Origin of the sequence: Paenibacillus sp. GCM10027626, assembly GCF_042676285.1 — a bacterium.
GTDB lineage: Bacteria > Bacillota > Bacilli > Paenibacillales > Paenibacillaceae > Paenibacillus_Z.
On the sequence record NZ_JBHTHC010000008.1, the window covers coordinates 1 to 57,671 of the forward strand.

The 57,671-nt window shown below is 50.7% G+C and carries 45 protein-coding genes and 3 pseudogenes (1 of these 48 running past the window's edge); 3 read left to right on the forward strand and 45 right to left on the reverse strand.

Annotation, left to right across the window (positions count from 1 at the left end; genetic code table 11):
- Nucleotides 1-171, forward strand: a pseudogene (locus tag ACFQ0N_RS16445) (IS630 family transposase); the annotation flags it as partial.
- A gap of 9 nt (nt 172-180) precedes the next feature.
- Here ACFQ0N_RS16445 and ACFQ0N_RS16450 read toward each other — a convergent pair.
- Nucleotides 181-849 (reverse strand): ankyrin repeat domain-containing protein, encoded by a 669-nt coding sequence (locus tag ACFQ0N_RS16450; protein WP_379328613.1) that lies wholly within the window; start codon nt 847-849, stop codon nt 181-183.
- Nucleotides 850-1,070: 221 nt separating this feature from the next.
- Between ACFQ0N_RS16450 and ACFQ0N_RS16455 the strand changes: the two genes are divergently transcribed.
- On the forward strand, nt 1,071-1,265 hold the full coding sequence (locus tag ACFQ0N_RS16455) for a YgaP family membrane protein (protein WP_379328010.1): 195 nt from the start codon (nt 1,071-1,073) through the stop codon (nt 1,263-1,265).
- Between the two features lie 101 nt (nt 1,266-1,366).
- Here ACFQ0N_RS16455 and ACFQ0N_RS16460 read toward each other — a convergent pair.
- From ACFQ0N_RS16460 to ACFQ0N_RS16540, 17 genes and pseudogenes are all read right to left on the reverse strand, one after another.
- Nucleotides 1,367-1,550: pseudogene (locus ACFQ0N_RS16460) on the reverse strand (Y-family DNA polymerase); the annotation flags it as partial.
- A 26-nt stretch (nt 1,551-1,576) separates the two neighbouring features.
- Entirely contained in the window at nt 1,577-1,954 is a 378-nt protein-coding gene (locus ACFQ0N_RS16465) for a YhjD family protein (RefSeq protein WP_379328012.1), read from the reverse strand.
- 399 nt (nt 1,955-2,353) lie between these two features.
- Nucleotides 2,354-4,027 carry a ribonuclease J gene (locus ACFQ0N_RS16470; RefSeq protein WP_379328014.1) on the reverse strand — a complete coding sequence of 558 codons (1,674 nt, stop codon included), beginning with the start codon at nt 4,025-4,027 and terminating at the stop codon, nt 2,354-2,356.
- Nucleotides 4,028-4,169: 142 nt separating this feature from the next.
- On the reverse strand, nt 4,170-5,426 hold the full coding sequence (locus ACFQ0N_RS16475) for an ABC transporter substrate-binding protein (RefSeq protein WP_379328017.1): 1,257 nt from the start codon (nt 5,424-5,426) through the stop codon (nt 4,170-4,172).
- A 14-nt stretch (nt 5,427-5,440) separates the two neighbouring features.
- Nucleotides 5,441-6,157: a response regulator transcription factor gene (locus ACFQ0N_RS16480; RefSeq protein ID WP_379328019.1), complete on the reverse strand. Its 717-nt coding sequence runs from the start codon at nt 6,155-6,157 to the stop codon at nt 5,441-5,443.
- Nucleotides 6,154-7,944, reverse strand: coding sequence for a sensor histidine kinase (locus ACFQ0N_RS16485; RefSeq protein ID WP_379328021.1), 1,791 nt, complete (start codon nt 7,942-7,944; stop codon nt 6,154-6,156). The genes ACFQ0N_RS16480 and ACFQ0N_RS16485 overlap by 4 nt, the downstream gene beginning before the upstream one ends.
- 118 nt (nt 7,945-8,062) lie before the next feature.
- Nucleotides 8,063-10,207, reverse strand: coding sequence for an ADP-ribosylglycohydrolase family protein (locus ACFQ0N_RS16490; protein WP_379328023.1), 2,145 nt, complete (start codon nt 10,205-10,207; stop codon nt 8,063-8,065).
- Between the two features lie 17 nt (nt 10,208-10,224).
- A complete protein-coding gene (locus tag ACFQ0N_RS16495) occupies nt 10,225-11,058 on the reverse strand; it encodes a carbohydrate ABC transporter permease (RefSeq protein WP_379328025.1) in 834 nt (277 codons plus the stop codon).
- Entirely contained in the window at nt 11,058-11,927 is an 870-nt protein-coding gene (locus ACFQ0N_RS16500; protein WP_379328027.1) for a carbohydrate ABC transporter permease, read from the reverse strand. The genes ACFQ0N_RS16495 and ACFQ0N_RS16500 overlap by 1 nt, the downstream gene beginning before the upstream one ends.
- 96 nt (nt 11,928-12,023) lie before the next feature.
- On the reverse strand, nt 12,024-13,283 hold the full coding sequence (locus tag ACFQ0N_RS16505; protein WP_379328029.1) for an ABC transporter substrate-binding protein: 1,260 nt from the start codon (nt 13,281-13,283) through the stop codon (nt 12,024-12,026).
- A 40-nt stretch (nt 13,284-13,323) separates the two neighbouring features.
- Complete coding sequence (locus tag ACFQ0N_RS16510) at nt 13,324-14,202, reverse strand: nucleoside hydrolase (protein WP_379328031.1); 879 nt, start codon at nt 14,200-14,202, stop codon at nt 13,324-13,326.
- A 249-nt stretch (nt 14,203-14,451) separates the two neighbouring features.
- Nucleotides 14,452-15,534 (reverse strand): serine hydrolase domain-containing protein, encoded by a 1,083-nt coding sequence (locus ACFQ0N_RS16515; protein ID WP_379328033.1) that lies wholly within the window; start codon nt 15,532-15,534, stop codon nt 14,452-14,454.
- A gap of 4 nt (nt 15,535-15,538) precedes the next feature.
- Nucleotides 15,539-16,147 carry a TetR/AcrR family transcriptional regulator gene (locus tag ACFQ0N_RS16520; protein ID WP_379328035.1) on the reverse strand — a complete coding sequence of 203 codons (609 nt, stop codon included), beginning with the start codon at nt 16,145-16,147 and terminating at the stop codon, nt 15,539-15,541.
- Nucleotides 16,148-16,287: 140 nt separating this feature from the next.
- The gene (gene helD, locus ACFQ0N_RS16525; RefSeq protein ID WP_379328037.1) at nt 16,288-18,648 is read right to left on the reverse strand and encodes an RNA polymerase recycling motor HelD; all 2,361 of its coding nucleotides are present in this window, start codon (nt 18,646-18,648) and stop codon (nt 16,288-16,290) included.
- Nucleotides 18,649-19,314: 666 nt separating this feature from the next.
- The gene (locus ACFQ0N_RS16530; RefSeq protein WP_379328039.1) at nt 19,315-20,211 is read right to left on the reverse strand and encodes a phytanoyl-CoA dioxygenase family protein; all 897 of its coding nucleotides are present in this window, start codon (nt 20,209-20,211) and stop codon (nt 19,315-19,317) included.
- Between the two features lie 107 nt (nt 20,212-20,318).
- Nucleotides 20,319-21,113: a helix-turn-helix domain-containing protein gene (locus ACFQ0N_RS16535; protein WP_379328041.1), complete on the reverse strand. Its 795-nt coding sequence runs from the start codon at nt 21,111-21,113 to the stop codon at nt 20,319-20,321.
- A 62-nt stretch (nt 21,114-21,175) separates the two neighbouring features.
- The gene (locus ACFQ0N_RS16540; RefSeq protein WP_379328615.1) at nt 21,176-21,733 is read right to left on the reverse strand and encodes an MBL fold metallo-hydrolase; all 558 of its coding nucleotides are present in this window, start codon (nt 21,731-21,733) and stop codon (nt 21,176-21,178) included.
- 95 nt (nt 21,734-21,828) lie between these two features.
- Here ACFQ0N_RS16540 and ACFQ0N_RS16545 point away from each other — a divergent pair, with 95 nt between their 5' ends.
- The gene (locus ACFQ0N_RS16545; protein WP_379328043.1) at nt 21,829-22,815 is read left to right on the forward strand and encodes a phage baseplate protein; all 987 of its coding nucleotides are present in this window, start codon (nt 21,829-21,831) and stop codon (nt 22,813-22,815) included.
- Between the two features lie 52 nt (nt 22,816-22,867).
- Here the strand turns inward: ACFQ0N_RS16545 and ACFQ0N_RS16550 are convergent.
- The 27 genes and pseudogenes from ACFQ0N_RS16550 to ACFQ0N_RS16680 all read right to left on the reverse strand — a co-directional run.
- Nucleotides 22,868-23,167: pseudogene (locus ACFQ0N_RS16550) on the reverse strand (ATP-binding cassette domain-containing protein); the annotation flags it as partial.
- A 103-nt stretch (nt 23,168-23,270) separates the two neighbouring features.
- A complete protein-coding gene (rhuM, locus tag ACFQ0N_RS16555; protein WP_379328045.1) occupies nt 23,271-23,537 on the reverse strand; it encodes a RhuM family protein in 267 nt (88 codons plus the stop codon).
- A 591-nt stretch (nt 23,538-24,128) separates the two neighbouring features.
- Nucleotides 24,129-25,040: a Gfo/Idh/MocA family protein gene (locus ACFQ0N_RS16560; RefSeq protein WP_379328047.1), complete on the reverse strand. Its 912-nt coding sequence runs from the start codon at nt 25,038-25,040 to the stop codon at nt 24,129-24,131.
- A 419-nt stretch (nt 25,041-25,459) separates the two neighbouring features.
- Nucleotides 25,460-27,157 carry a polysaccharide deacetylase family protein gene (locus ACFQ0N_RS16565; protein WP_379328049.1) on the reverse strand — a complete coding sequence of 566 codons (1,698 nt, stop codon included), beginning with the start codon at nt 27,155-27,157 and terminating at the stop codon, nt 25,460-25,462.
- Nucleotides 27,158-27,337: 180 nt separating this feature from the next.
- Entirely contained in the window at nt 27,338-27,658 is a 321-nt protein-coding gene (locus tag ACFQ0N_RS16570; protein ID WP_379328051.1) for a DOMON domain-containing protein, read from the reverse strand.
- On the reverse strand, nt 27,655-28,908 hold the full coding sequence (locus ACFQ0N_RS16575) for a DegT/DnrJ/EryC1/StrS family aminotransferase (RefSeq protein ID WP_379328053.1): 1,254 nt from the start codon (nt 28,906-28,908) through the stop codon (nt 27,655-27,657). Before ACFQ0N_RS16575 ends, ACFQ0N_RS16570 begins: the two co-directional genes overlap by 4 nt.
- A gap of 93 nt (nt 28,909-29,001) precedes the next feature.
- Nucleotides 29,002-30,360 carry a hypothetical protein gene (locus ACFQ0N_RS16580; protein WP_379328055.1) on the reverse strand — a complete coding sequence of 453 codons (1,359 nt, stop codon included), beginning with the start codon at nt 30,358-30,360 and terminating at the stop codon, nt 29,002-29,004.
- Nucleotides 30,361-30,371: 11 nt separating this feature from the next.
- Complete coding sequence (locus ACFQ0N_RS16585) at nt 30,372-31,658, reverse strand: enolase C-terminal domain-like protein (RefSeq protein ID WP_379328057.1); 1,287 nt, start codon at nt 31,656-31,658, stop codon at nt 30,372-30,374.
- Nucleotides 31,659-31,764: 106 nt separating this feature from the next.
- Nucleotides 31,765-34,548, reverse strand: a complete 2,784-nt coding sequence (locus tag ACFQ0N_RS16590; protein ID WP_379328059.1) for a family 10 glycosylhydrolase — start codon at nt 34,546-34,548, stop codon at nt 31,765-31,767.
- A gap of 82 nt (nt 34,549-34,630) precedes the next feature.
- Nucleotides 34,631-35,710, reverse strand: coding sequence for a Gfo/Idh/MocA family protein (locus ACFQ0N_RS16595; protein ID WP_379328061.1), 1,080 nt, complete (start codon nt 35,708-35,710; stop codon nt 34,631-34,633).
- Complete coding sequence (locus ACFQ0N_RS16600; RefSeq protein WP_379328063.1) at nt 35,703-36,773, reverse strand: hypothetical protein; 1,071 nt, start codon at nt 36,771-36,773, stop codon at nt 35,703-35,705. Before ACFQ0N_RS16600 ends, ACFQ0N_RS16595 begins: the two co-directional genes overlap by 8 nt.
- Before the next feature lie 42 nt (nt 36,774-36,815).
- On the reverse strand, nt 36,816-37,691 hold the full coding sequence (locus ACFQ0N_RS16605) for a carbohydrate ABC transporter permease (RefSeq protein WP_379328617.1): 876 nt from the start codon (nt 37,689-37,691) through the stop codon (nt 36,816-36,818).
- 21 nt (nt 37,692-37,712) lie between these two features.
- Nucleotides 37,713-38,672, reverse strand: coding sequence for an ABC transporter permease (locus ACFQ0N_RS16610; RefSeq protein WP_379328064.1), 960 nt, complete (start codon nt 38,670-38,672; stop codon nt 37,713-37,715).
- A gap of 74 nt (nt 38,673-38,746) precedes the next feature.
- Entirely contained in the window at nt 38,747-40,408 is a 1,662-nt protein-coding gene (locus ACFQ0N_RS16615) for a type 2 periplasmic-binding domain-containing protein (RefSeq protein ID WP_379328066.1), read from the reverse strand.
- Between the two features lie 169 nt (nt 40,409-40,577).
- Nucleotides 40,578-42,794 carry a helix-turn-helix domain-containing protein gene (locus ACFQ0N_RS16620; RefSeq protein ID WP_379328068.1) on the reverse strand — a complete coding sequence of 739 codons (2,217 nt, stop codon included), beginning with the start codon at nt 42,792-42,794 and terminating at the stop codon, nt 40,578-40,580.
- Nucleotides 42,795-43,082: 288 nt separating this feature from the next.
- Nucleotides 43,083-44,816 (reverse strand): hypothetical protein, encoded by a 1,734-nt coding sequence (locus tag ACFQ0N_RS16625; protein WP_379328070.1) that lies wholly within the window; start codon nt 44,814-44,816, stop codon nt 43,083-43,085.
- Between the two features lie 21 nt (nt 44,817-44,837).
- Complete coding sequence (locus ACFQ0N_RS16630) at nt 44,838-46,166, reverse strand: DegT/DnrJ/EryC1/StrS family aminotransferase (protein ID WP_379328072.1); 1,329 nt, start codon at nt 46,164-46,166, stop codon at nt 44,838-44,840.
- A gap of 22 nt (nt 46,167-46,188) precedes the next feature.
- Nucleotides 46,189-47,487 (reverse strand): neutral/alkaline non-lysosomal ceramidase N-terminal domain-containing protein, encoded by a 1,299-nt coding sequence (locus tag ACFQ0N_RS16635; protein WP_379328619.1) that lies wholly within the window; start codon nt 47,485-47,487, stop codon nt 46,189-46,191.
- Between the two features lie 276 nt (nt 47,488-47,763).
- Entirely contained in the window at nt 47,764-48,498 is a 735-nt protein-coding gene (locus ACFQ0N_RS16640) for an MBL fold metallo-hydrolase (RefSeq protein WP_379328074.1), read from the reverse strand.
- 156 nt (nt 48,499-48,654) lie between these two features.
- On the reverse strand, nt 48,655-49,473 hold the full coding sequence (locus ACFQ0N_RS16645) for a carbohydrate ABC transporter permease (RefSeq protein WP_379328076.1): 819 nt from the start codon (nt 49,471-49,473) through the stop codon (nt 48,655-48,657).
- A 14-nt stretch (nt 49,474-49,487) separates the two neighbouring features.
- A complete protein-coding gene (locus tag ACFQ0N_RS16650; RefSeq protein WP_379328078.1) occupies nt 49,488-50,402 on the reverse strand; it encodes a carbohydrate ABC transporter permease in 915 nt (304 codons plus the stop codon).
- 48 nt (nt 50,403-50,450) lie between these two features.
- Entirely contained in the window at nt 50,451-51,824 is a 1,374-nt protein-coding gene (locus ACFQ0N_RS16655; RefSeq protein WP_379328080.1) for an ABC transporter substrate-binding protein, read from the reverse strand.
- A 69-nt stretch (nt 51,825-51,893) separates the two neighbouring features.
- Nucleotides 51,894-53,489, reverse strand: a complete 1,596-nt coding sequence (locus ACFQ0N_RS16660) for a response regulator (protein ID WP_379328082.1) — start codon at nt 53,487-53,489, stop codon at nt 51,894-51,896.
- Entirely contained in the window at nt 53,489-55,279 is a 1,791-nt protein-coding gene (locus ACFQ0N_RS16665) for a cache domain-containing sensor histidine kinase (protein ID WP_379328084.1), read from the reverse strand. Before ACFQ0N_RS16665 ends, ACFQ0N_RS16660 begins: the two co-directional genes overlap by 1 nt.
- Nucleotides 55,280-55,399: 120 nt before the next feature.
- Nucleotides 55,400-56,029, reverse strand: a complete 630-nt coding sequence (locus ACFQ0N_RS16670) for an SGNH/GDSL hydrolase family protein (protein ID WP_379328086.1) — start codon at nt 56,027-56,029, stop codon at nt 55,400-55,402.
- A gap of 26 nt (nt 56,030-56,055) precedes the next feature.
- The gene (locus ACFQ0N_RS16675; protein WP_379328087.1) at nt 56,056-57,096 is read right to left on the reverse strand and encodes a succinylglutamate desuccinylase/aspartoacylase family protein; all 1,041 of its coding nucleotides are present in this window, start codon (nt 57,094-57,096) and stop codon (nt 56,056-56,058) included.
- Nucleotides 57,097-57,118: 22 nt separating this feature from the next.
- Nucleotides 57,119-57,671 carry the 3' portion of a dihydrodipicolinate synthase family protein gene (locus ACFQ0N_RS16680; protein ID WP_379328089.1) on the reverse strand. Its footprint extends 326 nt past the window's final position, so the window shows 553 of its 879 coding nt (coding positions 327-879); its start codon lies off the right edge, out of view; it ends in the stop codon at nt 57,119-57,121.

The window sequence follows — 57,671 nt, forward strand, 5'->3', positions numbered from 1 at the left end:
AGCCCGAAACTCAATATTGTCGAAGGGTTATGGAAATGGCTCAAATCGGATGTCATTAACAACGTTTTTTACCACACAGTCGCAGAGATTCGCACCAACGTGCAACAATTCATGGATGAGATAATGAAAACCCCTTTGACCATCATCGACCGTCTTTGTGTTAGGTTTTAATCAGGACATTCAATAGTTCAACTTATATAGTGTATGAACCATCTCTTCATAACCTAAACGCCGCGCGTGCTGCAAAGGCGTTACACCTTGCGAATCGGCAAGATTCACGTCTGCACCATATTCGACTAGAAGCTTAACGATTTCCTGATGCCTTGCCTCGCCGTCACCCAGCAGAATCGCTTCCAGCAGCGCAGTCCAGCCGAGATTGTTCACATGATCGATGTTTACGTCCGAGGTGGCCAGCAGTTCTTTCACGATATCGACATGACCGCGATCGGCAGCCGGAATCAAGGCGGTGCCGCCGAAACGATTCGTGAGTGTCGTGTCGGCGCCGGCAGCTACCGAAGCCCGAACAAAATCAAACAAGCCCTCTGCGCCGGCATAAAGAAGCGGATTGTCTGAGCGATGATCGCGAATATTAATATCCGCCCCCTTATCTATCAGAAGCTTGAAAATATCAAACTGATTGGTGTGTGTTGCAATCATAACCGAGGTTCTTCCGCGATTATCGACAGCATTAATGTCAGCCCCTGCCTCAAGCAGCTTCGTAATTTCAGCTGAATTGCCCTGTTCCACCACATGCAATAAATTCGCGTTCTTCATGTCCCTATTATCCTCCTTAGATTGACAGCCAGCGAGAAATAGTATGCATAGCATAATGATAGTGGCACGCTGCAAAGCTTCACCATCCCCTCTTTTATATGTTAGCATGCGGCAGGCCGCATGAAAAATATGAATAACAGAAACATTAAGTCCCGCAGGACCATCCTGTATGGCGGCTTTCTAATTTTTTTGAATTTCGTTTCCTAAAGAAGGACAAAATAAGCAATACAAGTAACAGACAAAAATAAAATGACATGATGGGGATTAACTCCATCAGTTCCAGGGAGGATTTTAAAATGAAATGTAACGTTGGAAAAACCGAGCGAGTGATACGAATATCTATTGGCGCTATTATTGTTCTCGTGGGCCTGTATTACAGAAGTTGGTGGGGACTTGTTGGATTGGCGCCAATAATAACAGGCGCGACACGTTATTGTCCCCTTAATACTCTTTTAGGAATCAACAATTGCAAAGTTAGTACCAAGCAATAAATACTCCTTCTATCACTGATTTCATTCAAAAAGAATCCGAATATGCCGCGGCACAAAAATAAGCCCCCATCATTACTGTGCGTAACATGGGGGCTTATGGGAGCGTATCGAGATCCAAGCCGTTCTGCAGTAGTGATATCATGCTGCTTAGCAAGGTGACACGCAAGCCAGGATGATTCCGGATCGACGGGCCAGGTCTTCTGCAACATTGACAGGTTGGTCTGCATATTCGGGGTGGGCAGCTTTTTCAACGCTTGCGTATAAGGACTGACGATCAGCTATCATCACGATTCGACGTTTGTTATCGTTTATCAAAGGATGCTCCTAAAATCGATATTCAGATATTTACTTAAGTACTTGTAAAGCTCCGCTTTCACCACCCCCCAAAGCATAGAGAACTTATGTTGATATCCCCTGCATAAATAACGGGCCTCAATGCACAACTCGGTTCGCTGCTGTTCATACACTTTTATTCCTCTGTAACGCATGTTTTGGCGAATCAGCATAACGTCTGCAGTGATTAGATCTTGTGCGGATCTTAACACTTTGATATATACAACATTCATCTTTAACTTCACTGTCCCTAATGCTTTAATATCTCTTTCCAAAACATCAAGAAGAATGGGGAGTAAAATGTATTCTTTGACCAGATGGAGGTCGCCTTCAGTCTCTAGGGGGGCTTGTGTCATATAATCAGCCCCCGATGAGACGCCTTCCCTACGGACGCGTAAAATGACTGACAATCGACAAGCATAATAACATGGTTAGCCGACATGATGATGCGCCTCTCTAAATACGAATATATGTTCTTATTATATATCAAGAGCAGGCTGTTTATGCAACGGAAAAAACTGACATGTACAAAGTAAAGACATGTCAGCTGCCAGCAGAAGCATAAAACTGAAAAACGGACTCAGCCGTCAGGGGCCGAGTCCGCCCAAAAATGTATCTTCGCCTACTTGTTTCCGCCGCCTTTTTTGCCTTTCTTGTCCGACGTTCGCGTTGTAGTATTTTGGGCGCCATGCCCTTGCTGTTTCGACAATCCTGTCCCCTCCTTTGCATGCGATTGACCAATAGTATCCCACAAATTACACCTCAATAATGATCGGCAAAATCATCGGCCTTCTTTTCGTCTGCGCAAATATGAAGCGCCCCAGCGCCTCTCGCAGCGTCTGCTTCATGGCGCTCCATTGGCTCACATTTTCCTCCTGCAGCTTCTCAATGGTGGATATGACGAGCTGGCTAATGTCATTCATCAGCTCCTCCGAGTCGCGCACATATACAAAACCGCGGGAGATGATGTCCGGGCTGGACAAAATACAGCCTTCCGTCTTGCTAAGCGTGACGACGGCAACCAACATACCGTCTGCCGATAGCTGCTTGCGGTCGCGCAGCACAACATTGCCGATATCGCCGATTCCCAAACCATCGACCAGCGTATTGCCTGACGGTATTTTCCCGTTTTTGCGGGCGATCTGGTTTTGGATTTCCACGACTTCACCGTTGTTGACGATAAAAATATTTTCCATTTCAACGCCGACCGATTGCGCCAGCAGCCGGTGCTGATACAGCATTCTGAACTCGCCGTGAACCGGAATAAAGTAACGGGGCTTCATCAGCGTCAGCATAAGCTTCAGCTCTTCCTGGCTGCCGTGGCCGGAGACATGCATTCCCGTCGCGCTTCCCGATCCGTATATCACCCGCGCTCCCAGCAAATAAAGATTGTCAATAACACGGGCGAGATTGCGCTCATTTCCCGGAATCGCCGTCGCCGCTATAATGACTGTATCTCCGGGCATGACATCGATTTGCCGGTGATTTGAACTGGCCAGGCGGGACAGAGCGGCCATCGGCTCCCCTTGACTGCCCGTACAAAGAACAGCAATTTTTTCCGGCGTAAAACGGTCGGTATCACCAGCTTCAATGAGCATCCCGTCCGGTATGTTCAAATAACCCAGCTCCTGAGCGACGGCTGTTACATTTACCATGCTGCGGCCGAGCAGCACGAGCTTGCGCCCGGACTGAACCGCAGCGTCAACAATTTGCTGCAGGCGGTGAACGTTAGAGGCAAAGGTGGAAATAAACACTTTTTGCTCCGCCTTCATAAACGCCTCTGCAATATTTTCGCCTACTAACCGCTCCGATGGCGTAAAGCCGGGCCGTTCTGCATTCGTACTTTCGGACATCAGCAGCAGTACGCCGTTCTTTCCGATCTCGGCCATGCGGTGGAGGTCGGGGTATTGCCGGTTTACTGGCGACATATCAAATTTAAAATCGCCGGTATGCACGACTATCCCCTCAGGAGTGTGGAAGGCGACGCCCAAACAATCCGGAATGCTATGATTGGTGCTGAAAAAAGTGATCTTCACCGTCCCCAGCTCCAGGCGGGTGTCCGCATCAATAACATGCAGCTTTGTTTCACTCAGGAGCCTGTGCTCGCGCAGCTTCACCTCAATCAGACCAACCGTTAATTGCGAGGCGTAGATCGGGATATTCAATTGCTTCAGCAAATACGGAATGCCGCCGATGTGATCCTCGTGGCCATGCGTAACGATCAGCGCCCGCACTTTGTCCGCATTGTCCAGCAAATAAGTAACGTCCGGCACAATTAAATCGATGCCCAAAAAACTTTCGTCAGGAAACTTCGACCCGCAGTCGATCACAATAATGTCATCTTCATACTGCAGCAGGTACATATTTTTCCCGATCTCATTGACTCCGCCTAGTGCAGCGACCAATAGCTTTCCTGACTGTATGGCCATAAAGATCTCCGACTCCCTCTACCTGAGCATAAAAATAAAAGTTTGTCTACTTCGACTCTGCTTGATGTACATTTTGCCGCATAATGGCTGCTGTCATTCAAGTCATTTTTCGCCAAAAGAAAGAACCATCCACGCTCGCTTGTCAGCCCTCTATCTTTGCCAGCAGCTGCCTTTGCGCTTCCTCCGGCGTAATGTCACCAAGCAGCAGCTTGTCCATCACTTCAGCGATGATATCATTAATTTCGGAAAAGCGCTCATTTTTATATTCGGTCATACGAATATCGGGAGCACTGTCAACAAAAGCCTGAATATGCTGCGGAAATTTCGCTTCGAGAATGATGCTGTTCACTTCCTTGTTGGAAACGGCGGGCAGTGCCATACTATGTTTGGCTACAATCCGCATGCCTTCGATACCGGTAAAATAGTTGAGCACCTCCCATGCTTCGCGCGGATGCTTCGAATCTTTGGATATCGACCAGCTCAGCGCCGCTACCTTCGTCTGCTGATTGCGCTTGCGGGGCATCTTCACAACGTCCCAATTGAAGGGCAGCGGATGATTCCCGAACGATGGCAAATGCCACATGCCAGCCGAAAACATAGCAATATGCTGATTGCGGAATAACGACTCGCTCCCTTGGCCCATAGCCCGGATATCAGCCGGATCGGGAGAGCTTTTGTCGTCGACGGCCATCCGCTTGATCGTCGTCAACGTTTCCAGCGCATCGGCAGAATCAAGGCGGCTTTGGGCAGGATCAGCTGCATAAATTTCCACATTGTTGCGGGAAAGCATCCCGTCAAGCGGAGCTCCGTAATTATCGTATAAAAAGCCATACTGCTGCTTATCAGGGTCAGTCAGCCGGGCCGCGGCTTCCATAAATTGCGCTTCGCTCCACTGATCTGTCGGGTAAGGCACTCCGGCCTGATCGAACAGGTCTTTATTATAATAGGTCACATAAGGCGAAATCTCCTGCGGAATGCCATACTGCTTGCCATCGAACTGATAAGCCTCCATAACCGCCGGGTAAAAATCCTGCTTTCTAAACGACGCGTCTCCGGCAATAAAATCATCCAGCGGCAGCAGTACGCCGCGTTCAGCAAGCGACAGCGTCCATTCATTAATGTAGAGGATATCCGGGGCATTGCCGCCAGAAATCAGCGTCAATGTCTTCTCGTACCGGTTGGGGCCCAAATCGATCCATTCAATCGAAATTTCCGGATGCGCCTGCATAAAGCGTTCAGCCGTTTCATAGCGCACCCGCTTCTCCAGCTCTGTGCCGCTGAAGGAGATGCGAATGACCGTCTTATTCGCATCCGGCCTGCTCTCCGGCATTTGGGACGCATTGCCGCCGCAGCCTGCCAGCGTCAAGGAGAAGCAGATCATTATCGTGAGTATTATCATGCTGGGTCGTTTTCTCATGGTTGGCGCTTGCCGGCTGCCTCCTCCCGAAACTGCAATGGTGTGACATTGTAATGCTTTTTGAACAGATTGTAAAAGTAATGCTGGTCATTGTAGCCGACAGCCTGTCCGATTTCATAGACCTTCAGCTGGCTGTTTTCCAGCAGGAAGGCCGCTTGCTGCAGGCGCAGCCTGGTCAAATACTGAATAAACGACTCCCTCTTCTCCTGCTTGAACAAACGGCTGAAGTGAGGCGCGCTCAGCTCAACATAGTCCGCCACGCCTGTCAGCGATAATGTACTATCGGAATAGTGCTCGTCTATATAAAGCAGCGCCTTGTCGATCGTCCCCAACCACTGCTCGGGAGTGATCGTTTTTTCCAATTGATCAAGCAGCTCGATGACAGCCTGATACTCTACCGGTTTCAGCAAATAGCGCACCACGCCGAATTTAATCGCCGATTGCGCATATTCAAATTCCGCATATCCGGTCAAAATAACCGCTTTCAGCTGCGGATGCAGGGCTGAGGCTTGACGTACCAGCTCCAGCCCGTCCATTTCCGGCATGCGAATATCGGTTAGCATGACATCAGCGGTCTGATGGGCCAAAAACTCCAGCGCCTGATGCCCGGTAGTAAAAGTACCGGCAATTTCCCAATGGCCGCGATACTTTTGCAGCTGTCTGGAGAGCCCCTGCGTCACTCTTTCTTCGTCATCTACCAGTAAAATTTTCATTGCGTCCCTTCTCCCTGCTGCTTCTGCGGATACGGCAGCCTGATCGTCACGTTAGTCCCCCGGCCTGGTTCGCTCTCAATCTGCATCGTCCCTGCTTCGCCGTAATAGAGCTTGATACGCTTATAAATGTTTTCCAGCGCCATACTTTTATTCAGACCGCCGGAGTCGGCCGATTGCTTGCCTAGGGAAGCGCGAAGCAGCGCCAGCCGCTCTTCGGACATCCCGGCCCCGTCGTCCGCAACGCGCAAGACGACACCATAGTCTGCCCCGCCGCTGACTGCGCTGACTGTAACCGAACCTCCGTCGCTTCTGCTTTCCAGCCCATGATAGATCGCATTTTCTACTAATGGCTGGATCGTCAATTTCAAGAGCGGAAAATGGGCGGCTTCCGGTGCGGTCCAGCAGGACATCTTAATTTTGGTGAAACGCTGCTGCTGTACATACATATAGTTTTTAATATGCTCAAACTCCTCACTCACCGTTACCGTCTCGCGCTTGCTGCTAATTGTATAGCGAAACAGCTTGGAGAGGGAGATAATGATTTTGGCCGCCTCCTCCTCATCCTTGTCAATCAGCATCCAGTAAACGGAGTCCAATGTATTATACAGAAAATGAGGATTGATTTGCGCCTGCAGCTCCCGCAGCTCCGCTTGCTGATGGAGGATCTCCACTTCGTATACCTGATTGATCAACCGGTTAATTTCATTCGACATCCGGTTGAAGGAGTTGCCGAGCTCATTAATTTCTTTAATTCCGGTAGGAGGCAGCACCTGGTTGAGATCGCCCTTTTCCACCCGCTTCATCGCCCGCTGCATCCGTCTGATCGGCAAGGAAATCCGCAGCGAAAGCAGCCATGAGCAGGCAAAAATCGTAATGATCGCCAGCAGTGACGCCCAGATCCAAATTTCCTTCATATAGGACATCTTCTGGTTCAACACCGCGGCAGGAAGAATAACGACCGTATGCCATTTGGAATCATTTACAGCATGCTGTGTGATCAGGTACTCTCCATATTGAGAATCGTCAATGAGATAAGAGCCGGAGGCAATCGACTGTATGCGCTTAAAATAATAATGGACCGCCTCCGGCTTCATCGAGCTTCCGCCTGCTATTAAATTCCCTTTCCCGTCATAAAGCAGCAGCTCCCCTTGCGAATCGCTGTTCATACGGCGGAATTCATTGTAGAGTTCATTAATATTGAGCAGCATCATCACGTAGCCGAGCTTTTTCTCGCCGATAAAATTCGTCATTTGCCGAATTCCATAAATGTAAGGATATTGCCCGATCGTCTCTTTGGAGACGAGCCATTCCATACGCTCGAACGGCACCTTGCGCTCATCTGTCATCGCAAACACAGCGTCTGTTATTTCATAAGGCTGCAGTACGCTATTATTGTAGCCGATGTATCCGAATTGCGGCGAGTAGATTTGAATAGCGGATAAATTCGTACTCGCGCTCGATGCCCCCTTCATAATCGAGGTCAACTGCTGCGCCTGCCGATAGTAGAGGTGCTTCTCCTGTCCGTTGAGGATGCTTTGCAGGCTCCAGTTGCTGATGACATTGCTGGCACTGGCCTCTGCCATTTTCAGATGCTCATCGATTTTCTGGCTGAGCTGTCTCGATGTGCTTTTCATAAAATCAATCGTCGTCTCTTGAAAGGTCGTCTTCGTTCTCTCGAACAAAAACAAGCCGATGCAGCAAAGGATCAGCAAAAACAAGGCAGCGAATTGAACGGTCATTCTGGCCTTGATCGAGTAAGCTTTGTTACGAAATCGAAATCGATACATCCCGGATCCGAGACCTCCTATGTTATGGCTTTACTTTAACACGAACGGAGGAAAAAGATGCATATTCCAAAAGAGAGAAAGCCGGGTCGGCGCTGCTGCTTACCCGGCTTTCTTACTATTATACGACCGGCTTCACCGCAAAGGAAGCATAGGCGGTACGCGAGCCATCGCGATTGCCGAAGCCGATGCAGCCCGTAAGCAGCGGCTCATGCTTGTCTTCATATTCAAACTGCAGTTCCCCGTTTACATGGACAGCAATATGCGCGCCCTTCACCTTGACGCCAATCGTATAGGAGCTGCCCGCTTCCCGCTGCCATGCATAAGGCTCGACGTGCAGCTTCACACAGCTGCCGTCCTTGTTCTTGTACAGGCAAAGCGTATTATCAGGCCCGAGCCCGGCCGCATAGCTGCGCAGAGCACCCTGCACGCGGAACAAAATATGATGCTGTTTCCCTTTCAGCGGCTCAACCTCAGCTGTAAATTGATAATCCGACCAGTAATGCGAGCCGGTGTAGCACTCAGCAGGCTCAAAGCCGTGACCGCCGGCCAATTTGCCGCCTTCCAGCTTCCAGATCCCGCGCAAGTAGGTGAGCTGCGATACCGTCTGATGCAGCGCATTCCATTTTTCCATCTGCTGAGAAGCGAAGGCTATGCGGTAATCTGCAGCGCCATACACTTTCCACTCATCCAAAAACCATTTTAGCGAAAACGATTTTTCACGCAAGCTGGAGTCGCCGGTTACGGCATATTCGATCCCAACCTTGCCCACGACAAAATTTTCAGCATACGGGATTTGGAAATGAAGCCGCTGCCACTCCCCGCTCAAAATCGCAGCCGGACCATACAGCCGGGCCCCGCTCCGCGCCTCCTCGGCATAAAACCGGGCGTTCAGCCCTGTCCCTGCCGACTCGTCCAGCTTGAGATAAGCTTCCATCGTTTGGCCCGGATAGACGGTCGGCGAAATATCCGGATCATAGCGGCTGTCATCAAAATCATGCGGGCCGGCATAAGTGAGAAAGAAAAGATCAAACCCAGTTCCCGTAAATACCGAAGGCGCCGTTAACTGAAGCGAACGTTGTCCGCGGTACGCCTCACGGTCTGTATTTTCCAGCAAGATCCGTTCATTGCCCCGATACTTCCATTCCAACGCATGCGTGGAGCCCGGAAGCTCAAAGTGCAAGTAATGAGCCGCATCATCGTGCACAATCGCTTCCCAGCCCTCGGCCTGCCAGCCATGCAGCTTGGAAGCCAGCTTGACGGTATAAGCGGCAATCGCCGGGATCGTCTGCAAATTAAGGCTGCCGAGCAGCCCAGAGCAGCAGACAAAATCGTTAATCGGCTCCTTCCATTTGTCCTCGATCTGTTCCGGACCGTTAAGCACACCGACGATTGTGCCGACATTGCCGACATTGCAATCGGTGTCCCAGCCGCACATATTGCAAATATTAATCGTACGGCTGAAATCACCCTGTCCATACAACAGAGATAGTACGATGACCGCTGCGTTCGGGATAATATGGCAAACGCCCTCATAATGCTGATAACCGTATTTGTCCTGCACAAAGCGGAAGGCATCGCGCCAATCGTCGGTTTGCCGGGCATTGTAATAGGCCGCCACATCTTGAACCATCTGCCCATAGGTGCTCGCTTGCGGAATGACAGCCAAACCGTCGGCAATGATGTCTTCTACCCGGGTGCGAATAAAGGCCGAGGCAATGCAAGCGGCAATAAACTGGCCGCCGTAGATGCCGTCCCCGTCATGCGTGACGCTGGACATCAGCCCGGCCAGCTCGGCGGCTTTCCCCGGCTGCCCCGGGCAGACAAGCCCCCAGCAATCCGAGAAAATTTGGCCGCCGATTTGCTCGGCAACCGTCTTGCCATTCTGCTCGATTGAACCGGCGAGCGGAGCGGGAACGCCATTTTTCAAATTCATATAAGCCGTATGCTCTGTCGATACCCCGTATCCGCCCCACCAAAAGAAGCCGTGCCCCTCTCCTGCATAATTGAGCAGCGTTTGCGCCATCTGCTCAGCTGTTAAAGCGCCAGGTTCAAAATCATCAAGCGCTCTCATGAAAAACACCGGCCCGTTAATATCGTCATCGGCGGCAAAATGGCTAAAGCGATACGGATAGTCCGTTATTTCCCCGAACGTTTGCGCGATTCGCTCATACGTCCACCCTTCAATATTGGCGCCATGAATGACGCCGATCACTTTGCCCAGCCAGCCCCCATATACTTTCTCCACATACTTTTTCGGAAACATGCGCCTCTCCTCCATGCTCAGCTTTTCACTGCACCGCCAGTCAAGCCGGCAATAATTTGTTTTTGAAAGATCATATATACAATCATTATCGGTATCATGGTCAGCACAAATGACGCAAACGCCAAATTGTAGTCAAACGAATATTGCGATTTAAAATTGTACTGGAACAGCGGCAGCGTCCACATCAGCTCCGATTTGTTCAAAATAAGCAACGGCAGCAGGAAATCATTCCAAATCCAGAACGCATTAATGATAATAATCGTTGCAGTCAGCGGACCGAGCAGCGGGAATATAATCGAACGGTATGTCCGGAATTTGCTGCAGCCATCCACATAAGCCGCCTCTTCGAGCTCCTTCGGGACCGAAGTGCGGATGTAGCCGACGTAGAGGAATACCCCTTGCGTCAGCGCGTAAGTGACGTAGAGCAGTACAAGCCCGGTCTGATTGAGCAGGCTAAGCTGCGTCATCAATTTGGTTACAGGCAGCATGATCACCTGGAACGGCACGATAATGCCCAAAATAAACAAAACGAACAGCGTTTTATAGTACAGCTTGTTCATATTGCGGCTGATCGCATACGCAGTAATCGGTACAATAAGCAAAATCAAAATAACGGAAACCGTTGTAATCCCGATCGAGTTAATAAAAAACTGACCGAAATGATTACTGTTCATAACCTCCTGAAAATTGCCCCAATAGAGCTGTTCAGGAAACGAGAAAAAATTGCGGGAGCTTTCCTTCGTTGTTTTGAAAGCCGTGATCAGCGTCAAATACAGCGGCAGAAAGATAATGAGCAGCCCGAGAGACAGCAGCACATAACTAAGCGCCGAGCGGCCTTTTTCCTGTTCCATTAGGCATTCACCTCATATCTGCTCATCCCGCGAATTTGCACGAACGATACAATGGCAATAATGACGAAGATCACCATCGCCAATGCGCTGGCATAGCTGAACTTAAACTCCTGGAAAGCAAAATTGTATACGAGCAAGCCGACCGTTTCCGTCTTTTTGCCCGGTCCGCCCCCTGTCATCGCTACGATATAATCGAAGGCAGTCAACCCGCTTTTGGCTGTCAAAATAACGACCATATTGAGCACGGGAATGAGAAACGGCACAACGACGGAACGAAAGCGCTGAACGGCAGTGGCACCATCGAGCGAAGCCGCCTCCAGCAAATCTTTGGGCACGCTTTGCAGCGCAGCTAGAAACAGCAGGACCGGAATGGCCAGCCCCTGCCAAAGGCTGACAAACAAAATGCCGTAAAACGCCAGCGTCGGGTCAGACAAAATATTTTTCGATAGCGGTGCATAGCCGATCGCCTTGCCCAGCATCGGAAGCGCATGAGCGAACAGCTGATTCCAAATGAGACCGACCGTAATCATACTGAGCACAGCCGGAAAAAAATACGAAGTACGGTAAAAGGATTGGAATTTGCGCACGCGATTAAGCAGCAACGCAATAATAACGGCAAAAATAACCGTTAATACGACCAGCGCGATGGCATATTTGAACGTAAAGCCCAGACTGCCATGAATGCGGTCATCGGTAATTAAATTTTTGTAATTGCTGAGCCCGATAAAGTTTTTCTCTTTACTGAGGCCGTCCCAGTCAGTAAGGCTGTATAAAAAACCATTAATCATCGGATAAATGAAGAAAATGGCGTACAGTGCTACAGCAGGCAGCGTAAACAGCAGATGTGAGTATCTGTCGATCTTTTTCATCAACGATTCCCCTTTTTTTAACAGACTAGTTGGAGCTGCATAAAGGAGGAACAGGAGAGATGCAATTCCCGCCTGTTCCGCCTGCTGCCTATCCAATTATTTTTCAAATTCCTTGTTGATCGCTTTTTCGAATTCAGGCTTGGCTTTAATAATGAAGTATGCGGAAGCCTGGGCGCCCCAGCTGGCATCTTTGCCCGCAGCCCAGTTGAAGTGCAGCCAAGGATAGTAGCGGCCTTCTTCAGCCAGCAGCTTCGTTACATCTTCCGTCTGCGGCGCATTCGCCTTCACGCCATCGATCGTGGACGGAGATTTTTCATTATCTGCAAGATATTGTGCAGTCGATTTTTCCGTCATATATTTGACAAACTTTTTAGCTTCTTCCGGATGTTCAGTTTTCGCGGAAATCGCCAGCGCGTAGTCGACGCCGCCAAGCACAATGCCTTTGCCGTCTTCATTCGGCACTGGGAACATTTTATACTCGTCCTCCATGCCCGCTTGCTCGATCATCGGCACCGCCCAGATGCCTTGCGGCATCATCAGCGCCTCGCCTTTGGCAAACAGGTTGACAGCATCCGGATAGTCTGCCCCAGCCGCATCAGGCTGGCTGTTGTCGCGGATGAAGTCCATTTGCTGGATCAGCTTTTGGAAGCCAGGGTCGCTCTCCGCTTTCGCTGCGGCATCGGCAAAAAATTTATTCGCCGCTTCAACGCCCGCTCCATTTGCCATCAGTGTTTCGGTCAAATGTCCGGCGGACCATTCCGCTTTAAAGCTGGTAGCAAAAGGAATCAGGCCTTTTTCTTTGATCGCTGCCGCTGTTTTCTCCAGCTCCGCCCACGTAGTAGGAACGGTCAAGCCGAGCTCATTGAATTTGTTCACATTGTAATAAATGCCGTAAGCATTCATCGTCAGCGGGACACTGAAATCTTTGTCTTCGTATTTGATATCCTTCAAGAAGGATGGATTCACATTCGCCAGTACATCCGAACCTGTCAAGTCCATGAAATAGCCGGATTTCGCTTGCGATTGGAAATCAGACTCATTGGGGAAAATCGACATAATATCGGGCACATCATTCGTCGACATCCGTGCATACAACACTTTACGCGAATCCGGAACTTGCACCTGGTTCACGATAATATTCGGATTTTCCTTTTGGAAATCATCGATAATTTTTTTCAAATTGTCTTTAATTTCCGACTTCTGATTAAACAGCTCAATCGTCACTTTTTCGCCCTTATCGCCGGTTGCGCCCGTATTGGTATCTGCACCGTCTTTGCTATCATTTTTACTGCAGGCGGAAGTCAGTACAATCAGTGCTGCGCTGGCAAGCAGCAGCCATTTTTTTGATGATTTCATTGTTTAAATCCCCCAGTTAATGGTTTGTTTTTTATTTCCATTAAAACAAGCGCTGCATGAACAAATCGATAAAGCTTTTACTGTCGACAGCTGTCGCTGCCAGAACGTTATTTTCCTGCGGACGATTAAAAAACACATCCTGCTGCACAACCGTCATGCCGCGTGTAAATTCGCCCTGACACTCGACGGCAATACGCTTTGGCTCCATCTTCAGCAGTTCGGGATGGCTGATGTAAGCAATCGTGAGCGGATCATGAAGAATGGGCAAATGCTTGGACGAATCCATCCACTGTGTCAGCAGACGAGAGAGAAAGCTTACCCGGCTTGAGGCCATCTTTTTGATGTGCGCAACATCCGCTTCTGTCAATCGGCATTGCAGCGTAACGTCCAGGCCAACCATCGTCAAATCCAGTACAGACTCAAAAACGATTCTCGCTGCCTCGGGATCGCATACAACATTCCATTCCGGATAATAGGTGGAATGCATACCTGCCATCATCACAACTTTCACCCGCTTCATCGTCTCCGGCGCCTTGCGCACAGCTGCTGCAATGTTAGTCAGCGGACCGATCGCGACAATCGTCACATCCGGATGCGCCTCTGCCTGCTCCAGCAAAAAGTCGACAGCATGCCGGCTGCAATTGCCTTGTATGTCATGATAGTCATCCAGCCACTGGCATGGTATGTTCTGTACATCCGTCTTAGCGAGCAGCGGCGCCCCAATTCCGGTGGCAACCGGGATGTCCAGCCGTTCAAAGGCCCGCAAAAGCTGCAGCACCAGCTTCGTTCGCAGCTCCGTATTGCGATAGACGGTCGTAATGCCGATCACTTGCAGCTCAGGCGAGTTCAGCGCTAAGGCAATCGCCAGCGCATCATCAATGTCGTCTCCAATATCTGTATCAATAATAATTTTTCGCATAGCATCTCACCTCCCGTATCCTTCGGATGCAAATTCGGAATACGCTTTCTTGAATGCTTTTCGCACTGGCTTCGTGCTTGTATACAATTTTAACAAAGGGATAGTGGGGCTTATAGTACGAAAGAATTATGGTTTTTGTACACTTTTTTGATCTTTCGGCACTTGTGGCCGCAAAAAAACACGCCCGCTCCATGTCAGAGCGGGCGCAGCTAGGCTAGGCGAGGGCTAAGCGGACCTACGATCTGGCTGTCAACTCAGTTTATTGATAATATTAAGCATCAGCCGGATGCCTTTGCGGTTATAGCGAAAATGATTCAACGAGCCAATCAAATAGCTTTCAGTGGCCGGATGGTAGAACAGGAAGGAGCCGGTCGAGCCGGCATTGCCCCACACCTCATATTTGCGCGGCATAAAGAGCGGAACATGCTTGAACTCCATCACTCCATAGCCGTAATCAATGCCAAGAAAAAAACGCTCCTTGTGCTGACGCATCCGGTTCAGTGCAGGCTCGCTAATAAGCCGGTGCTGAACAAGCGCCTGCATAAACAACAGCAAATCAGCGTTCGTGGAAATAATCCCGCCGCCGGCATACATGAAGTGAAGGCTGTCAAAATGGGCAATATTTGTTCGATTTACAAGCAAGTCGGCAACAGGATGCTCCCATAAGACAAGCGGCTCTGCACCGAGCAAGCAGGAATGCTTCATCCCAAGCGGCTCAAATAAATAGCGGCGCAGCACCTCATGCAAAGGCAGCTGTGTCACTCGCTCAATGATAAATCCGAGCAGGTGGTACCCGGTATCGGAGTAATGAAACCGGCGTCCCGGGGGAGACAACGCTTGCAGGTGCTGCTTCGACCACAAAATCGCCTCGCGCGGCGTCCACTTCTTGTGCGGGTCCTGCAGCACAAGCTCGATCATCCGCTTGCCTTGCTTCGGGCGATCCTCAATAAAGCAGTGCAAGCCGGAGGTATGATTCAACAAATGCTTCAATTGAATTTGGGCGGTGTAATCCTGCCCTTTGTATACATGAAGCCGCTCCGTCAGCTCGTCATCCAAATAATTGACGATTCGCTCCTCGTAATTCAGCCGTCCTTCTTCCGCCAGCATCGCCGCCACAACAGCAGTCAGCAGCTTGCTCACACTCGCAACAAAATATGGCTGCCGGGCATCCGCTGTACATTTGGCTAGTCCCGTAAATCCTTCAGCAGCATTCAAATGAAGACCCAATTTGTCAGAATGCACAAGCAGGTAAGCGTTGCAAATACCGCTATCCTGCTGCACTGTATGGCGAAAATATTGCTCGATTGCCGTCTCTGCTGTTCTATGACCCATTCCATTATTCCTCCCGAACGTTGTTGATGCCCGCAGTCTGCTCCTTACGGCGAAGCCGGGCCGCTGCCATGATATCGCTTCCCGTTTGTTCCAGCAATTCAGTCAACTGCTCCTCCCCCATCTGCGGCGGCAGCAGACCGTTCACTTCCATGACAGACAGCCCCAGCTGAAACACTTGCATCTTAAACATAATCGGCAGCAGCTCTTCTGTAGTAAAGCCTTGCAGATCCCGGTTTTCCCGCATCTGAACCAGCATATCGTCTATAGACAGCTGGATCGCCTCCAAATAGCGCCCCTGTCCGCGCAGCATAAGTAATTCATTGAACAGGACCGGATAAGCGCGCGCAAACTGCATACTGGCAATGCCGATATTTAAAAAAGGATCCTCATGCTGCCGCGTAGCCAGCATTTGGTGGGAAACGTCAACAATTTTGCGGACAACTGCCTGCTTCAGCTCATCGGCATCTTTGAAATTGACATAAATCGGGGCGATAGAGCTGCCTATTTTATCGGCAACCTTGCGGATTGTAATTTGCTCCACCCCTTCGGCCTGCGCGATCTCAAAAGCGGCCTCTATAAGCTGCTCCTTGGTAAACTTCCTCTTAGGCGCCATCTGCAGCCTCCTGTTCCATCTATATAGATCATTAGTTACATATCAAGTGATATATATTGATTATAATACAGCTTTTGTCATTGTAAAGGGGCAATCTGGCAAAAAAATATCGGCTGCTGCAGCTGCAACAGCCGATATGTCTATCTCCTTGCCAAAAGCGGACTCCACTCTTCAATAGCATACAAATGCAGCTTATGCATGGCTCTCGTGCAAACGGTATACAATAAACGCCGTTCACTTTCCAAGCCGTAGCTTGCTGCCGAAGCATCGTACACGATGACTGCGTCGAACTCCACCCCTTTGGACAGATAGGACGGAATGACTACAAGTCCCTCCTCAAAGTCAGAGGTTTCCTGTTCAATTAAGCGAATGTGAGACTGTTTCAGCAGATCCCGCAAAGCTTCATGCGCCATCCGGCTTTCAGCCGCAGTCTTGCAAATGACGGCAATCGTACGGTAGCCCTCTGCCTGCAAAGCCGACAATGTACCCGCGATTCGGTCATGCAGCTCCGCCCTGTTGGCCAGCAAGCTGAAGGCAGGAGGCTCGCCGTCGCGGTTGAACGGAATAATTTGCTCGCCTCCAGGAATGAGGCCGCTTGTGAATTCCACAATCGGGCGTGTAGAGCGGTAGCTGCGGCGCAGCAGAATCGTCTCCGTCTCTTCCGCCTCATACAAAGCGGCCAGGGCGGCGAAGCCGCTGCTTTCTTCTGTCGTATGTGCAGTAATCGACTGATTTAAATCCCCTAATGCGGTTACCTTCGCTCGCGGGAATAATCGTTTAATAAAGGCAAATTGGAAAGCCGTGTAGTCCTGCGCCTCGTCCAAAAGAATATGCCGTACAGATGTGTTCGTCTGAAAGCCGCGTATTCGCTCGACCATATACAGAAATGGCGTGGCATCTTCGTAAGCGATCTCCCCTGTCAGCAAGCGATTCAGCGTGTAGCGGCAGATGTCGGCCCACTGTGCTGGCATCCGCTCCTGCTCTGTAGCAATCGCCGCGGCAAATTCCGCAGAATCGAATAACTGGCGGTAAGTTGACTTCATATCGACGAAGCTAAGCCTTTTTATCCGCAGCCGCAGCGGTTTTAAACGCTCCTTGACGACATATTGAGCCAGAATCGCCTTCTCCGCCTCAAAATCATCAAAGGATTGCTCGGAAAACCGCTTTTTGCGCCGCAGCGTTTGGAACGCTTTAAGATACGTTTCTTTATCGAGCAGTTCGATCTCTTCGTCAACCCAAGGTTCATTCAGGGCCGCGCGCTCAAATTCGTTCAACCGCTCCATCATCTGCTCCGCCATAAGCCGCAGACGATTGGCAATAGCTATCGAATGGTCGAGTGAATAAAACAGCGCCTCAATCTCGCCGGCAGTCATAATCGACTGGCCGCGGAACGATAAAGAGCGGAAGCGGAGCCCTTTGCTTTTCATCGCTTCAATGTAGCGTTCCATAAGCTGTACGAAGGGATAGGAAGCTTTATAGCGAATGCCGGCTATTCTCGTTTCATAATCGGGCTCATCCATGGCCGAAAGCGCATATTCCAATTGATCGTAAGGATTTTCCAGGCGAAAGGTTTTTCCTAAGCGAAAGCGCAAATAGTCCTGGAAAGTAGTCTGCTGCATATTCTCCTCGCCCAATTCCGGCAGGACTGTCGATACATAGCTGTTGAACATCGGATTCGGCGAAAATAAGACAATTTGATCGGCGGTCAATGTGCCGCGATACCGGTAAAGCAGGTAAGCTACCCGCTGCAGTGCAGCCGACGTCTTTCCGCTGCCGGCGGCTCCCTGAACGATAAGCAGGCGGCTGCTTTCATTGCGGATAATCAAATTTTGCTCCCGCTGAATAGTCGCAACGATGCTCTTCATTTGTGCATCGGATTGCCGGCCAAGCACCTCCTGCAGCAGCTCGTCGCCAATTGTGACCCCAGTGTCAAACATGCTGACAATTTCGTCACCGCGAATGACAAACTGCCGCTTCAGCTGCAATTCGCCCTCAATGACCCCCATCGGCGTCTCATACTGCGCTGCGCCTGGCGGGTAATCGTAATAGAGGCTGGATACCGGCGCGCGCCAATCATAAATCAAATATTGATCGTCCTCTTCATCCCGCAACGAGGCGATGCCAAGGTAAATCCGCTCCGCAGCCTCATCCGCCTCGCCGCTCATCGCATTCTCCATAAAATCGATCCGCCCAAAATAGGGCGACTGCAGCAGCTTGCGCATCGTCTTTAATTGTTTCGCCGCTTGACGATGCGTATGCTCGCGGTCAAACAGCACCTCCGCCTGCTGACGCATGCTGGCTGCTGTCTCGGCCATTTCCGCGGCGTCTTCAAAATTGACCGTGACATCTTCCCAAAAATTTTTGCGAATTTCGACCATTTCTTCCCGTGCTTCCGAGGTTTGCTCCTCCAGCTTCTCCGTCCGCCGCTCAATCTCTGCGATTACGCGTTCTACCCGGCGCTGCTCTTCCTTCCACTCCGGCTGTTCCGCTATTGACACCATTGACAGTATCCTCCTCTTTGATCGATCACCATGAAGCACGTTGACCCCGCTATTGAAATAAAAGTTGACATCTCCCGAATCAGCATGGTATAATTATATTTGGGTATTAACGCCTGAATTTATTATGGAAATTTCGAGCAATTTATATTGTACCAAACTCATTCATAAACTGCAATCTCATTCTTTTAAATTACAATGAACCGCGACCGTACAACAACGGATGCGGTTCTTTTTTCGCCTCCTATATAGCGGCGTGACCAATCTGTATATATTTTTCCTATATATTGAGAAAACACCTGACGACGTCCTTGGCGCGGAACAAGTTTCTTCCCCTTAAATTTTATTAGCATTCATAGCCGGCAGCGATGGTCAGCGGTTTGAGCCCCGAAGAAGGGGCAAACTGCAAAGCGGGTTCATCTAAAGGAAACCACAGACGTTATTTCACCAATAACCCCTCTTTTTGAAATCTAACGGAAGTAAGCGATCTTAATTAGACGTTTTCTTGCGAAATCGGGCTCATTATCATCAAATAGCGGCGCACAGTTCCGTTACAATTTCAGATCGGTCGAATTTTCGAAAATAGCGGCCGAGACATCCGTTAGATTAGGTCACATATTTAAAAAAGACGGAGCAGCCTCCGTCCTTTCTGCCCCGTCTTTATTCGTGCTACACGCCCCATTCCTTACGTGCGTCAGCTACCGATTTGGCCGGCGTCCTGCCCCAAGCGTAATGCCCTTTCGGCTTTGCGCCCATCCAGCGGTCGTCGACCGGCTCGGAGGCAAGCTGGTATCTGGTGTCCGCGCTAATCCGGTAGCGGTCCGTCTCATTGTTTAGTGATGCATGCATCATATACATTCCAAAAATGAGCGCATCTCCCGCCGCAAATTCAGCAGTCGCCCACTGTCCGCCAAATGAATCGACAATTTCGAGCGGATCTTCTGTGAACCAGCCGGTCGCCACATTGTCGCGGTCTACATCCATTTCGCCATAGGTTTCCCTGATTTTTCCAAAATTCTGCGATCCGAGACATAATGCGAGCGTCCCTAATTTATACGGCGTATCGCCGAAGGGCGTCCACATCGTGTACACATTTTTCGTGCCCCGTCCCATATAGACGACATCATAATGGGCGCCTGTATTGCCGCCGCGCGGAATTGCCCGCGGCCACTTGTAATCATAAGTCAGCACAGGCCCGCCAAGGAGCTCGGAAAAAAAACGCATCGTAGCCTCGCCGCCTACGACTTCCAGAAACGTCGGGAAGTCATCCTGCAGCTCGGCTGCGCTTTTCCCCCACATGGCCGATTTGTTTTCTGCATTAATAAGCCCTTCATCCAGCGGAGCGGTAAGATCAAGCCGTCCCATCACCTGCAGCTTTTGCAAAAATTCCTTGCGAGCCGCCATCACCTTGCCGCGGTCGTGCAATCCCCGAATGAATAAATATCCGTCCTCCACCAGCCGCCGCAGCAGCGCAGCGCCATCCCCAAGCAGCTCATTGGAGCTGCGCAGCTCCGTCAAATATTTGCTGCCCATTGTCAGCCGCTTTTGTCCAATAGTCACTTCCATATGATCAAACCCCTCTCTGACGTCTTGCTTCTACCTTAACGCAGAAAAGGGCTTTCGTCGTTAGTGAAAACCGGGCGGCATTTACGCAAAACCGTACTTTCAACCGATTATTGGTGATACAGCCGCTGCTGCCTGCGCCATTCCGTCGGAGCTACGCCTTCCGCTTCCTTAAACCAGCTCGAGAAGGAATGCAGCTGCGAGAAGCCGATCGCTTCAGCAATGGCCTGCATATCCCGGTCGGAAGCGGCCAGCAGCCACTTAGCCTCAGCCAGGCGGCACATTTTTTGATAATGCTTCGGCGTCATGCCGAAAACTTTGACAAAGCGCTTGCGCAGCCCTTCCTCCGATAATCCCGCCAGCTTGGCCAGCTCCGAAATTTGCAATCCGGTCTGCAGATGCTGCCTGATATAGTCCGCAATATGAGAAACGGACAATGCTTGCCTGCTCGCATGCGAATGCTCATAAATAAAAAGCAGCAGCACCTGCAGCCATGCGTGTCGGCTTGCTTCCGGATCCTTCAATGGCGTCGAAGCCGTGCGCAGCCATTGGCGAAACAGCAGCTCATACTGTTCCTGATCAAGCGGCGACAACGTAATGATGCCAGGCTGCTGCGGCCCGGGAAGCAGCTGGTGGAACCATTGCGCCGCCTGGCCGGAAAGGCCGTCGATGAGCAGCACGCCGAAGCGAATCGGAGCGCATGCATGGAACGAATGGGCAAGGAAAGAAGGGATAAGAACGATTTGTCCCATTTCTACACTCGCCTGTTTATCCGCCCAGCGGAAATAACCGCTTCCCTCCATGATTAGCGTTATTTCCAGACTGCTATGCTCGTAATATTGCGCATCCTCCCATTTACTATCGTGGGCGCCGATAAAGCTTCTAATATATAATGCCTCCCGCATTCGATCCCCTCGTTCCCTCAGACGCATTTCACCCAGATTCTACCGGCCAAATGCAAACGGTGTCAACCCTGTGGCTGACACCGTGCCTTTCCCTGACGGATGATCGGTAATTTTCCAGCGCAAGCGGTTGTCGAATAGCGCAACGCCGCAGAACAGCGCTGCAAACTGGGGAATATAAACGCTGATATGATCATGGCTGTGGCCGGTGAAGCCAGAAAATGAACCTCCAGGCCGCCGCAGCACAGGATATCGCCATCTTCAACCATAAGTGAAGGTTCGCATGGCTCATAATGATAGTCCGCCGGATAAATTCCCTGCTCACGCGCCTCGCCAAGCTTGAGCGCCTCCTCCCCGCCACTCACAAGGCGAGCCGTCTGCTTCGAACAAACCACCTTGGAATCAAATCGCCGCTGCAGCATTGCGGCCCCGCCGGAATGATCCGCATGCGCATGCGTCAAAATAATCCATTCCATCTGCTCACCGGAAAATCCGTGCTGTGCAAAATTATCCAGCAGCTTCCATGTATTTCTCCCTGCCCCGCAATCTATTAAGATTATTGAACAGCTGCCAGTGCCAGTGGATCCCGAGGCTGAACGTCTTCGAAGACATACCGAGCGAATTGCTCAAAGAGAAAGGAGGATTGTGTTCCACTGTAATCAGCCATTTTCCCGCTTCAGATCACCCCGATCAGTCATTGTACAAAGGAGGCATTATAATGTTTCAGGAGCGTTTTGCTCTTAGCGAAAGGAACTTAAAGATTTTTACATCTGTATTTCTCGCCATTCTTTTATTCATCGTGCCAGTCCTGCCTGCGGCGGCAGCATCACCTGGCAAAACCGTGAACGCATCAGCAAAGCTCGTATATAACCTAAAAGGGCTCAAGCACAATGTGGCAGTACAAAAAGCATATATCGCAGACAAGTATATCTATGTTACACAGCGGTCTAAGGGTACATGCTATCTTTCCAGATTGCGCATAAACGGGAAAGACGCGAAGTACGTAGACCAAATGACCGTAACCAATACCGGCCATTGCCAAACACTTGATATGTACACATACAAAGGAAAAAATTTTTTCTACTTCAGTTCTAAAGCAGATCCTTCAACAGACCAGTACTGGTCGCTCCAGGTGGCAAGACTTCAATATAAAGCCGGCTTAAAGGTCGATTATACGAAGCTTGATCGGTTCACCTATATGAACTACGCTAATAAGACAGGCAAAAGATTAGGCACCACCTATAGGATAGACGGCGGCGGTAACAGCAAATACACGTTTTTCCGTGTACAGACAAACGAAAAGACCGTCACCTGGTCCATATACAGCACAGCGGCCTTGAACAAGCTTTTGGACAGCAAAAAGCAGGTTCGAATGGACAGTGCCGCCGCGGTAAAAGCGAGCGTAGCGAGCTTCACACAATCCGGCAGCCGTATTATTAGACCGAATGGATCTTTTCAGGGTGCAGATATGCTAGGGAGCACTAAAATTTACACTTCAGGGGGTGCCGAAGGACAAACCCCTCAGATCGCCATGATGACCAGCTCAGGTGCGTACAAGAGCCTGGTGAAAATTACGAATGTGGGAAAGCATGAAATCGAGGGAGTTCAGACCAAGAACGGGAAAGTCTATTTTACCATTGTGACGGATCCCAAGAACAAGAAGAACACACAGAAAATTTACTATGTGCCGGATACTATATTTTAAATAACTGTATGTATAAGAAGTCGCCGTTTGTTGGCGGCTTTTTTTCTGCAACTCATGTAGAATCGAGCTCCGGTACACGATCTTTCAGGAGGCGACCGCGCAAACCATACAGTTGCCCTTGAAGGGTAAGGTTATCACGACCAGTCGAATCGGGTAAAACACCAGACTGCTGTGAGACACATCCGATCACCCTGCGAACCGTATTCGGGTTGCGAGCGATATCGCTACCTGCCACCTGGGCTTCCCCGCTATCCAACCGTGATAATGTGGTCAAGATTTTCACTGCAGTTGATTTGCCGGCACCGTTCGGGCCAAGCAGTGCAAAAATGGTTCTTGTCTTTACGGAAAAGGATAATCCATTTAGCGCATGTACGCCTCCACGATATGTTTTTGTTCAATTTTTCGTGTGGATAGCTAAATGAGCATCGGAAGACTTCGAACTCAATTTGTTCATTTCAGTATGCACCCAGTTCAACTTCTTGCGAAATCTTGCCTGCATTGGATAGAATCTCACGCACATTGAATTTCAGGAATGAGTTCAGCTTCTGGGTCCAGTCCTTCATGTACATAGGGGACTGACGTTCCGCTTGATCTTCTGCATAGTCCAAATACATCGTTACAATTCGATTTAATGACTGGAATCCTTTATCGGTCAAAAAAATTTTCGCCACCGTAACATCGGCTTTTCTAACCTTATCGCCTTTCCAACTGATCAATCCCATATTGTCCTTCTCCAAGTACATCGCCGCCGTAGGTAATGAATGCGCCCCGAATGTAGCCTTTCGTCAATTCCACACCGATCGAATACAGCCGCTCCCCCTACAAACGAAGAAACGTAGCGGGCCGCCCCGCCTGTAAGGGAGTCTGCACACTTTCCTCTACTACTAGTCCTTGCTCGAGCAATTCATTTATAATGTTAGTCACAGTTAGTTTGGTTAGTTTGGTTAGTTTGGGCCTTCATGCAATCTCGGCCCGTGACATATTGCCGCGGTGCAGCAATTCAAGAACCTTGGTGCGGTTATCCAACTTCATGTGTTGAAAGCTGTTTATATCAATCGACATTTCATTTGCCCTTCTCCCAAAGCATCCCATCTTAACCTACCGTCCTATTTTTAAATGCTAATCCCCCTGGACGACGGATAGCGTAACGACCACGGCCTTCTGCTTGATGGCATCCTTGATTCAGACGTCTTTCTGTGCCTTCATGTACATAAAAGCAGCCCGTCCTCCATGTTCAGTTCAGTTACAGAGGGCAGGCTGCTTTTTATTTGACTAACCCGGTCCATGTTGCGAATGGTTATTATAATCTTATATTAAGGAAGTATCTCTGTTGTTCCGCTTACCCGGCTATTATTGGCGCTCTCCAGGAAATGAATGATTTCCAGTGTTTCCTCGGTATCTATATCCGCTTTCCCGCTCTGAAACATCCGAATAACCCGTTCCAGCATTCCAGAGTAGGCTGGTTTGGCATCAGCGCTTGCATCTACATAACTTGTTCCTTCCACCCGGTGAATTAGCGCTCCGAATTGATAATTACCTTTACGATTGCCGCGTACAACTCCAATCCGGCCATCTTTCCAAACTCCCGTTATCACATCATAATCGTCATTCGTCGTGACGGATACCGATAGACAGCCTCTTCCCAATATCCGATAGAGCATTTCCACCGAATGAATGCCGTACCAGAAAAATCCCGGCTGCGTTGGCTCCAGAGACATTGGCCCATGGCAATCCGCACCGATAATCGTGCTATCCTGCGCCGACAGCAGGTTTTCGGTTAATCCTTCGGAGTATCGAAGCGAGGAACAGCTCATGACAGGTACTTGATACCGGGCTGCGATATCGAAAATTTCTTTCGCTTCGGCACCACTGGTCGTAAAGGGCTTATCGATAAATACGGGTTTGCCATAAGGAGCAATGGCTTTAAACAGTTCCAGATGCACCCTGCCATCGACAGATTCCAGCAGGACCGCATCACACTGCTCGGCTACCGCTTCGGCTGAGTCGACGATCGCAACCTGATAGTGCTCCGATAATTCATCAGTGTACTGCTGAACCCGGCCGTAGCTCAAGGCGAAATCTGCCGAAGGCACGCCGGGATAAGCGACTGCAATTTTTCCGCCGGGAACATGATGACTGTGGCCCGGATCGTTCAGGATAGCTGCGAATGCGGTAACGTGTGACGTATCCAGACCGATCATGCCGAGCTTTAATGGTTGCTGCATTTGCTCATCTCCTTCAATATATTCGATGTAACGTTTCCGCCCAATTATATACTATTTTATTCCATCAACAAACGATCAATAAACAGATAGCTCAAGGAACGTATATACGCAGGAAAGTCGTGGCCGCTGTTACCAAGCAGAGAGACATAACACTCTTCATACCCTAACCAATTATATAAAGTGCCAATTTCGGGAATATGCCATCATTCTGGGCATACCAGTTCAGCAGCGGCCTTGGTGAGGACAAAGCCATAATTTCATGGCATTCAAAAGGTACGAAATCCTCATCAATCGCAGCAGTCAGCTTCGGGATATGGGAGAACCAATCACGTTGCCCCCAACGGTTAGGATTGGGATCTTCGGCAAATGGGCAAAAACCGCAGCTGCAAACTTTCACTCCATTACTTTTTCACCGTTCCTTATATATGTGTCGTTATACATTGCTTCAGGCAGCGGACGCCCATGCGCATTTCGATAGTCTCATCTCCTAATGACTTGCAGTTCTCCGGTACGGGAATCCAGATAACCGCATTGGCGGGCAGCGGCAGACCTGCTTCAACTGTCGCTCCCTTGTCCGTCACAGCGACTACCTTCAACTGCCGGCGCGTCCGCTCCCAATCGTTGATCATTCTGCTTGTCCAAAAGACAAACCCGCGTTCACGCGCCTCAGCCGCAATTCGCCGGAAGGAACTGCGGACCGTTGCCTTCGTGCCGATATGCCCCTGGTGGATGAGGAAATGGGCGATGCCCCCAATCTTGCTGATTCCTTCGAGAAAAGGCACGATCACACTGCTATCCGCCCAGTTCGAAGTCAGATCCAGATCCTGGGTCAGGAAGCCGACTTCCAACACATTATACATCCGGTTGTTATCATTTGACCAAGCAATTGGAAAGTAGCAGTGGCAGGTGCCGAAGAGGAATCCGACATTCCCTTTTTTGCTAGGGCCGCGGGTTTGATCGATCTGAATGCCCCGTGCTTCGCACCACTCAAACAGTTCCCCCCAGCCCTCGAAGCGGGTGTAATGATTTTTGTTGGAGACGACCTTGTCCAGGTCCGCCGTTTTCTGCAAGAACGACAGCTGCCTGTCGAACTCGTCCAGTCCCCATTTCATATCCAACCCGTTGTAATGAAACGCCAATTCGTGCCCGGCCTGCTTAATTTGTTCATAGACAGTAGCGCTGTATCCGGGCTCGATCATGCACCAGGTGGACTGCAGGCTGTTTTCCTCCAGAATTTCCAGAGTCGCAATGGCGTCCTCTTCCACGTTCCCGTCGCTGTCGTGCGAAATAGTCGCCACATGTTCGATTCCGTCCGGCCAGTAGCCGACGAAAGGCAGTGTCAAGCCGAGCCCAACCGCCGTCCGCAGCAGTCGTCCGATAAACAGCTCCCGCCAGTAGTCGGCATAAGGATAGGCGAAATAGGTTTGGCCGGTTTCGGTGGATCGGCGATCATGCGTCCAGTCCATTTCTATTCGGTCATCCGCTTTTAATATGTTTTCGTTGATCTTCGCAGATCCGTCAGGCGCAGGAATGCCATCCTCCAATACCGGCTCTGTACCCTGCTGCAAACCAACAATCGTTGCGGGAATATCCACAGCCCAGCGGTCAAATAAACCTTCACCGATCCGAAAGCGCTGCAGGGCCGCGCCAAGCCAAGCTCCGCGAGGCTGATCTTTCGCCAGCTCGCCAACTTCCTCCAGCAATCGTCCATTCCCGGCAGAAGGCTGCCACGGTGAGGCGGATAAGAAGCGGATAGATTCCGCTTTATCGTAATAGGCACCGAATGAAGCATAGCCGGCTTCCGCCCATCCACTCCATTGACAGCCAAGCTTGGAAGCGAGCGCATTCAATCCGGCAAACGAAATAAGCACGCCTCCTTGCTCCGCATATTTCCACAAAACGGACGTTGAAGCTTCGTCGTCCCTTACTGATCCAACCACCACAATATCAAACGACCCGTTTACTACCTCGTGAAGATCGTCAATCCGCTCGAACGGAATTCCCGCATGTGAGAGCACCTCCGAAATATAGAAGCCGAATACATTCAAACCGTAAGACCAACGGCGCTGCGCTTCATTGCGGTCCAGCAAAACGCCGACCCGTGCAATATTCATCATGGTCCTGTCCTCTCCGGTATACCAAAATAATAGAAGTAAAATCTTGTATTCATCGTTATTCACAGCGATAATGGAGCAGCTCGAACCCCCGTACGCATGCTGCATTATCAATTGCTCAGCTGATTAATGAACCCGATCCTGCATCAACACACTCAAGAAGTCTCAAATCTACATCGCTTGCTATACCTTTCCTTGATGCAACATCATCGTATCTACCTGCGAATCCGTCGGTGAAGGATGGTCATCACTCTTCCGCTTTGGCCAATAAGACGGCTTGGAACGCCTTCGGGTCTTTGTTTCCGCCGATGCCCGCTCCCCACTCGACCAGCCTTTGCGTCCCGCCCCATCGTTGTCATTGATCAGGAAGGAAATGATGAACTGAGGAGTGCCCTGATTGAGCGGATTCAGCTCGCTCCAGGGAAGTGCCAGTTCATAGACGGTATCCTTGTTTACTTCGTCCCTCGTTATCATCACGTCGACGTTGTGACCGTCATCGATCAAGACCGCTCATTCCCTTTCCCGGCATAATGTAGCGCCACTTTACGTATGCCGCGAATGACGTCGTCGATATCTCTTTCACTGAAAAACTCGTTCACCGGGACCGTAATCGCCGTCTGCAAGATACGTTCCGCTGTCGGGCACAGCCCTTCCGCGTAATCGGCGTTGGACAGCTCAAACGGAAACCGGCTGCCAATGTAAGCCTGCTGCCGCTGGAACAAAGGATGCATATACACTGGCTGCGGGATATAACCGGCATTGCTCGCGATGCCTTCAGCGGTGAGCGCCTGGGCAAATTCGCTGCGCGAGCAGTTTAATACTGCTTCGTCCACCCGCAGCATGTAGAACCAGTAAGAACTCCATCCTCCGTCCGTTATCCGGTGCGGGAGTATGCCCGGCACATCGCGGATGCCCTCCGTTATCCGCTCGCCGTGATCATGTCGCTGCCGGCAAATCTGCGGCAGCTTCTGCAATTGGGCGATGCCTACCGCTCCCTGCAGCTCCGTCATCCTGTAGTTCGGGGCAAGATAGGTCAAGTCACGTACGACATTCGCCCCAAAGCGTTGGTAGTTTTTGTCGGCGAACGCATGCGTCCGGTAATAATCGGCCTCATCCCCGCTGTTGACCGTCACGATGCCGCCGTCTCCAGTCGATATGTGCTTAAAGTCATTCGTGCTGAAGCAGCCGTAATCCCCGATCGTTCCCGCCAAACGCCCTTTGTACCAGGTCATGTAGCTTTGTGCGCAATCCTCAATGACCCGCAGCCCATGCCGGCGGGCAATGTCCATAATCGGGTCCATGTCGCACGGATTACCGGCGAGATGGACGGCCACGATCGCTTTCGTGCGGGAGGTAATGCACGCCTCGATCGATTGCGGATCCATATTGTACGTGTACGGGTCAAGATCGGCGAACACGGGGATCGCGTTCTGGTACAAAATACCAATTATAGACCCTTGATCGGTAATGGGACTTGTGATCACTTCATCCCCTACAGTTATGCCGCAAGCCCCGAGCGCAACATGAATAGCGGCCGTTCCCGAGGATGTGGCCACGCTGTGCCGAACCCCGTACAAGTCATTGAAATGCTGTAAAAATTGCTTCACCTTGCTGCCGTAATGATAAAATAACGTGTTCTGCTCCAGCGCTTCCGCCAGCTGCGCCATTTCTTCGGCGCCGAACCGTTTGCCGGTGCTGTACGGCGTCGTTTTTATTTTTTCTCCGCCGTGAATGGCCAGTTTATACTCATCCATCTGCTATTCACTCCTTTTTCTTTTGTTCCGATTGACGAAGCGGACTGCCGGGGAGCAAGCATAGAGCAAGCTCCCCACCTCGCCGTTAAAGTTTCACCCAGACATTTCTGTTGCATGACGTATCATCGCCGCCGCTCTCGACTCAAGCTTCTCCGCATTTCCCGGAATGGAGAAACACCATTCCTCGCACGTTTCGTATCCGCCCTTCTCAGCATACGCTTCGATGCACGGCACATATTCGAGCGAGACGTCGGCATATGCCATTATCATCAGCTTAAAGTGCGGAAATTCGTTCTTCAGCCTAAGGGCGCTCTGAATAAACAGCTCCCCCGGCATGAACACAAGCACAAGCTTGCCGAGCTTGATCACAGTTATTTCGGAAGCCATCTGCAGATCGGGATACCGGTCGAGAAGAACGAGCCGCTCCGCCAGACTCAATATATTCGCGCTGTTGTACTCACCTGTACATAAGTCGGGATTGGATGAATGCGCCGCGCGAAATCCCGCAATCTCCGCATCGAGCATCAGCTTCAGTTCTTCTTCGCCGCGCATAATGCGCAAACCGGTTGCGACAAGCCCGCTATCTACAAACAGTTCGTCCGCATTTATATCCTGTGCTGACGAATAACTGCCGCTTGCCGCCTCAGCGACTCTGGAGCCCATGTTCATACAATCCGCAAGCGGCTCGCCGACCGTGTACTTGCCTGGGCTTATATTGCCTGCGCAGCCCTGCAAGAACATACATATGCCGCCCAACTCGCGCTCCACCGCTTGTGCGGCGAATCCCGGGAAATCCCAGCATATTTCCGATAATTGATTGTAAGAAGTCGCATGACAGGCATAATTGATCATGCTGCCAATTACATGATTTTCCCCGTCAATAAACCAGGCGCACGACACATCCGGATCAATCAGTCCGTCCGGATACGCGCGTAGTTTGGCGGAGACTCCACGGCCGTATCGGACGCCGATCGTTCCGTCTTCGAGAGGTACTCTGCGATTGCATGCTACTTCGCTGACTTGTCCTGTCGAGCATTTGACTTTCACCGCCTTCAGACGCCGGAATGCCTCAATCGCCGCTCGTTCTACACTTTGCAGCACTTGTTCATAGTAGTCGCGGTTCAGGAACCGCAATCCTCGCCGGTCCAAGTAATCCTGTGCCGAGCGGTGGAGAAACGGCGACGAATGGGTATGGGTCGAGTTCAACACGATGCGGTTCACCGTCACCCCTGTCGCTTTGGAGACGACCCTGCGCATGTCGTCGATTACGCAGCTATACAGCGATGTCGTGTCTACCGATACAATCGCAGTCATGATCGACCTGCAACGGATCAAACATACTTTTACCTGAAGCGGTGTCACGATCGCTGTTATTTTCAGACTTACCGATAGTGAGGTTTGCATCCCCAGTCGAGGAGTCATATCCGCCGAACCGAAGCCTGCTTCCAACATCGCCGTCCCTCCTACAGATTCGATTCATAATGTGAGCTCGCTTCATAGATGCCGCCGCTGCGCTCGTAGAACGAATCATCCAGACAGAACAGTCCCTTGTTTTCCTCTGTCCAGGTCGCTCCCGCTACGGGGTGATAAGACATCATCGTTGACCAGTTGCGGTAATTTTGTGCACCGTTCGATTCAATCAAGCCGATTTTCATTCCTTGCAACGGATCGAGATGTGCCGCAACATTTTTGTTCCAATCCACCATATATGGATTTACTGTCAGATCGGCACAGAAGCAGGCTACCCCATGCGTTCTGGCGATCTCAGCCACCTTCAGACTCATGCTCAACGTCTTGGCGATCGGCTTCAGCGCCATCGCCCGGTATCCGAGCTGGATGCATTCCCATGCATCATCCTGATCATGCACGCTCTCATCCGCGGCAAACGTAACAGGTATGTCCGCCACATTGATTTTGTTCTGCTCTGCAAAAGGCTCTTCGAACAACAGGATGCGATCCAATGCCCCTATTCTGTCCGCATGATCGAGCAGACGCATAACCCGATCCTTGCTGTCATATCGACCGTTTGCATCCAAATAATAGGCGATGCGTCCATTGTCCGTATGCTTGCAATCGCGTTCCGCCGCAATACGATGAATGGAGGACAGTCGTTGCTTATCCCATTCCAGCATTTTACTCAAGTCCCCGTCCAGTTCGGGATCGGCGCCGAGCTTGATTTTCAATACAAAGCTTCCATGATTCAAAATGGATTCAATCTCTTCCTCCTTGGTTCCGTATGAGATCAAAGGGACTGCAGCCAAATTCCGCTGACGGTTCGGCAATGCACGCCGGTAAGCGGGCGGGATCATTCCGATATAATCCGTGCAGTTATTTTCCCTCGCATACAGCAACCAAGCTGCATGATCGACAGGAACGAGCGCATTGAGGGCGAATGTCTGACGCAGCGCAGCATACCCGCTAAGCTCCTTGCCATACTCGTAAACGGCGGGCAGCAGTGTATCCAGCAATTCGAAAGGCGTATCGAAGGTCATTTTCTCGGCTTCCTGCAAAGCGAAACGGGTTAATTGCAGCATCAGTCGATTGCCCTCAGCTTCACCGTAACGGATAAAAATTTGCGGATCGGACCACAACACACTCTGGACGCCCAGTCCGACGCCATATTTCCCGCTCCCGCTTTCCAATCGAACGATCGTTTGCCACGCTTCCGTCAAAATTCCTCCCTTAAATCCGAATGGAGAAAGGAACGACTCTTGTTCCACCTTGCAACTGCTCTGATGAATGGAAATCATGAATGTTCTCCTTTATTACCGAACTGTATCGCTATAGAAAAAGCCAACGCATGGGGAGAAAACTCCTTCATGCGTTGAACTTCATTATGGAATGCCTCTAAGCTTGTTACGGAGTACTTTGAATCTCGATGGAACTTTGAACCAGGTCGGCCGGGTAGCCGAAGTAGTGCCATTTATCAAGCTCGACCTTATCGCCAAGATTCCCTAAGCTTCCATTCCCTTTCCAGTTGTTGAAAATGTATATGCCGTCCGCACCCGCTTGATACAGTTCATACGTCCTGACACGGTACTGCAGAGCGTTCAAGTATTGAGATACTTTATTCAGCGAGATGCCTTGCTTGATCAGGTCTTCCTCTTCCTTCGTCAAGTCACTGCCGGCCAAGTCCGCGTTAATGCCTGCGTAAAGACGGATGCCCGTATTTCGGACGAGATTTACAAAAGGAGCGATGTCATAAAAATCCTCATAACTGATGCTGGCAGGAATAAGGACATCAACCAGCCGTTCACTGACCCATTGCTGAATATCGAAGCCGTATTCCAGATAGCCCTGGTGCGGAAAACGAACCGATATTTGCTTGCCGCTTGGAATAGCCGTTCTGAGCTCGCGCAACAGCTGCGTAATCGCGTCTGCCTTGTACTGATTCCAGCGCGCGTTTCCCGCTTCCGACGTTTCATCCTTCGGTTCTATGCCGTATTGCATCTTATAAGCTTCCGTCAACTCCGACTGGTAACCGAAAGTATACGGATATCGGTTGAAGTCCAGATTCACCCCATCCACGCCCGGGAATGAAGACGCTTCTACCAGCACGTTCTTCACATAATCGCGCACAATCTGGTAGCCGTAATCGACCTCGAATTTTACGTCTCCATCTTTGTCAACTACTCTATACGGCTGCATCTGTTCATCATATACTTTACCGTTCAAATATCCGTCGCTCTGCGGGTCGTAAACCGCATTCATCCGAAAACTGGCGTTTACCTTCATTCCAAGCTCTCCAGCCCGTTCGGCAACGATCTGCAAGGGCGATTTGCCTGCAGCATTGATGTCGAGGATCGATTGCCTGGCTACCTTGTCGCCGTCACGCATCTGGGCTTCGTATTGCTCCGAACCGTCGAAGGGAATGCCGGCATACTGGCTCGCATGATTCAGCGTGAACGTCGTTAACAGCCCCCAATCGATTTGTCCCACATCTTTCCCTTCATACCGGTTAACCGCGCTTAGCTTCAACGCTTCCGCATTCGGGTAGTAGCCCTCATAGAAGTCGCTGTAGCCGTCATTATTGTAGATGACGCGTTTGCCGTTTGTGCCTTCATTCGGCGATACGTACAGATTAACGGCATCATTCGTCAGGCTCTTCAGCTTCACATAAGCAATTCTGGCTTTTTTACCGGCCACCGGAGCAATGACCAACTCTTTGCCGTTCATCTTCGCCGCCATGACGAATCGCTCGCCGAGCAGTTGCGAACCGTACTCATGGCCGGGTACAATTTGTCCCCCTTCAAAGTCGATCGTCTTCTCATCTTTATGTACGGACGCTTTAAACGATTCCGTACCGGTGACATATCCGACATAAATTGCGAACCAGCCTTTTAGTTTGAGAGGCAATGTCAGCGCTTGAGCGTTAGGTCCGTTTTCAATGGCAATCGAATCGCCGGTCGTTCCTCTAAATCGATACGAAGCCGTTTGCCACCCGGACTCTGCCGCATTTTTTTTCTTGCTGCCTTTATTACCGTTGGTCATGCTGGCGACATCCGTAAACAGGAACGTTTGATTAGGCTGCGAATCGACCCTGTCGTCCGCAGCAATGCGGGTAACGGTAGAATCGATGAACATACCGCGGTCAACCTCATCAATTTGCCGGTTCCCGTACAGGAGCGTAACGACCGTCTTTAGCATGCCAGTTCTTCCTTGCGCATCCAACTGCAGCTCCAAGCCCGTGCTGTTCGCCAAGGCGGACGTTTCTGCAACCAGTTCCTGCCCCTGATACAGCTTGGCACTCACGCTGACGTTACCCGCTCCGATCCATCCGGGAGGCATTTGGGCAAGCTGCACAGCCAGGTTGACCCCTGCTGAGCTTGAAACAGGCAGAATTGATAAACCCCCGATATGCGGATCGTACTGCGCCCATTCCGGAAGCGCCCCATTCGTTAGCTTGATTCGATCCAAATATACTTCAATCGTACCCGATTTCCAGTCTAACGGGATGTCCATTATGTTAATCGAATCGGGGAGATCCGGTCTTGCTACGGATATTCCAGGGAAAGCGGCTACTTTCAACCCGTCCAGCACAACAAGCAGCTTGCCGGAACCATCGTATGCGATTCCCCAATGATGAAACTCATCGTTGGCAATCGGGGGAATCGGCGCTTCAAGATAAGATCCGGAACTGGCATTTGTCATCACCATGATTTTATCTTTCTGAAAGCTGATTTTATATTGTTGAAAGGCGGCTATCACCTCGAAGCTTAGCCCGCGCCAGATCGTGACACCGGGAATTTGCTCGATTTCGGCCAGATCGTCGATCCTGGCGTCGAATTCAAGCGCCCACGGCCCGCTGCCGATCGACAATTCCTTGGTCATTCCTTTATATCTGTCGTTAATGGAGCCGACCTCGTCGCCGTAAAGCAAGTACTGGCCCTCCGGCACCGGCTTCATGGCCGCTTGATTCGGATTGCCGGTTGTGTTGGCATGATCCGTAATATATGCGCCATCATCGGGATCGTCGACGGACCAGCCGGCGGCGGATAAACTGCTTGCATCGTCTTCGAAGAGGACGGTTGGTTCAGGTGCAGCGGAATCTTCTGCATGAGTCGGACTGATCGGAAGTAAGGTCAGGAATAATGCAAATAACAGAATCGGAACTACCAGCCGCCTTTGTTTGATATGCATATCATAATCCCTCCATTTAGCATTGGTTAGACTTCATAAAATCCGAACTTTGTGCTTGATACATGATTCCATCACCAGTGTGTCACCTTACCTGCGGCACATCCAGCCATACGCCTCCTTTCTCCACCGCTTCTTGCGCAATAAGACCGGGCAGGGTGTATTCCATCGCCCGATAAACATCGATAGGAGGAGCAACCGAACGGTCCAGCGCATCGATAAAATCGCGAATCAAGTAATATTCCGATGTACCATGTCCGCCTTTCGTCGCTTCCTCCGGCGCAGTCGGATCGATGATCGGACAAGGAAGAGGTATGGCTCCCTTCTCGCATTCGGGCTCGCCCTCCACATACATCCAACCGTCGCTATCATAGCCCAACCGGCCGTTTTCCAACTGTCCTTTCGAGCCATACAGCGAATAATGCCCGATTGCCGGAAGTCTTGCCGCAACTGAACTACGGAGCAGCTTAATCGTCACCCCCTTAGCCGTTTCGAATAAAGCAACCTGCATATCGATACAGCCTGGTCCGCCATGCGGAACAATCGTTTGCGATTTTCCCGAGCCGGTTGCCCGCACGATGCGATCATCAATCATTTCGAGAATGGGACCGAGCGAATGTGAGCAGTAATGCAGCGGCGGACGCTCGTTGCGCCAATAAACGGCGCCTGTTGCCGGGTTCATAATTCTGTCTCTGATTTCGTGCACGTACTCGCATTCCGCGTAGAAAACCGTCCCTAACCGGCCCTCCCGCATCATCCGCTTCCATTCCTGAAGGAAATGGAAGTATACCGTATTCTCCGCCATCATATAGGTAAGTCCTGACCGTTCCACTGCATCTGCAATGCGAAAGCAATCCTCGACACTGGAAGCAGCGGTAACCTCGCATAATACATGCTTGCCCGCTTCCAGCGCAGCGAGCGTCTGTTCAGCGTGATACGGCACCGGGGAGCCGATCATGACGAAATCGATATCCGCATTGAGAAAATCCGCATAATTGTCGTACCGCGCACAATCTGATATCCCGAGCTCATCACCGGTCTTGCCAAGCGTGTCGGAATCCGGATCGCAAATCGCGGTCACCGAAATTTGCGGGTGATGCATATAGGCAGCCGAGCGATGGGAACCGCCCAGTCCGACAAGCCCCATTTTCCACACTTTATCCATTGGTGTTCTCCATCGCGCTCCTGCGCTGCAACCGCTGTTCCTCTCTGTGTCTTTCCGTAATTCTGTACATCGCTTCGCCGATAGCTTGCCATGTCATATCCGTATTCGCCGCGCGGTAGTCGTTCGATTCCGCGCCCCGATAACTCCAGACGAGTATCGTTCTCGCACCGGCGTCATATGCGGCGTCCGTTGCCAACACGATTTCTTCTTCCCTGCCGGCGGGAACATTGAAGCCCTGAATCCATATATTATGATCCTTGCCGAATTGCTTGGAGATCCGTAAATTGTGCTGTGCGGATTTGTAGACAAACTCATAAGGCTCGAGCTGCTCTCCGCCAATCCAATACGGATCGGAACCGATATTGTCGAGTGTCCGAAGTCCCGCGATCGCTTCGATTGTCGCCAAATTAATACCATATTCCTTCCCGAGCATGACGCATACGATGTTCGCACACTGCCGGTCTTTACTGTACTTGGTCACATCGCGGAAATAGTCGACGACGGTATTAACCCGAAACGCTTCCACCTCCGGTGTAAACTGCACGGGCATCTCTTTGCCGTATTTCTCGCGGAACAGCAGCTTGCATCGATTGCAACAGCATGACCATATGCCCGGCTTGCCTTGCTCCATCGACTTCGCCGGCAGATGAGGCTCATCCCACATGATGCTCTTGCCGCCGATCTCCTTCACGGCATCGATCCATTCCCGCGTGAATTTACGGAAATCGGAGCTATTCAAGCAGGCGCGCACGGGATCGACTGTCCCGTCCGAATACACTTGATGACTGTCCGGATAATAGGCCAGAAAATGCGACTTGTCCCCGGGCGGTCCGCTGATTCCCCAATTATCGATCCAAACATCGAGCCCATGCCCTTCCGTAATCGCTACAATTTCCTTCATGATGCTGTGATGCCGATCCCAGTCCGTGTGCGAGAACATGTGCACGACAAGGTTGAAATGATGCGCGATAATATCCCGCATATCGGATTCGACATGCCTTAATATGCGATTTCCGTGATAGGCGACTCCTTTAATCAATCTGTTGCTTTGTGATGGATGCATACCGCTATTCCCCTTTAATATCGTAGTCATTCACCCTATTAACTACTCCTTGATCGCGCCGATCAACACGCCTTTAACGAAATACTTTTGCAGGAATGGGTATAGAAACAAGATTGGAAGAGTGGCCACCATGATCGTGGCATATTTGATCGTTTCACCCACCTGTGCTTTTTCAACGGTAGCGGTTTTCGTCAACATTTTCTCCGTATCGTTCTGGATCAAGATTTCCCTGAGCACCATCTGCAGCGGAAACAAATCCCGATTGCGCAAATAGATGAGGGCTCCGAACCAGGAGTTCCAATGCCCCACCCCATAGAACAGGACCATGACCGCTACGACGGGCAACGACAGCGGCAGCACGACGCGGAACAGAATGGTGAAGTCGTTGGCTCCGTCAATACGTGCCGACTCCTCGAGACTTTCCGGGATTCCCTGAAAGGACGTACGCATAATGATGATGTAATAGGCGCTCACAGCACCGGGAATGATCAGCGCCCATCTTGTGTCGATCATGCCGAGATTTTGCACCAGCAAATATGACGGGATTAACCCTCCGCCAAAAAACATCGTAAACACGATCATGAACATGATCGGATTTTTCCACATCACTTGCTTGCGCGACAATCCGTACGCGGCGAACGCCGTCATCAGAACATTAAGCGATGTTCCAACTCCGACATAAAACAAAGTATTCATATAGCCGACCATAATATTCGGATTTCGGAAAACCGCCTTGTACGCATCCAGGCTTAGGCCCTGCGGTGTTAGAAGCAATCCCCGGTGCTTAAGCAATTGCGCGGGATCGCTTATTGAAGAAAATAGGACGTACACCATTGGGTACAATGTCGCAATGGATAACAGTACGAGTAAGACTGCGTTAACTACATCAAATGCGAGCTCCCCTGCAGTTCGTTTCATCACTCTATTCTCCCCCCCGCCCTACCAAAGTTTTGTGTCTGTCATCCGGCGGCTGAGCCGGTTGGTGACAATGAGGAAAACAAAGTTGATAATGGCGTTAATTAGTCCCACAGCCGTACTGTAGCTATAGCTGGCTTGTAAAATCCCCTTACGGTAAACGTATGTTCCAATCACGTCGGATGTTTCGTATATGAGAGGATTATAAAGAAGCAGTATTTTATCGACATCAACGGCTAATATGCTCCCCATATTCAGAATAAACAGGATCAGGATGGTCGGCATGATTCCCGGCAATGTAATATGCCACATCTGTTTGAATCTGCTCGCTCCATCGACACGGGAAGCTTCATAAAGCGTGGGGTCGATATTGGCAATAGCGGCCAAATAAATAATGGAGCCCCAGCCTATGCCTTGCCAAACGCCGGAAGCGATATAAAGAGTACGGAACCAGGCCGGATCCGTCAGAAAGCCAATTGGCCTTCCCCCGAACCACTCCACAATTTGATTGATGAGGCCGCGTGACGACAGGAAGTCGACCATCATCCCGACAACGACGACCATCGAGATAAAATGCGGCAAATAGGTGATGGATTGTACCGTCCGTTTGAAAATACGGTTGCGCACCTCGTTGAGGAGCAGCGCCAAAATGATGGAGCTTGGAAACCCAATAATCAGGCTGTACACGCTTAGCAAAATTGTATTGCGCAGCACACGCATGAAATAATAACCATTGAAAAAATCTACAAAGTGCCGGAAGCCCACCCACGGACTGCCCCACATACCCCTGCCTGGAGAATACTCTTTGAAGGCAATCTGAATACCGTACATCGGACCATAATGGAAAACAAGATAATAAACTACAACAGGCAACAGCATCACATACACATACTTATTGCGCTTGAAATCCTTGACGAGCCTGCGGCTAAACCGGACATCGGCGATCGGACCTGGGACTTCGGTTTGGTGTGCCGTTTGTGCCATATAACAACCTCCATCCTGCTAAATTAATAATGCCGTATCGGGAAAACGCCTCGTCCCCGATACGAACCGACGGTTTACTTCCGATTGTTGTACCGGTCGAGCGCCGCTTGTTGAATTTGGATCGCCTTGTCGATCCCCATGCCCTTGATCGTTTCCACAAAATTATCAAAGTTTGCGAGCGGTTCCGTCCCCATGATAAATTTGTTGAACTTCTCGCCGTAGAACGTATCGATGTCGTTCATGATGTTGGCAAATTCCATATCCTCTTCCGCTTTAAGCGTAATCGCTGGAAGAACGTACGTTCCGTCCGCTTTGGCCCATTCTTCCCTGGCCTTGTTCTGCTGCTCTCTGTCCGACAGCTGCCTCATCGCATCCTGATCGTAGCTGTACGGTCCGTATCCGGGCGTAACATTCCCGAGCGCTTGCGTTTTCGTTAATTTATCCGGGTTATTCATAATAAAATCGGTAAACTTCGCTTTGCCATTTTCCATGACATAGCTTTTTCCTTCGACTCCGAAATTGTACAGCATATGCCCTTGTTGACTGAATCCGAAATCAAGCCACTTCATCGTTTCCGCGGGATTTTTATTCGCGCCGGAAATCGCAGCACCCTGTCCGATAAAGGGACTGCTCTTCATCCCAAAATGGTTCGTGTCGCCCGCATTGGCAACCGGGAATGGCGCACCTGCCAAGTCAAAGTCAGGATTCGTCGGCTTGACAAGGTCGAGATATTTGCCAAGGCCGCTCCCGACATATCCGACAAAAGCGCCCAGCGTATTCGTCGACATTTTCGCATCGCGCAGCTTCGTGTCTGTAGCCGCATAATCCTGATCGATCAATCCTTCTTGATACCATTTCGCCATCGTCGTGACAAATTGTTTGAATTCCGGTTCGACCGGGCCGAACTTCACTACCCCGTCTTTTTGATAGAAATAATTCCCGACGTTCCATGCGCTAGCCCATGCACTCATATATTCCGGCAGCAGCGGAATTTCATCTGCTTTGCCGTTTCCGTTCGGATCCTGCTCCTTAAACGCTTTCAACGTCTTATACCAATCGTCGATCGTCTCCGGAAGCGGCAATCCCAATTTTTCCAGCCAGTCTTTCCGGATGATCGGGCCCGAATTCACTAATGTCCAATCGTTCAAATCGATTTTCGGCATGACATAAATATTGCCATCATCGGTCGTAATCTCCTTCTTGATCTCCGGGTTATCCTTCAGGTATTGACTGAAATTCGGGGCATCCGACTCAATCAATTCGTTCAGGCGGATGATCGATTTGTCCTTAATCGCATTATCCGGTCCCTTCGCAACGGAATTCCATGTGTAGTAGATCACGTCCGGCAGCTTATTCGTTGCAAGCAACAGATTGATTTGCTCGGCTGCTTCGCCGGCTGGATGCTGGAACTCCACCTTCGTTCCGGTAATCTTCTCCAATTCCTGATACATCCCTGCTTCTCCAAAATTTTTCAGCGATGCGGCAACGTCCGAATCCATCTGGACCCAGTAAGTCAGAGATGCCGGATACTTCGTTTCGTTCTGTGTGCTCTTGGGGGTCTCTGTTGAGGTATCGGTTGCGGCGGGTCTTGTCAACTTATCTGATTCTGCGCTGTCCTTGCTGTCTTTGTCGTCCTCGTTCCCACAACCTGCGGCAAGTGCAGATATAAGTGTTATGCATAACAGCAGCGCCACGATCTTGCCTCTCCCTCTAGATTCTCGAATCCCATTGTTCATTTACATGTTCCTCCCTTTTAACATTAGATCGATTTACGAATGGCAGGTCGAACTGATTTCACAATAAAGCACTACGATTGTAAGCGTCTACATTCCATTTGTACGAAAGGCTATCCGTTTCTTGATCCGAAAGCTATCCTTTTATTGCAAACACTATCTATTTGATGACTCATCCTAGTTCTGCGCCTATTTCTCCAACTACTTCTCTGTATTTCCCGGGTGTAATTCCCTCATACTTTTTAAACAATCGTATAAGCCCGATCTCATTCGCATACCCGATCGCTTTGGCAACTTGGGTTACGGTCAGATCCGAGCTGGTTAACAGTTGTTTGGCGACACGAATCCGCACGACCGAAATGTAATCTTTCAAATTTTGATCGCAATATTTTTTGAAAAATACGGAAAGATATTGCTGCGTGAGTCCAAGATCATCGGCCATTGCAGCCAAACCAAAATTAGGGTCCGTACAATGGGCTTCAACATGGTCTTTGATTCGCTTGAACAGCTTCTCGCCATGATCGGGCCGCTCTTCATTTACTGCTATGCAAAACAGCGAATACCACTCTTTCGTTTTCTCGAACATTTCTCCTGCCGTCGTACAGCCCAGCACCGATTTCACGGGATCATTGCCTTCTAAAGCCCTCATCTTGCCAAGACCGGAAAACACATTTTGCAGTTTGAGCAGAGTTCCCGTCATATCGAAGAACAAACACTTGCTGACTTCCGGCGTAATTCCATAGTTTACAAAATTAATCTCGTAGATTTGCTCAAGCTGCTTCTCGATGCCTGTGAAATCACCACTTTTGGCCATATTGATTATTTGGTTTTCCGTTTCAAGCGGATAATGGTACATCCTTTGTTCCATCCCGGCAATTTCTTCATAGCTAATGATCGTACCTTGTCCCTTCGTAATCCGGTAGTCAAGTGCAGCGAGCGCTTCCGCATACGCCCTTCCAGTATGTGATAGCCCGAAACCAACACTGCTTACAGCCATTGTCGTCTGAATTTGGTTGCGATCCAACATCTCTTTCAATTGCTCCGCAAATGAACGTAAACGGTCACTACCCGACAATACGGCATAATCTTTGTTGGAAATACTCATCAGCACAGCCAGCCGCTGACGGTCCAACTCCACGACATACCCATCGTTCCGTAGAAGCTCTTTGCATATATTCGAGACAACAAATTGGATCAAGACCCATTCCGGCTCCGAGCCTTCCTTGGCAAATCGTCTGCCATTTTCGATATCGATAAGAATGACGCCAAGCGCCTCGGATTGAAAATGAACCCCCATAAAACCGAGCGACTCGTCTGTAATCGTCGATTGATCCACCTGTCCGCGAAACAGTCTGGATAAGAAATTTGCCCGAATAACCGGCTCCTGGCGAGACAAGGTGTCACGCAAATATTTTTCCTCATGCATCGAATCGATCAAGGTGTCTTTAATAAACTCCATCTCATTATTGATTTTGCTGCCAGGAAGGCGACTGCCTTTCACAATCGCTTCAATCATGTCGCGGATCGGGCTGTAATTGCGGTATGCCATCAAATAACAGGCCACCATCCCTGCCATCAGGCAAATGACGAGAAGGATGATCGCACGAGTCTTGATTTCATCGACTCCAGACATGATGATGGAGCGCGGAACGACCGAAATATATTGCCAGCCGTTATTCTCGGATACCGTGTAAGACAGTAACGATTGTTCGCCGTTAATGACATCTGAACGGTATCCGGCAGAGGAATTCATTTTGTCGACAAGCTCAGTGATGCTCTCCGGGCGGTCCGAGGTCGTCATGAGGAGCTCCCCTTGCGGGTCCATCATATACAGGTGTCCCTGACTAACCCAATTGAGTTGGTTCGCTAAATCCTTAATCTGCTGCTCGTCGATCTGAATGACCAGCGAACCTTTGAATGACGATTTCTGCCCGAGCGTCAGAGACTGGATGTATGTCAGCACTTTCTTCTGTGCATTGCCTGTGCCTAGTGGAAGAGAGGGTAAATACAACTGCCGATGATATTCGGATAGTGATTTCATCATGATATCCGGATACCCCGGATCCGGACTATTCTGCACATGCTCGAAAAACAAGGAAGCCTGCGCCTTCCGAATTGGCGAAATAATGGTTTGCGAGCTATTCAAATAGACATAGAAATCATCGATGAAGCTATTGTTCATGCGGGAACGGTCCAGGTCGCGGATGAAATCGTAAAAGGCGGCCCTCGATTCGAGGCTATCCTCTCCGTCATTGCTCAGCAATACTTGCAGCTTCGGATTCATCGCAATTTGCAGCGTCAACCTCTCAACTTCCTGCATCCGATTGTCTACCACCAGCCGAATCTGATCCAGCATCGCAAGATTGGAGCGATATACGTTTGTGATCATCTTGTACTCCATCTGTTGGTACAACATACTGCCGATGATGACGGGAATTAATAAAATCGTCAGGTAAGAACACAACAGCTTTACAAAAAGCTTTTTTGGGGATAGGAGCCCACTCTCTGTTTTGCGCAGCCACTTTAACAGGACGATCCCTCCTTACGATTATCCAATCACTACCAGTATATCATCGTTATTGTACCTTTCACAGCGAAAAAAGAAGTTCCGTTCCAATGAATTCAAAAAGCAGCGAATAGGTTACCGCTGCTTTTCTTATGTTCTGCTGTTAGTCCCTTAGCTGTAAGGGATGGAACAAGAAGTTCTTCTTTCGAATGGCGTGACAGGGACAATCTCGCTTGAAACGCTATCAGCTTCGTCTCTATAAATATAATAATATAGCCCATGTTCAGCGCATCCTTCAAGCTCCAAGGTGAATTGTTTGTTGTTGTTGTCGTAAGTCGCATTCACAATTCTCGTTCTCGCTTTATCCTTGCAATACCTCGATATTTCATCATAACTGCAGTACCATATCGTCCATCCCGCCAATTCGCGATGTATGCCTTCAATGATAGAACGCCAATCATCCGGCTGCACGGCTGCAACACGCTGTTCATGCGTCATCAGCGTCCCGAAGAACCCGCTGGATATGCCCCGTTTAACAGCATCAGCCCCTCGCTTGATTGCGTTTGCAATATCAGTGCCGTCGCACTCCTGATTGAACATGGTGCATTTTCCGAGGAACTCCCCGACCCCCATCCCCGTATTGGGCGTTTTGTAGTCTCCAAGATGATGGGCAATCGCATTCCAAAACCGATGATCGGGATCCATCGGACCGTAGTTAAAGCCTTGGTGCCCATATGGATACGGTTCCCAGGAATAGCTGTTTGCATACCAATGAACACCGAACGGGATAAGCGACATCATATACGTCTGATTTCTCTTCAGCAGAAAAGGGAGACTGTTCAAGCCCATTTCATCATAATGAATATTGACGGTTTCGGAAGGTGTAATGCCTGTTTCCCGATAAAAGACATCCAACCGCTCGAAATGCTCCTTTAGTTGTTCGAACGTATACTCCGATCCGTCGTGTTGAATGAAAATTTGATCGGGGTACGGCTCTCCAAGCTCATGGAAAGAATGTGCACTGAATTCTGCCAGTCCGCGTTCGTGGAGGTGCTTAATCGCCTTGGCCCCGGGCTCGTCAAGATCGTCGATGAACAAACCGATATTGGGAATCCACTGATATTCGTTAAGCACGTTCACATATTCGAAGGAGTCGTACGACCCCACTGCATCGTCTATGCGGCATACGGCAAAGGGCGGCATCATCATAGTAGCAAACGGCTTTCTGGCAACCCAGATCAGACTGCGCCATAGCAGATCGTCCAGCCCTGCCACATGTCCGAAATACTCCTTCATCCATATGACCGGCGAAAAGTATAATGCAACACGCCGTGTGCTTGCGGGATCGCCGGGTGTACGCGGGATTGCCGCGACCAGTGTACGTCCGGCATCATCTTCGGCTAAGGAAACAACTCCGTCAGCGCCTTTCGGCACGGATGCGCCAATCGGTTTCTTCAGTGTATGCACTACGCCCGGACGCTGCATTTCGACAATAGAATGAGCGTTATCGGGAATATGAATACGGTCAATATTCGCTTCCTGCATCAGACTGCCGCCGAAAAAATGCTGTATCGCCTCATCAGCCCGCCACAATTTACCGTCGAAGCTTACAACTCCCGCTCCGATTGCCGCCGTGGCGGCAATCTCTTCCCATTGACCGGATGTAAGCGAAGCAGCAACGCCGTCATGAGCAAGAATAACTGCTGCGGCATCTTGCAGATGGCTGGCCAAGGATCCCTCCCTCACATCTGCCACTCGATAAGGGAACCCGAAATGATTCAACGCAGGGAGCAAAGCCATGTCAAATACGGCGGATGCCGGCTCGTCGTTGTTATTGGTAATGAACAGCAATGCTCTATTACCATCTGCATGATAACGCTCATATCGGCGAATTATTTTATCCATGTTCCAGTGACGTCTCCCTACTTATTTTTTTACCGGACTATGTTTGAAGAAATTCCATCCGCCGATGTAATCCGGATTTCCCGTGTCGCTGTCCAGCAGATCTTGATAATTCATTGCCACTTTTCGGAAGGCATCTATATACGTATCAATGATTTCCGGCTCATAATGTTTAAACCACGGAATCGAATACACGCATGCCGCAATGCCTTCGGATACGGGCAAACTGCCTTCAGGCTGGCGGCTATCTCGCGTCGCGTTGGCGATAACGGTCGGCTTGCCGTTACCGTATACGTCAACTGTATGCTGCAGCGGGTGAAGGTGCAGCGGAAGATTGCAGCCCGGCCCGGTATCGGCGCCTTCTGCTCGGACCGCCTCACAGAACCGGGTAACGGACAAGCCGCCGAGCTCTTCCGGCACGTAATGTCCGTGAACAGCATACCAGCCTCCCATCGTGCTGTTGGAATCCCGTGCTGGCCGATGCGCCCTGAGGCCTGGCACTCCTTCCAGTCGATCCCAGAAATAATTCATGGCCTTGTCAATTTCGGCGATCCGCTGATCGTAATGCTTGAGCTGCACCCTCCCAATGGCGGAACTGACCTGGTGCATGCGAAATTTATAGCCGCCGAACGGAAGTCCGGCATACGGTCTCAAATACTCGGTTTGTATTTCTCCGTTAAATCGTTCGTAATGTCCAAGCGCAATAGCGCGTTCATATATTTCCCGGTCATTCGTGACGAAAATGCCGCCCTCGCCGATTGCAAACGATTTGCCTGCCATAAGCGACATCGCCCCGACATCGCCGATGGTCCCGACTCTCCTGCCTTTGTAGTAGCCTCCCTGAGCATGGGAAACATCCTCGATTACCTTGATGTTATGTTTCTTGGCGATTTCCATGATCGGATCCATATCGGCCGGATGCCCCAAGTAATGGACGACGACGATTGCCTTGGTCCGATCCGTGATCCTGTGCTCAATGTCGTGCGGATCAAGACATAGCGTTACAGGGTCAATTTCGGCGAACACGGCTGTTGCCCCTAACGCATAGGCAGGCAGAGCCGAAGCCCAATACGTAATACTCGGACAGATGATTTCGTCGCCAACACCAACTTTGCAGCCATACATAGCCCCCAGTAAAGAATTCGTTCCGTTATTAAAGCCAAGCGCATATCTTGTTCCGAGCCACTCGGCAAATTCCAGCTCAAATTGTCTTGTAATATCCGTTCCGGACATCGCTCCGCTGCGAATGACCGCCAATGCCGCCGCTTCGTCCTCATCCGTTATGATCGGCCACTTAAACAGCTCGGGGTGAGCCCGCTTTACAGCTTTATTACCGCCTAATACAGCCAGCATATCTATATGCCTCCGTCTCTGATCATTTATTTAGGTAAGGCTTCCACAAGTTAGTGATTCCAAGCATAAGTTCCTCTTCGATACATTCGGCGAATGGAGCGGGCAATCCGAAGTATTTAACCGAACCAACCGATTCATAACCGCCCTCCCGGATTTGCGAAGCGGTTGGAACATACCCGATCAAGCCATTGCTATAGGCAAGCGGCAGTGCTCTGCGGCCGGAAATACGCTTGATTGCTTCGCCATACGCGTTCACCATTTCGCCGCTCATCGCCATAAAAGACAGTCTATCGGCTACTTGTACAAGCGTTATGCGAAAAGGCAGCGTGGGCTGAAGCCGTTCGGGATAATCCCGCAGATGACGACTCCATTCGCCGTCAACGCCGTCATCTTCCAGCAACTTCTCCAACTCTTCGGCAGAAGGGACAGACTGATAAGGAAGCTCGAGCGAAATGCCTGTTGCCTGAATCGGCAAAAAGTTAAGTTGTTCCATAGGCGATTGCAGAATGTGCAGCACTTCAGCGGCCAGCTCATTGCCGAGTCGACGGGAATCCGTATCAGTACCGCGGCGAAAGCGATCGCCTTCTATGAGCGCAGGGCGAATATCCCCGCAGCAGCCCTGTAAAAACCCGACAATTGCGCCCTCCCCCAGTGATAACCCAACCGTCTCCATCGCTACTCCTGGATAATCGGCTGTTACCCGATTTTCGGCACTGCTTGTCGGATGGCATGTAAAGTGGAACAACACCGCTTTAGTCGAGCCTTCCTCTGTGCGAAACCTGATGGCCGTTACCTCCCGGTCGATCGGCACCGTATCGTCAGGCAGCATCTCGATATAGCCGCCGAGCAATCTCCGCCGATGAATGCCAATTCCGCATTTGCCATATCCGATTTCAGCGGTAACAGGCACAATATTGGCACATGCCTGCTCGATCGCGGAGAACAATTTCGATTCCAACAGATTTACAAACGAGGGTGAATAATGGCCGACCATCGGCAAGAAATTCGTACCCGTCTGAGGACCGCCGTGTGTGTGGGATGCTTGCAGGATGACGGCATCTGGCTCGATCCCCCACCTGATCTTGATCGTACGTCGCCATTCCTCCATCTTGTCGGATGGCCATTGGAGAATGTCGGCTTCAGTCAGCAGCATCCTCCGTTTATCGGAAGGTTGCTCTCCCTCCTGTTCAAACAGAAACACGCGCAAGTACAAACGCTGCGCAACACCTTCATTATTGCCCTTCCGACTGCCAAAACCGGCTAGAGGAAGCGGTTCGAGTGGTGTAATGTCGGCTTTTGCACTGCCAAGCTTCGTTTGCACGTTCAATTCGTTCCCCCCCAAAAAAATCAGCTAAAATGCAAGATTCGCCCTTAAAATATAAGCCATTCGTAATAAAACTTCCACAATCCATTTGTTGTATCGGCTATCAGAAATTAAGACAGACGGTGCGGCATCAGGCCTTAAGCGATTGTGAAGGCAAGTTCAACTTCGCTAACGCGAGGGCTGCCACCGCTATTGACTGCTCCCAGTCCGAGATGGTACTGCACTATCCATCCCGGCAACAACATTCCCGCACCTATGTAGAACACACTGCTCTCACACAATGCTCTCTGGTATTTCTCCCGCCGCAAACCGCCGGGCCACTGCAGCCAAAGTCTCCCCGTAATCGCCGCATAACGGCTGCAAATGTCCCGGGAACAAGTCCTTCACTTGCAGTGCTTCCAATCTGCGTATACTGGCGGAAAGCTCTTCAAGCGAAAAATCGTCCGCCTGCTGCACGGCTATTCGTCCTTCCGAAAATAAAACATCGCCGCAGAACAGCGCTGCAAGCTGGGGAATATAAACGCTCATATGATCATGGCTGTGGCCGGGTGAAGCCAGAAAATGAACCTCCACGCCGCCGCAGCGCAGGATATCGCCATCCTCGACCATGAGCGAAGGCTCGCATGGCTCATAATGATAGTCCGCCGGATAAATTCCCTGCTCACGCGCCTCGCCAAGCTTGAGCGCCTCCTCCCCGCCGCTCATAAGACGAGCCGTCTGCTTCGAACAAACCACCTTGGAGCCAAATCGCCGCTGCAGCATGGCGGCCCCGCCGGAATGATCCGCATGGGCATGCGTCAAAATAATCCATTCCAGCTGCTCACCGGAAAATCCGTGCTGCGCAAGATTATCCAGCAGCTTCCATGTATTTCTCCCTGATCCGCAATCTATTATTATTCCTGTATCCCCAGCCGATACAAAATAAATATTGCAGTCATAATCATCCGATATTCTACTTCCTAATAAGCCGCTCCCTATTAAATAAATGCGATCAGTCAGCTGTTCCATTCCATTGCTCCACCTCTTCCATCATTGATATATAATATGGTATTACCATTAAATATAGCACCAGCACTTTGTTACCGTCAATGCATTCATCGCAGGCATAAGAAATAGACGGCACCTTTCAGATGCCGCCGTAACCCGCAATTGACTGTAAATTTTTTATTTTTCCGAACCAAGCGCAATGCCGTTAATAAAACTCTTTTGGAAGGAGAGGAACAAAATAATGAGCGGCAGTGCGGCGAGCGCGCCCCCGGCCATAGCCAAGCCGTAGTTGATCGACATTCCTTCGCGGATGAGCGAGGATACGCCGAGCGGCAATGTTTTCATCGTTTCCTTTTGCAGGACGATCAACTGCCAGATGTAATCATTCCAGACCGCCATAAAGGAGAAGATCGCCAGCGCTCCAAGCGCAGGCCGCAATAGCGGCAAAATCATTTGCACAAAGATGCGCACTTCCCCTGCGCCATCCATACTCGCTGCCTGCAGCAAATCATCCGGTATATAGCGTACAAATTGCCGGACAAGAAATACGCCGAACGGGAAGGCCAATATGGGCAGAAGCAGACCGGAATAGCTATCAAGCAAGCCCAAATCGGAGATAAGCAGATAGAGCGGTACAAGCGTCACTTGACGCGGCATCATCATTGTGGCAATGACCAGAAAAAATAAAAGCTGGTGTCCGGGAAACTTCTTTTTGGCATAAGCATAACCGGCCATGGAACAAAAGAGCAGGATCAGGCACACACCAGCCATGGAGGTAAACAAGCTATTGAACATCCAGCGCAGTGTCGGCTTGCGGTCGAACAATTGCTCAAAATGGAGCAGCGTGAACGTTTTCGGAAACCATTCTGGAGGCGTAGCCCACAGCGACAAGCTCGGCTTGAAGGCGCCTGTTATCATCCAATAGATCGGAAAGGCAAGAAAAAGGGCGGCCGCGCTCAATATAATGTACTTGCATGCTATTGACGCTATTCTCATAGCAAAGCCTCCCCTTACACCTTCGGTTTAAAAAATTTCAACTGAATTAACGATATGACCATGATGATCAAAAACAAGATGACACTTTGCGCTGATGCCAGCCCGAACTCCACTGATACAAAGGCCGTCCGGTAGATGGTAAATACTAGCGTTTCCGTGCTGTAGAACGGCCCTCCGCCTGTCAGCAGCTGAATAACGACAAAAATCTGGAAAACGGCAATAGTCGTCGTTAAAATAACGAATAGGCTCGTATTGGCGATTGCCGGAAGAGTAATATGAAGAAACCGCTGAAATGGCGAAGCGCCATCGATTTCGGCTGCCTCGTAATATTCCTTCGGCACGGAGTCCATGGAAGCAAGATAAAGAATAATCGGCTCTCCAATCGACCACGTAATGACCACTACACAGATCGAAATAATCGCCATTGAAGGTGTGCCAAGCCATTCTACCGGCCCGATCCCGAACAATCCGACTACATAATTGAGCAGACCTGTGTTTGTATTGTACATCCATGACCAGACCATCGTCAGGACGACCGGTGTGCAGACAGCCGGCAAGTAGAAAAACATGCGAAACATCGTTTTCATTCGCGGCGACAAGCTTTGCATGAAAGCAGCCAACGAGAATGAGGCGATAACAATGACCGGAACTATAATGATGACAAACAGGAATGTATTGCCGATCGAGCGAACAAACATGGGCTCCTGAAAAATACGCACATAGTTGTCAAACCCGATAAACTCTGTGGCTGCCAGCCCCGCTCTGTAAAAGCTAAGCCGAAAGGCTTCAAATAACGGATAGATGAAAAAAATAAGTGTCAGCACCAGATTGGGAAGGATGAAAAAATATCCCCACAAAAAGCTGCGCGTCTGGCGCGACGGGCCGCGATGCCGCTGCACATTGGCAGCGGCTTGCCCTTGCACCGGCATATTCGTCGTCGTGTTCAGGGACTCTCCTCCTTTACAGCTTATAGGCCATTACTGCTGATCAGCAATCACTTTATTCGCTTTTTGCACATAATCGTCTATCGCCTGCTGCGGCGTCATATGGCCAAGCAGCACGGCCTGCAGCGCCGGATACCAGGTTTGCCGCACTTCGGCATACACCGGTGAAGCCGCGCCCAGATTCGCTTGCGGCAGCTTGGCGACCTCGCTCATGACAGCCGTCATATCCGCCGACGGATATTCATAGAAAGAAGAAGTACGGGCCGGCAAGCCGGTATTCGCTTTGGAAAGCTTTTGCACATTGTCCGCTGTCAGCATGAAGTTAAGAAACTTTTTGATCATTTCACGTTTGTCCGGGTCGCTTTGCTTGAATACGGTGTAGCCAGTAATGCCGCCTGGCACCTTAGGCGTCACCCCTTCCTTATGCACGGGCAAAATGCCGTACAGATCCACATCCGGGTTAACGGAACCGTCCAGCTTACCGTTGTCGATAAGCCCGTACATCGTCATCGCCCATGGCAGCATGGCGATTTTCCCCTGCTTGAACATTTCCAGCACATCGACACCGTTCATCGTCGCCGCTCCCGGCGCAATGCTGCCTTCGTCGACCATGTCTTTCAGCGTCTGCAGCACCTCGGCTGCTTGAGGGTATTTATTCAACACGACTTCCGTGCTGTCCTCATTCCACAATTCAGCTCCAGCGCCGAACAGGTACATTAAGTTCATTTCATCCGCCTGTTCGCTTGCCGCGAACAACGCGGTGCCATGTATGCCGCCCCCCGAAACCTGCTTCATCGCATCCCGCCATTGCTCGAACGTCCACTCCCGGTTGGCCGGTATAAGCTGGCCCAGTCCTTTGTCCTCGAACAGCTTTTTGTTAATAAACATGAGCCGCGAGGAAATCATGACCGGAATACCGTACAGACGCTCATCCTTCGTAAGCGTATTCAAAACCTCTTGATTATAATCGGACTTATCGGCTTCAATAAAATCGTCCAAAGGCTCATTCTTATCAAACTTGACATATTTCATCAGCCGGCGGTCGAGTCCGTCCAGCAAAATATCAGGCGGGTTGTTGCCGGTAAGCGCGATCGTCATTTTTTGCTCAATGGCATCAAAGGGCACCATTTGAAAGTTGATTTTCACATTCGGATTTGCTTTTACAAATTCATCGATCTTTTTTTGCTCCCAATCGCCGAAATTCGGGTCGGAATCGCCCTCCACATTTTTGAATGTTGGTGTCGACCAATATTCAATGACTATATTTTTGTCCGCTGACTTCCCTGGTTCCGCTGTATTGCCGGCTTCCTTTGAGCCGCCGCCATTGCCGCCGTCTGAAGAGCAGCCGGCCAATGCCGTCACCGTTACAAGCGCCAAAAGCAATAGGATCGTCGAAACTCGTTTCATGTGAACCCTCCCTTATGTTTGCCTCATCTTTACTTTAACGGATCGCTGGCAGGCTCACCTTGAAAGTTATCATGTGAATCTTGAATTTTTTAAGATGCTGCCAGAGGCGCCGCCACCATCATGGCGTTTACGGTATTCGTTTGGCGACATCTGATATTTTTTGCTGAACAGGGTAGAGAAATAATTCGGATCGTCATAGCCGACCTCACGGGCGATTTCCGCAACCCGGGCATCGGTATGGAGCAGCAGCAGCCCGGCCTTTTCCAGCCGGAGCTGGGTTAAATATTGCGTGTAGCCGAGACCCGTTTCCTGCTTAAACAACGCGCTGAAATAATTCGGGTGCAAATAGACATGCGCAGCTACCTTTTGCAGCGGACAGCGATCCATATAGTTTTGTTCGATATACGACAGTGCGCGCTCAATAACGCCAACCTGCTTGCGGCCCGCCCAGCGGGACAGTAGCGCGGTAAATTGCTGCAGAATGCTCGTCAGCCATTCTGCTGCATTCCCCGGCCCACCTTGACTTTCCAAGCCAAGAAGCTCCCGTTCCATATTGATGAATTGCCCCTCATACTCCAGATGCTTGCGGGCGATTGCATCCAAGGTCAGCGCGCAGGCCAGCGCCTCCAGCCGCGCTTCTTCAGGCGGCATCTGTGCGATTTTCACGCGTCTTTCCTCCAAATGCCGCTCAAGCAATTCCGGCCTCCCCAGGACGATGAAAGACATGAAATCCCCTTCCATCTCCAGTAGCTTCGCATAATTCGGCTCGAACGCCAGCGCAGGCGGCGCTGGCGCTACCTCCTCCGGTGCGGCAGACTGCTGCATTACGACAGCAAACTCCTGCAACAGCTGCGGCCATTGCTCCAAATCGTCCACGATTCCCATATAGCGGGCCGTTACCGGAATATCGAGCAGCTCGCCTATTTTGGCTGTCACCAGCTCGGGCAGCACGACCGCGTAGCTATCGGGGCCCGTAAGCTTTGATTTGCCGATAAACAGGGCGTAATGCTGCTGATCAAGCAGCACAATCCGCGCCGGATCATACTGCCCTTCCGCCAGCTCCTGTATAATATTGCCTACAGCGAACTGCAGAATGGCCATGTCTGCCGCGCCATAGCTTCTCGTTGCCGGGAAAAAGCTGTCTACTTTGACAAGGCAAAGCCTTAGCCCGATCAAGGCCGGGCGCATTTGTTCCACAACCTTCGGATCACTCGGCAGCCGATAAAATAAAGCGCGAAAAGTCGTATCTTCCAGCCAGCGCTCCCGAATGCGGGCAGCATGCTCCTCCTCGCATAATTGGCCATAGAGCCTCGTAAGCACCGCGCACACCTCGCGCTCCGGACAAGGCTTGAGCAGAAACTCGAGCGCCCCATAGCGAAGCGCAGTCTGCGCATATTCAAAGTCCCGGTATCCGGTCAAAATAACAACCTTCGTGCGCTCTCGGTGATGATGGATCCATTCCGCCAATTCAAGACCGTCCAAAAGCGGCATGCGCACATCAGTAATGACCAGATCCGGCTCCCACTCTTCCATCAGCGCAATTGCCTCCTTGCCGTTGGCAGCCTCGGCAATCACTGTCCAGCCAAGCCGGTTGGTCTGAATCATCTTGCGCAGCGTATCGCGTACGAAAGCTTCATCATCTACAATAAGTACTGTCCCGATCATCAGCGTTTCTCCTTTCCATAGGGCAAATAAAGACGCATCGTCGTGCCCGCTCGAGGCCTGCTCTCCATCTCCAGCCGGTAAGGGGCGCCATACATCAGCTCAATCCGGCGAATGACGTTGCGGAGTCCAAGACTTTGGCGCCGCCTTCCCTTGCCCTGATCCAGCGATTGCCGGCCGGCCGTTGTTTCCCGTAAACGCTCATAGGGCAGGCCGCAGCCATTGTCCTGGATTTCGATTATCAAAAAGTCTTCGCTGCGATAAGCTGCAAGGAGCAGCCGCTTTAATCCGGCCTGATCGCGGAAGGCATGAACAAACACATTTTCTACGAGCGGCTGCAATAACAGACGAACAATCGGGCAATCAAGCACCCCTTCATCAGCCTGGACGGCGATTTCAAGATGATCGGCCGAACGAGCCTGCTGCAGACTTAAATAATTGCCGATTTGCGCCAGCTCGTCGCGAAGCACCGTCTCCGTCGTGGCCGGCTCCAATGCGTAGCGCAGCAGCTCCGACAGATTGATAACCAGTTCCGCCGTCTCCCGGTCGTCGCGCATATACATTCTGCTGTGCAGCAGATCAAGCGTATTGTACAAAAAATGCGGATTCAGCTGCGCCTGCAGCGACGTCAGCTCCGCTTCCCGCTCGCGCAGCTGCTTCTCATATCCTTCCTTGATCAGCGTATCGATATGGTCAAGCATCGAATTGAAGCGCTGGCCGATCAAGGCCAGTTCATCCTTCGTGCGCACCTCGATCCGGGCATGCAAATTGCCGTCCTCTACCCGCTTCATCCCCCGTACAAGCGTGCGCAACGGCAGCAGCAGCCTTTTGGTCGTCAGTGCAACCAGCGCGCTGGCGATGACTACGCTAATGAAGGCGCTGAGCAGCGTAATTTGCGGAATGATCTTGCTTTTATCGCGAACAGTGGACATCGATACACGGCTAATGACTTTAAAACCGGTCAGACTGGTCGCAGCCTGGGCGAACAAATAAGGCGTATCGTTCACCTGCTTGATTTCCGGTGCAGCGACCGATTGCAGCAGCGGCATTTCCAGCTTGTCCGGATCATTCTCGTCCGTATAGAGCAGGCTGCTGCGTTTATCCAACAAATATACGCGCCCTTCATTGCCTGAGATTACATTATTCAAATCATTGGCCAAAATGCTTTCATGCATCACGAGAACAAGCAAGCCGAATTTATTGGCATTCTTGTCCTTCATCCAACGTGCCGCCACAATGACCGGCCCCTGCTCCCGGCTGAAATAGTTGATTTTGTAGCCAAGCGTAGCCGCTCTGAGCCAGACCAGCTCCCCGTCCGAAGCTCCCAGCAATTCTGTCGCCTGCTCGCGCGCCTTTTCGCCAAATTCATAAGGCATGCTGGAGCCATTGGGCATGAAATAACCCCCGCCCAGATCGAACAAATACATCGTCAACATATTCGGCACGGAGTACATCAATTGATTTAAAACAAGACTCAGATCCTTTTGTGTTCCGACGCCCGGCACCTCTCCTTTATTCAGCTTGGCAAAATATCGCTGCACTTCGCTGTTCAGCACAATTTGATCAGATACGCGATACACATCCTGCAGCCGCAAGTCGATCCGGGCAGCCACCTGCTCTACACGCTGGCCGAACTGCTCGCTTATTTCCGTTTCCGCAATATCTCTATGCAGCTGATAGGTAATGAGCGCTGTCAATGAAAACGTTGCCAACAATACGATGGACAAAATGAGGATAAACTTGCCTGTCAACGAATGCCGCAAGTTGAAGGTCTGACGAATGACTGAACTCATACTTTCCGCCCCCTATATTGTTGTATTTCACAGTATAGCAACGATTGCGCCCGGCCGCCATAAAAACAAAAGCGTATACCTCCTTCCTGTACGGAACGGGACGTATACGCCTCAACACTGTTATTCAGAAATATTTAAGGTGCCGCATAGCGCCTCATATATAAGGACATGCCCCTGCTCTCCGGGATGGATGCTGTCGTGCATAAGCATTAGATGCGCGTTCGTCTGCCCGCCCGTCGCTTCCTCCCAACGCCGATAAACATCGCAAAGCGGCACAGAGCAGGCCGAAGCGGCCTCTCTTACGGCATCGGCATAGCGGGGATACAGCCGCCTGGTCTCAACCGCCTCTTCCCTGATTTGATAGTCGAGCATATTTTGCGTCAGCAGCAGCGCTTCACTGCCCGCTTCTCTGATCCGGTTAACGATTTGCTCCAAATTTTCTCTAAACTCGCCGAGCGGCATTCGCTCTCCGGCAGAATCGTTCATGCCGATCATTACCGTGACGAGATCCGGCTGAAACCGCAATGCGTCACGCGTCAGTCTTGCCAAAATCCCGCCTGTTGTGTCGCCGCTTTTGCCGGCATTCACGACCATAGTACGGCGGTTGTAACGTGTCATCAACCGTTCCGTAAGCTGGCCGACATAATTCAGCTTCCCATGCAAATGATAGTTCTGCTCGGTGATCGAATCTCCGATGCATACAATCAGCGCGTGACCGCCGCTATCCAGCTTGTTCATCGTGTTCAACACGCGAGTATTCCCCCTTCAGCTTTCATTTACGCTTCATGTACAAGGGCAATCGTATAGATCATAGAGCCCGGCGCGATGACCGGCGTACCAGCCAAGCCAACTATAACGCCGTCACAGCTGGCCGTATAACGCTGCTTCACTTCGCCGAACTCGCTGTACAAGCTGCCGATTTCCTCGCCTTGGCTCACCTGCTGCAGCAGTTCGACAACAGGGATAAAGAAGCCCGCTTCATCCGCGGCAACCGATCCGTCAAAATCGCCGTCCCCGGCCAGCCGATAGCGAAGCTTGACGGGAGCAATTGGAGCGGCTGGAGCAGCTGAAGATGCGTGCTGCGCCAGCCAGCGGTCAGGCTCATGCAGCATCTGCAGATGCTGCATTAACCGCAGCGCGCCGAGCCGAAATCGCAGCTGCTCCTCACGCTTGATTCGCCTGCCGCCAGCCGCCTCCGTATACAGCCACGGAATGCCCCGCGAGCCGGCATAGGAAACCGTACGGCCCGGCGCCACCTCTGCATGCCCCCAGAGCACTTCCATGCCAAAAGCTTCCGCCGCCGCTCTGGAGCGCCGCCCTATATCGCTCTGATCATTATGATAATAGCCGACTAGTTCCGCTACTTCATAATACGTTCCCCCGCTATGCAGATCGAGCAAAAAATCGGCTTTGTCGATCAAAGCCTGTCCCAGATGCCAGGCTAGCCGTTGAGTCTGGCTTCCTTCCTTGTCACCGGGAAACTCCCGCGCCAGATTGCGTCCATCCTCCGGGGATAGACGGTCTGCAGCCCGGTAGGCATAGCGGTTCGCAACTGGTACCATCAGCAGCGTGCCGCGTATATGTGCAGGCGAAAGCATGCTTCCAAGCTCGATAATGGTCTGCACACCTTCATATTCATCTCCGTGAACAGCGGCGAGGATAAGCAGAACAGGCCCAGGCTCGCTTCCTTTGAGGAGATGAACAGGCAGTTCCGCGACAGCCCCGTCCGCATCCTCATAGGTTAAAACAAGCTGCTCCTTCACGCCGCCGGCGAATGCATCCAGCTGAAATTGATCCGCTGCTAATCGTGTAATCATCGCAATGCCTCTCCTTCCCCGCTCAGATCAATTTCATATGCTGCATATATTGCTTGACGCGTTCGGCCTGCTGCCCATTGAGCGGCGGGCAGTAGTCAGGATGGAAGTTCCCTGCAAAGCCGAGCAGATTCATCGCATGCGTGAACCCCGGGAAGACGCCGACCTCGACAAATACGTTGCGCAATCCGATTATGAGATCAAGCTGCTGCGCTACCAGCTCATGCTCGCCCGCCTGCAAAGCGGCATACATCCGTTCCGACGTTTCTGCCGTACAGCTGAACATTCCGTCCAGCGTCTTTGTTATTCCATATTGATAAGCTGCATCGAATGTGTCCAGACCGCTGTATATCACTTCGAAGGCGCTATCCGATTCCTGTACATGGCGATACAGCACGCGAGCCAAAGCCAAATCGCCAGTCTTGATGCCGGCAATATTGGCATGCTGCATAAGCTGGATCACAGTAGCTGCTTGCAGTTTGCACTGCGTAACGCCCGGCAGATCATAAAGATAGAGCGGGAATGGCGAGCTGTCCGCAATCGCCCGATAGAAGGCTTGAGCCTCTCCCTGTGAACTT

Excerpts from the sequence above, each read along its gene's own strand:
- ACFQ0N_RS16455 (WP_379328010.1), top strand. The coding sequence starts at position 1,071 with ATGAAATGTAACGTTGGAAAAACCGAGCGAGTGATACGAATATCTATT.
- ACFQ0N_RS16465 (WP_379328012.1), bottom strand. The coding sequence starts at position 1,954 with ATGACACAAGCCCCCCTAGAGACTGAAGGCGACCTCCATCTGGTCAAA.
- ACFQ0N_RS16470 (WP_379328014.1), bottom strand. The coding sequence starts at position 4,027 with ATGGCCATACAGTCAGGAAAGCTATTGGTCGCTGCACTAGGCGGAGTC.
- ACFQ0N_RS16475 (WP_379328017.1), bottom strand. The coding sequence starts at position 5,426 with ATGATAATACTCACGATAATGATCTGCTTCTCCTTGACGCTGGCAGGC.
- ACFQ0N_RS16480 (WP_379328019.1), bottom strand. The coding sequence starts at position 6,157 with ATGAAAATTTTACTGGTAGATGACGAAGAAAGAGTGACGCAGGGGCTC.
- ACFQ0N_RS16485 (WP_379328021.1), bottom strand. The coding sequence starts at position 7,944 with ATGTATCGATTTCGATTTCGTAACAAAGCTTACTCGATCAAGGCCAGA.
- ACFQ0N_RS16490 (WP_379328023.1), bottom strand. The coding sequence starts at position 10,207 with ATGTTTCCGAAAAAGTATGTGGAGAAAGTATATGGGGGCTGGCTGGGC.
- ACFQ0N_RS16495 (WP_379328025.1), bottom strand. The coding sequence starts at position 11,058 with ATGGAACAGGAAAAAGGCCGCTCGGCGCTTAGTTATGTGCTGCTGTCT.
- ACFQ0N_RS16500 (WP_379328027.1), bottom strand. The coding sequence starts at position 11,927 with ATGAAAAAGATCGACAGATACTCACATCTGCTGTTTACGCTGCCTGCT.
- ACFQ0N_RS16505 (WP_379328029.1), bottom strand. The coding sequence starts at position 13,283 with ATGAAATCATCAAAAAAATGGCTGCTGCTTGCCAGCGCAGCACTGATT.
- ACFQ0N_RS16510 (WP_379328031.1), bottom strand. The coding sequence starts at position 14,202 with ATGCGAAAAATTATTATTGATACAGATATTGGAGACGACATTGATGAT.
- ACFQ0N_RS16515 (WP_379328033.1), bottom strand. The coding sequence starts at position 15,534 with ATGGGTCATAGAACAGCAGAGACGGCAATCGAGCAATATTTTCGCCAT.
- ACFQ0N_RS16520 (WP_379328035.1), bottom strand. The coding sequence starts at position 16,147 with ATGGCGCCTAAGAGGAAGTTTACCAAGGAGCAGCTTATAGAGGCCGCT.
- helD (WP_379328037.1), bottom strand. The coding sequence starts at position 18,648 with ATGGTGTCAATAGCGGAACAGCCGGAGTGGAAGGAAGAGCAGCGCCGG.
- ACFQ0N_RS16530 (WP_379328039.1), bottom strand. The coding sequence starts at position 20,211 with ATGGAAGTGACTATTGGACAAAAGCGGCTGACAATGGGCAGCAAATAT.
- ACFQ0N_RS16535 (WP_379328041.1), bottom strand. The coding sequence starts at position 21,113 with ATGCGGGAGGCATTATATATTAGAAGCTTTATCGGCGCCCACGATAGT.
- ACFQ0N_RS16545 (WP_379328043.1), top strand. The coding sequence starts at position 21,829 with ATGTTTCAGGAGCGTTTTGCTCTTAGCGAAAGGAACTTAAAGATTTTT.
- rhuM (WP_379328045.1), bottom strand. The coding sequence starts at position 23,537 with ATGGGATTGATCAGTTGGAAAGGCGATAAGGTTAGAAAAGCCGATGTT.
- ACFQ0N_RS16560 (WP_379328047.1), bottom strand. The coding sequence starts at position 25,040 with ATGCAGCAACCATTAAAGCTCGGCATGATCGGTCTGGATACGTCACAC.
- ACFQ0N_RS16565 (WP_379328049.1), bottom strand. The coding sequence starts at position 27,157 with ATGATGAATATTGCACGGGTCGGCGTTTTGCTGGACCGCAATGAAGCG.
- ACFQ0N_RS16575 (WP_379328053.1), bottom strand. The coding sequence starts at position 28,908 with ATGGATGAGTATAAACTGGCCATTCACGGCGGAGAAAAAATAAAAACG.
- ACFQ0N_RS16580 (WP_379328055.1), bottom strand. The coding sequence starts at position 30,360 with ATGTTGGAAGCAGGCTTCGGTTCGGCGGATATGACTCCTCGACTGGGG.
- ACFQ0N_RS16585 (WP_379328057.1), bottom strand. The coding sequence starts at position 31,658 with ATGATTTCCATTCATCAGAGCAGTTGCAAGGTGGAACAAGAGTCGTTC.
- ACFQ0N_RS16590 (WP_379328059.1), bottom strand. The coding sequence starts at position 34,548 with ATGCATATCAAACAAAGGCGGCTGGTAGTTCCGATTCTGTTATTTGCA.
- ACFQ0N_RS16595 (WP_379328061.1), bottom strand. The coding sequence starts at position 35,710 with ATGGATAAAGTGTGGAAAATGGGGCTTGTCGGACTGGGCGGTTCCCAT.
- ACFQ0N_RS16600 (WP_379328063.1), bottom strand. The coding sequence starts at position 36,773 with ATGCATCCATCACAAAGCAACAGATTGATTAAAGGAGTCGCCTATCAC.
- ACFQ0N_RS16605 (WP_379328617.1), bottom strand. The coding sequence starts at position 37,691 with ATGAAACGAACTGCAGGGGAGCTCGCATTTGATGTAGTTAACGCAGTC.
- ACFQ0N_RS16610 (WP_379328064.1), bottom strand. The coding sequence starts at position 38,672 with ATGGCACAAACGGCACACCAAACCGAAGTCCCAGGTCCGATCGCCGAT.
- ACFQ0N_RS16615 (WP_379328066.1), bottom strand. The coding sequence starts at position 40,408 with ATGAACAATGGGATTCGAGAATCTAGAGGGAGAGGCAAGATCGTGGCG.
- ACFQ0N_RS16620 (WP_379328068.1), bottom strand. The coding sequence starts at position 42,794 with ATGATCACAAACGTATATCGCTCCAATCTTGCGATGCTGGATCAGATT.
- ACFQ0N_RS16625 (WP_379328070.1), bottom strand. The coding sequence starts at position 44,816 with ATGGATAAAATAATTCGCCGATATGAGCGTTATCATGCAGATGGTAAT.
- ACFQ0N_RS16630 (WP_379328072.1), bottom strand. The coding sequence starts at position 46,166 with ATGCTGGCTGTATTAGGCGGTAATAAAGCTGTAAAGCGGGCTCACCCC.
- ACFQ0N_RS16640 (WP_379328074.1), bottom strand. The coding sequence starts at position 48,498 with ATGGAACAGCTGACTGATCGCATTTATTTAATAGGGAGCGGCTTATTA.
- ACFQ0N_RS16645 (WP_379328076.1), bottom strand. The coding sequence starts at position 49,473 with ATGAGAATAGCGTCAATAGCATGCAAGTACATTATATTGAGCGCGGCC.
- ACFQ0N_RS16650 (WP_379328078.1), bottom strand. The coding sequence starts at position 50,402 with ATGCCGGTGCAAGGGCAAGCCGCTGCCAATGTGCAGCGGCATCGCGGC.
- ACFQ0N_RS16655 (WP_379328080.1), bottom strand. The coding sequence starts at position 51,824 with ATGAAACGAGTTTCGACGATCCTATTGCTTTTGGCGCTTGTAACGGTG.
- ACFQ0N_RS16660 (WP_379328082.1), bottom strand. The coding sequence starts at position 53,489 with ATGATCGGGACAGTACTTATTGTAGATGATGAAGCTTTCGTACGCGAT.
- ACFQ0N_RS16665 (WP_379328084.1), bottom strand. The coding sequence starts at position 55,279 with ATGAGTTCAGTCATTCGTCAGACCTTCAACTTGCGGCATTCGTTGACA.
- ACFQ0N_RS16675 (WP_379328087.1), bottom strand. The coding sequence starts at position 57,096 with ATGATTACACGATTAGCAGCGGATCAATTTCAGCTGGATGCATTCGCC.